Genomic DNA, 57671 nt, shown 5'->3' on the forward strand with positions numbered 1-57671 from the left:
TTTGGAAGCTTTTACTTTCCCTATGTTTGTGAAAACAGCTCATTTGGGATCAAGTATTGGCGTGTTTGAAGTTCATAATGAAACAGAACTGAAATCAAAAATATCTGAAGCATTTCTATACGATACTGACGTGTTTATTGAAGAGAACCGTTTAGGATCTCGAGAAATCGAAGTATCCTGCCTTGGGGATGCATGCAGCTGTTATTATATTTCTGAACCACACGAACGTCGTGGATCAAAAGGCTTTATTGATTACGAAGAGAAATACGGATTAAATGGTAAATCTAGTGCTAAAATACAATATGATCTAAATCTTTCTGAAGAGTCTAAAACACGAGTAAAAGAACTTACAGAACGTATGTATCGTGTTATCCAAGGTAGAGGATCTTGTAGAATCGATTTCTTTTTAGATAAAGAAGGAAACTTTTGGCTTTCTGAAATGAATCCTATTCCCGGAATGACAGAATCTAGTCCGTTTCTACATGATTTTGTTCGCTTGGGATGGACGTTTGAACAAGTCGTGCATCAACTAGTTATATCGGGATTACATAAGTTTGATCAGAAGAAGAAAGTCAGCAGCACTTTTGACAAGCAATGCTTCTTATTAACCGCGAAGAGCTAAAAACTCCGCGAAGGGGTTTTTAGCTATTGCCAAACTCTATTTATGAAATGTAGAAAAGTAGTGAATGTTATTCAGAATGGTGATTATGACTGCATTTGTGATGCGCTGAAGATGCTTCTATATCTTCCTCATCAGCTGAACAGCAGTTGCCTCGGCCACAACATTGATGGGCCGTTCCTGAGTCATCAGAGTTGCTTGAATCAAGACAAAAACCGCTAGAAGCATCCTCGTCTTCGTCAACAGATTCTCTGCTTCCTTCGGGTTGAATCAAGTCGATTTGTATCTTCTTTTTTAATCTCGCGCACACACGTCTAAGAATAGTTCTTAGTGCGTGTATGGTATTTCCTCGTCTACCTATGATCTTCCCTATATCATCGGGAGCCACACGTATCTCTAGTTTTATAGATTCACCTGACTCATCCTGAATAGAACGAATTTCCACAGCTTCAGGATCAGCAACTAAATTCTTTACAATATATGCTACAAACTCTTCCATAAAATCCAAATTAAATTGAGATGTGGAAAAAAAGAATAAGACACTTATGTATCCTTCAAAGTTCCGGAAAAGATTATACCTATTTTAGAAAAAACGTCAAGATTTATTCATTCCTGAGGCATTTGTGGGGCAGTTTCTAGAGATAACCACTGTAAATATTTCTCATTTCCATCGTCAATTTTAACAAAAATGATTTCAGGAACATCATAAGAACAAAGTGATTGAATGATTGTAGAAATAGCTGAAAATCGAGAGGATGTTGTTTTGATTTGCATTTGATATTCTTCGGCAACGCAGAGTTTGCCTTCCCACATATAAGTAGATTTCCCTTTTTGACAAATATGAACACAGGCAGCAAGCTTCTGAATCACTAAAGTATTAGAAATATGTTCGGCTTCTTCTTGAGAAGGTAACTGAGTAAAGATGATTATGGGAGTCATATCTTACTTAATAATAAATGGTTGGGAAATCTTAAATCATAGACATAAGATTGTTGAGAGTCAATTACAGCGCTATTTTGAGTGAGGTGATAATTTTTTAATCCCTCGCGTAATGCGTGGTATTGGAATCTTAAAAGATTCCTTGAAGATAAAGTTACAGTTATCTCCATAGGATACGTTTCTGTAGAGGATAAATCGATGATTATAGGAGGGTCTTCTTTGAGCTCTTCAATGAGAAGAGACGCGATGTCTATTTTCCATGAAGGTAAAATAAAAGAATTCATATCCTCTTTAGAAAAAAAGATTTTGGGAAGTTTTTGGGATTTGAAAAAAGGCAAACAGGGGAATTGTTCTCCTGAATGATTAATTAAAGTATTCGTTTGATTCCCTAGATACCCAATCGGAGAATGCAGAGAATAAAAGATGATAATTCCCTTATTATCTGGAATCTTTTCTATGGCTACAGAAGAGAATATACCTAGATCTTTTAAAGTAGCCTCTGCTTTCTTAGTTGTAAATTGATGTAAGAAGGTTGGGTTATCTGCTGAGAGCTGTAATGTTTCTGAAAAAATAACTTCGGGAATTCTAGAAGGAGATGATGAAACTAAGAAAATATTTTTAATTGGGAGCGCTTTTGTTGTGGGGAACGAAAAAGTCTCGGGAAACAAAAGCCAATGAATGGTAGGGATAAAAATCAGGGTGCTAAGGAAAATGCACAGTAATGCATAAGAGATAGAGTATCTCGGTCCAGGAGAAAAAAGCATTTTTATAAAGCTTCTTACCATGGGTGCGCATTGTTTTTTATTTTTATCGTAAATAATATCCCTAATATTTGCGAGATACTATTTGGAGTTGCTTGTATGGATTGGTTAACTAAACAGTATGGTGATATTCTTGTTGTTCATTTGGAGGGAGCTTTGGATGCTGTTTCTGTACCAAGGGCAGAAGCATTTCTAGATAAGAAAGTACAAGAAGACAAGCTTAAAATAGTGCTGAACTTTCAACGAGTTACTTATATGAGCAGTGCTGGGATCCGTCTTCTATTTTCACTGTCTAAATTATTACAATCTCGCCAAGGTCTTCTCTGTATTTGTTGTGTTCAAAATGTAGTTGCGGATGTTATTCGCATAGCGGGTGTTGATCAATTATTGCCTGTTTGCCAATCAGAACAAGAATGTTTCACTAAATTTTAATCCTATTGCATATGCGTGCTCCTGAATTTCAATCTAATGCTATAACATCCACAGGATGTGATGTCTGCTTAGATCCGCAAAAGTCATTTACAAAACTGTTTAAACGTACTGTGATTTTACTTTCAGGACCCACAGGATCAGGTAAAACGGATGTTTCTTTATGTCTAGCGCCTATGATCGATGGTGAAATTATTTCTGTAGATTCCATGCAAGTTTATCGTGGTATGGATGTCGGTACAGCAAAAGTGTCCATAGAAGCTAGACAGCGTATTCCTCATTATTTGATAGATATCTGCCATGTCCAAGAACCTTTTAATGCAGTAGATTTTTATTATCACGCTATGCAGGCATGTCAAAATATTCTTTCTAGGAATAAAGTCCCTATCCTTGTTGGAGGATCTGGGTTCTACTTTCATACTTTTCTTTCGGGGCCTCCCGAAGGACCGCCTGCAGATCGTGAATTTCGAGATCAGCTTGCTTCTTATATTCATGAACATGGACTATCATCTTTGTATGAGAACCTTTGTCAGAAAGATCCTGAATATGCTCAGAGCATTACAAAGAATGATAAGAATAAAATCATTCGTGCTTTAGAAATTATCCATTTTACAGGCAAGAAGGTTTCAGAGCACAACTGGAGCATGGAGGCTCAAGAATCTAGGGAATATAATTGTCGGGGTTGGTTTTTATCGTCTCCAAAAGAGCTTTTGCGGGATAACATTCAATTGCGTTGTCAGAAGATGTTAGAAGATAATCTAATTGATGAAGTGCATAGATTGCTTGAGCAAGGCATAAGAGAGAACCCCTCAGCATCGAAAGCTATAGGCTATAGAGAATGGATCGAATTTATTGATCAAGGATCTCCTGAAGAGTCCTATGAGGCTGTGAAACAAAAATTCATTACAAATACTTGGCAGTATACCAAGAAACAAAGAACATGGTTTAAACGCTATCCAATGTTTCGAGAGCTAACTACTCTAGGATTGACAGCAGAAGCTATCGCGGAAAAAATCGCAGAAGATTATTTCCTTCACGGTTGATACGCAGGTGTCTCGATATGTTCATAAAATGTATTCCTTTCTACAGGAATGAAACCTTCGGAAGCAATCATTGCACGAGTTTCCTCTTCTGAACTTTTTAAAGTCCATCCCGTACACTTATGTACGCTTTCATCAATAATTGTTCCTCCGAAATCATCTGCCCCATAGTGTAGCCCACGAGCTCCTTGTTCCTTCCCTTCTCCAAACCAAGAAGCAGCTATGTGCTCAAAGTTATCTAAAAAGATTCGAGAGAGAGCTAAAATACGGTAATACATCTCGGGAGGTGCTTGATTAGGAACTTTACGCCCTAAAGCCGTATTCCCAGACTTGTAACTCCAAGGAATAAAGCTATAGAATCCTGGAATTTCATCCTGGGCATTTCTTAGAGCCTCTAAATGTAGAAGAATGTCATGAGCAGTTTCTATATGCCCAAACATCATAGTAGCTGTTGTCCTGAAGCCTAAACGATGGGCGAGCTTATGGAAGTTGATCCATCCATCGGGATTCATTTTTTTTGGTGATAAGATTTTGCGTACACGCTCAGAGAGAATTTCTGCTCCACCTCCGGGAATAGTCCTCTGTCCCGCTTCCCAAAGTCTTTTCAAAGCTTCTTCCGTGCTAATTCCTGAAACTATGGCTGCATGTGAAATTTCGACAGCAGAAAAGAAATGAGGATGAAGAGAGGGGAATTCTTTAACAGTGATGTGTACTAATTCTTCGAGATAATCCACACCTAATCTTGGATGGACCCCTCCTTGAAGAAGCACAGTTTTAACTCCCATAGATATATATCGTTGCATTAAAGAACGAAATTCGTCAAAAGAAAGAAGGAATGCATCAGAGGAGTGAGGCTTTCTATAAAACGCGCAAAAGGTACAATCAATTTTACAAATATTGGTGTAGTTAGGATTGGCGTCTAGGACATAAGTGACTTTATTATCAGGATAACGTTGCTCACGCAAAATATTCGCAAGTTCCTGTAGTTTCTCTAAAGGACTTGCCCTGAATAACTCCAATCCTTCGTCAAAGGAAATTCTAGTAGATAAGTTCATAAAAACGATTGACGATAATGTAGTACGGGGGCAAACTTTATCTTCTATTCATTATTTCTTTGTCAAGCCCTACACCCTAAGTTGTTATTATGGATACTTCAGACAACAGCTTTCATTCTTTAGAAGCAAAACAAGGTTCTATAGTGGTTTCTAGTGAGGAATCGAAATCCAAACGTGATGATATTTCTAACGCCGCAATGACTAATGAATCCTTTACCATATTTACTCAAGAGTTAACTGGATTTTCGTGTATAGAAGACCAAGTGGCTTTTAGTTTAGAGAAAATGGAACAAGCCTTAAGAAACAACCAAGGAGCGAATTTAAAGCTATTTTGGGCGATACGAAAGCATTGTCTTCCATTATTCCATCAAGTAGAAAACGTTGGTAAGCGGGCTGAATTTTGGCGTCGCTACATTGATTTAACGAAGGAAGGACGGCATATTAAATCCTTACAAGATGAAGAAGGGACTTTTGTTGTTGGACAGATTGAGTTAGCCATATCTTGCCTTGAGCAAGATATAACTAGTTTCTTAGACGGAACCAATCCTCTGACAGTACAAGAAGAACAGTCCGTATTTTTAGAGACTCAGACTTTGGAAAAACGCAAGACTTTTTATAAAGATTTGCATGCTTTATTAGTTTGGTTAAGTAGTTTTTCGGCAAGAATTATTGATTTGCGAAAAGAGTTGATGAATGTTGGCATGCGCATGCGGCTGAAAAGTAAGTTTTTCCAGCGTTTATCCTCTTTAGGGAATCAAGTGTTTCCGAAAAGAAAAGAACTTATCGAGAAGGTCAGTGAAGCTTTTTCAGAAGATGTTGAATCTTTCGTTTCCAAGTATTTTTCTCGTGCGGATAAAGATACGCTAAAGCGTTCCGTTTTTTTTTTACGGAAAGAAATCAAAAATCTACAGCAAGCTGCTAAATGCTTAGCTGTTTCCTCAACGGTATTTTCTGATACCCGTTTGAAACTAAGCAAATGCTGGGATCAGCTTAAAGGCTTAGAAAAAGAAATTCGTCAGGAGCAAAGTCGGTTAAGAGTCACATCGGCGGAAAACTCTAAAGATGTTCGTGAGCAATTAACAAGTATAGCTCAAGTGTTGGAAGAGGGCGGTGATCTTTTCAAAATTCGCAAAGATTTAGACGCAGCTGCAAAACGTATACGTGCTCTAGATTTGGTTCATGACGATGTGGTTGCTTTAAAGGCCGAATTACAAATTCTTTTTGAAAAGCTTCGCGAAAAACAAGATGCTGCAGAACAAGTTTATCAGGAGCAATTGGCTCGAGACAAACAAATCAGACAAGAAGCTATTAAAGAATTAACTGATAAGATCCATGCATTTTCTGAAAAGTGTATTTCTGGAGATATTCATCCAGAAGCACGTTCAGAATGGCAAGAACTGAAAGAATCTTTAACCAAAGCAGTTTTTCTATCTGCTTCGGAAAGAATAGCCTTAGATAATCGATTAAATCTAACTTTGCAGCATATAGCAGCGTTTTTTGAAGAACAACTGCTGTCTTCTCCTGATTCTCGTGAAAAGCTCACAAATATGCGACAGGTTTTGTTTCAGAGACAAGAGCGTCGCAAGGAATTAAAAGATAAATTAGAGCAAGATAAAAAACTTCTTGGATCTTCGGGTCTAGATTTTGACCGCGCCATGCAATATAGTGCTCTAGTTGAAGAAGACAAACGCGCTTTGGAGGAACTGGATCAAGGGATTCTTGATCTAAAGCGACAAATTCAGCAGTTAACATGAGACGATCTTGTATATATGCTTTTGATTTAGATGGTACATTGCTACGAGGTAATAGCAGTATAGGGTTTTATAAATACGCCTTGGGGCGTCGCTTATTCTCTTATAAAACCCTTCCTTCTTGTTGTTTGTTTTTTCTGCGTTTTCGATTTTTTTTTTTAGATTTGCCCTCATTTTATTCCCGAATCGTCTCTTCTTTACTCACCTCGGTTTCTTTTGAGGAACTTTCTTCTATGGCAATCGAGTTTGCTCATACGCTGGGTGAAAAAGATTTTTATTACCCCGCTTTAGAAAAATTTCATGAAGCTTTGGAGGATTCTTCAGGAGAAGTCATGATCTTTTCTTCATCTCCAGATTTTATTGTTCGACCCATAGCCGAGAGACTTGGGGCGAATATGTGTTATGCCTCAGGATTTCAAGAGTTTTCTAGAGGGCAAATGCTTGCAAATCAATGTCTGACTGGGGATAATAAGGCGAAAATACTCAGCCACCTTAAAAAAATAGGACGGGCAAGAAGTCATACTTTCTCAGATCACATATTGGACCTGCCTTTTCTTCTTCTAGGTGAGGAGAAAACTGTAGTGCGGCCTAAGGGAAGACTGAGAAAAATGGCCAGAAAGTATTATTGGAATATTATTTAACTTAAGAAAAAAAGCTCGACCTTATCCTAGATAATCGAGTATTCTCATGCCAGTTTCTATGGAATTATTTTGCTTTAATTTATTAAAAGTAATTGCCAAAGTTATTGATAACAAAAAGGGCAATAACCCTGTTGTCTTAGATGTCCGTGCCGTTTCTCAGCTCACAGATTATTTTATTTTTGCTGAAGGGAATGTCGGTGTACATGTAAAAGCTTTGGCAGACACTATCGTGCACGAATTAAAAGAATATAATCTCGCTCCTTTGCATGTAGAGGGATTAAGCCATGGTGACTGGGTAGTTATAGATTACGGATTTATCGTCGTTCATCTATTTGTCTCGTCCATCAGAGAACAATATCGATTGGAAGAGTTGTGGAAAGACGGTTCCATTATTACATCCAAGCTTCTAGCTTCTTAACGGGGTAGAATAACTTTATGAATAAAAAACGTGTAGTAGTCACGGGATTGGGTGTTGTTTCTTGTTTAGGCAATGAAATAGACACCTTTTATGATAATTTGCTTGCTGGTATCAGTGGCGTTCATACAATCACTTCTTTTCCATGCGAAGATTATGCTACCCGTTTCGCCGCTTGGATTCCTGAATTTAATCCCGAGCCTTATTTAGATAAAAAACAAGCCCGCAGAGTTGATCCTTTTATTACTTATGCAGTAGTTGCAGCTAAAAAAGCTATTGCAATGTCTCGATGGGACAAAGATAATCTTCCCGCTGATCCCTCCCGTTGTGGTGTTATCATAGGTTCTGGTATGGGAGGATTGCAGACTTTAGACGAAGGCATGGAGCGTCTTATTGTAGGCAATAAGAAGCTTTCTCCTTTTTTCATACCCTATATTATTACTAATATGGCTCCTGCGCTTATTGCTATGGATTTTGGTCTTATGGGTCCGAATTATTCCATATCTACAGCATGCGCAACTTCGAATTATTGTATTGATGCAGCTTACCAACACCTTGTTTCCGGACGTTCTGACATGATAGTTTGTGGTGGAACTGAGGCTGCAGTGAACCGTGTCGGATTGGCTGGTTTTATTGCTAATCGAGCTTTATCGGAAAGGAATGATGCTCCTCAAGAAGCCTCACGTCCTTGGGATAGAGATAGAGATGGTTTCGTTATTGGTGAGGGAGCTGGAGTTTTAGTTTTAGAAACTTTAGAGAATGCTTTGAAGCGAGGCGCTCCGATATATGCGGAGATACTTGGTTCCTATACTACTTGTGATGCTTTCCATATTACAGCTCCTAGAGATGATGGAGAGGGCATCACGTCATGTGTTCTTGGAGCTCTAGAAAGTTCTGGCATTCCTAAAGAACGCGTAAATTATATTAATGCTCATGGAACATCAACTCCTCTAGGAGATATATCGGAAGTTTTAGCATTGAAAAAAGCTTTCGGTAGTCATGTGAAAAACTTACGAATGAATTCCACAAAGTCTCTTATAGGCCATTGTCTGGGAGCGGCTGGAGGAGTCGAAGCTGTTGCAACAATTCAAGCAATTCAAACGGGCAAATTACATCCTACGATTAATTTAGAGAACCCGATTGCAGAAATTGATGATTTTGACGTGGTTGCGAACAAGGCCCAGGATTGGGATATTGACGTTGCTATGTCGAATTCTTTTGGTTTTGGTGGACATAATTCAACGATATTATTCTCGAGGTATATACCCTAATTATGATGAAGACAAAGTATGAATACTCTTTTGGTATTATTCCCATAAAGTTTTTTGGTACTCCAGATAGAAGTACACTGAAGGCTTGTTTTATCTGCCATACCCAAGGCAAGCATTGGGGATTCCCTAAAGGTCATTCTGAAGATAAAGAAGGCCCTCAGGAGGCTGCAGAAAGAGAGCTAGTTGAAGAAACAGGCTTAAGTGTAGTCAATTTTCTCCCAAAAGTTCTTGTAGAACACTACTCTTTTAACGATAACGAAGTATTTGTTCGCAAAGAAGTTACTTACTTTTTAGCAGAAGTTCAAGGGGATGTGCATGCAGATCCAAATGAAATCTGTGATACTCAATGGTTAAGCATTCAAGAAGGTATGCGTTTGTTGAGTTTCCCTGAGCTTAAGGATATCGCTGGAGAAGCAGATAAATTTATCAATAGCTATCTCTTCTCATTCTAAATTATAAAATGTAGGGAGAGGGAAACCTCTCCCTTAAACATTTATATCGTTGTTTTTTCTCTAGAAAATTTATTTAGATAATCTTGATGCGCTAGTTCGATTACCTTCTGAGCTTCTTTTTTTCCATAGATACCCACGATTTCAATTTTTGCAGGTTTCCCATGAATCAAATGCTCTGGAGTTGCTTTATAAGTCAGAAAATAGTGTTGGATCATATCGAGAACTGTGCAGGGACAATCCGAAATATCTTGAATTTCTGAAAACACCAAATCATCTTCAAGAACAGCGATAATCTTATCATCAGCTTCCCCAGAATCAATAATACGTAATCCTCCGATAGGACGTGCTTGAAGTAGGATATTGCCGTGGGTGATATTCTTTTCAGTTAAAACACAGATATCTAATGGATCATCATCCCCTTGAATATTCTCTTTTAGACTTTGTTCTCCACTATACTTCCCAGATAGTTCTCCACAATATGTTCTAGGTAACAATCCATATAAACAAGGACAAAAATTAGAAAATTTCTGAGGGCGGTCTACTTTTAATAAACCCGTAACTTTGTCTAGTTCAAACTTTACAGAATCCTGGGGAGTAATTTCTATATAACAGCATAGAGATTCAAAATTATCCTGAGTTAGTATAGGACCGTGCCAAGGATGCATAATTGATAAAGATTGTTTTTCAGACATAAGCGACTCTCGTTATAGACTTTTTTTTATTTTCTAATATTCTAGAGGATCCTAGCGTAGCACGTGAGGAATTTTAAGAGAAGGAAGAGGGTTTGGTTAATTGACTTTTAATTAAATCTATACAATACTTTCCTATTATAATTACAAATCCTTCCATTTTAAGATTATGAAATATCCCCTAGTGTTCAAAGATATAAATATAGAAGATTATGAGCGTGTGATAGAGGTAACGTGTGAGAGCGTCCAGCTACATGCGTTGATTGCTATTCATCAGACACTGGTAGGTCCTGCATTAGGCGGAGTTCGTGCTTTTGCCTATAATTCTTTTGATGATGCTCTAACAGATGTTTTACGTTTGTCTAGAGGTATGACATACAAAGCAATTCTCAGTGAGACAGGAACAGGGGGAGGAAAAAGTGTTATCATCCTTCCTAAAGGTATGACACGGCCTACGGAGGATATGCTTAGAGCTTTCGGTCAGGCAGTAGATTCTCTTGGCGGTCAGTATATAGCCGCTGAAGATATGGGAGTCTCAGTTAGTGATATCAATATCATCAATCAGGAGACTCCCTGGGTATGCGGTATAGAAAGCGTAAGCGGCGATCCTTCAATCTATACAGCTCACGGAGTCTTTTTATGTATAAAAGAAACAGCTGAGCAGTTGTGGGGCAGCTCTTCTCTAAAGGGAAGAAAAATTGGTATTCAAGGTCTTGGTGCTGTCGGTAGGAAGTTACTACACTCTTTATTTTTCGAAGGCGCCGAACTCTATGTTTTCGATACAAATCAAGAAATCCTTGATGAGGTTACGAAGTTCTACAGCGTAACAGTTGTTTCTAAAGATGCTTTCCCAACATTAGAATGTGATATTTTTGTTCCATGTGCGTTTGGAGGAGTGATCAATAGAAATAATGTTTACAATTTACGTTGTCGTGCAGTTGTTGGAGCTGCAAATAACCAGCTAGAAAATGCTTCTTTAGGTGCTGTGCTTCATGCTCAGGGGATATTATATGCCCCAGATTATCTAGCAAATGCTGGAGGCCTATTGAACGTTGCCCTCGCTGTCGGAAGACCTTATTGTCCAAAGACAGTCTTACAAAAAGTCAGCAAGCTTCCTGTTATTCTTAGAGAAATTTACGAACAGAGTGAAGATTCAGATCAAGATACTGTGATTCTATCCGATAGTATAGTGGAAGAAAAACTCACTGCTTATATTTAATAAGCGAGTAAGTTTTCTTCAGGAACGATATTCAGACGTTCCTGTAGAGCTTCTAAAGTAATCCTATGAATCTCTTCATTTCCAGAAGCTAAAATTATGGGATGGTTTTCTAAAATGAAATCCTCCCTGCGATAATTTAGCGGATTCCCAAAAATATCAGAAACCGTACCTCCTGATTCTTCTACCAAAAATGCTCCAGGAGCATGATCCCAAGTTTTTGCCTGGGAAATAGCAAAAGGATAGCGGATAAAAAAGTCTACAGAACCTTCGGCAACCATAGCGTATTTGTATTGACTATCAACACGGTAAGCCTGAGGTTGTCCAGGGAGCGATAAACTTAATAAACGTGTTGTGTGGTGTTGTTGATTGCGTGCTGCTAAAGAAGCTTCACAAAACTTCCCCGTTAATGTAGTTCCAGATTTTAGATAACGTCTGGATTCAATTGCCGTACCAAATAATGAAGTCCCGTAGTTCTTAGCTGCAGAATAGATTTTAAATGTATGAGAATCTGTTGATGGGCAGGCCATAATGGCAAGTATAGGCTTATCCTCATAAATTAGAGATACTGCAGTTGCAAAAAAACGATTTTTGATAAATCCCGATGTGCCGTCAATAGGATCAACAAGCCAATATAATGAGGAGATTTCTTGATGAGGCGTTAATGTCTCTAGAAGATCTTCGGATGTTGCTTTAGGATCTAGCTTATGAACGAATTCTAAAATTTTATTAATTTTATGACTGTCGCTTACAGGATCTAGAACTTCCTCTCCTATAAATGGAATATGTGGAAAGGTTGTTGATAGTTTTTTTTGAAGACAATATTGGACAGCATAATCTGCAGGAGTAACGAAGGACCCGTCGGGTTTTGTCCAGAAATGGACCAACGGGAGGCGTTGTCGATAACGGATTAACTCGGCGATTGTTTTCTCAACTATACTTTCTACAACTCTTTGATAATCTAACAAATGAGACGGCATAGTGATTTTTTCCCTAAGTAGTAGCTAAACCATACTATCAAAAGACAGGATTATGTTAAACTTGCTATAGGGGTTGTAAGAGAATTTGTTATGGGAAAAGGTTACCTATGATAGTTAAAATGTGGCGCACTATCTATGAAGCTACTTATGCTTTTCTCGTTGGCTCTGCTTTAAAATTGCGCTACAAGATAAAATTAGAGGGTTTAAAGTCTCTAAAACCTAATCCTAATCAAGGAAGTCTATTTTTATCAAATCATGTAGCTGAAATTGATCCTGTAATTCTTGAATACTTATTTTGGCCGCGTTTTCATGTGCGTCCTCTTGCTGTAAATTATTTATTTAAAAACGCAGTAGTTCGTTGGTTCTTAAATTCTGTGGGAGCTATACCTGTTCCAACTGTTGTTCCTGGAAGAGAATGTAAAAAGACTGTCGAAGAGATGGAACAGTTTTATAATCAGACAATCAATGTTTTGGACAATAAGGGCAGTGTTTTACTGTATCCTGCTGGTAAGTTATCAAGGAATGGTAAAGAAGAAATAGTTAATCAATATTCGGCATACGTATTGTTGCATAAGTCTAAGGATTGCAACGTATTTTTGATACGCATTAGCGGATTATGGGGTAGTGCCTTTTCGCGTTATAAAACTCAATCTACACCCAAGTTGGGTATAGTATTTAAAGAAGCGATGAAAGCCCTATTACGTCGGGGATTATTTTTCATGCCGAAACGCTTTGTGAAAGTAACTATACATCAGATAGACAACGACTTCTTAAAACAATTCCCCACAAAACAAGATTTGAATGCTTTTCTTTCCTCATGGTTTAATGAGGATAAAGAGAGTTTTCCTATAGAAGTTCCTTATGCCTGATCTAGGGGAGTTTTGGTATGCATAAGCGTTGGAATTACTCTAACAAACGTCGTATAGGTTTACGAGACGGTCACACGGTTTTAGAGAAGTTTTTAAAACTGTGTTCAGAAATGAAATCGGATGCCAGTTGTTGGGACGAGCAACTAGGAATATTGTCTTATGATGATTTGCGTAAGGCGGTTATAGCTTTAGCCTTAAAAGTATCTAAATATCCCGATCAGAATATTGGGGTTATGATGCCAGCTTCTGCAGGAGCCTACATTGCTTATTTTGCTATACTATTGTCTGGTAAAGTTCCTGTTATGATTAACTGGAGTCAGGGGCTTCGAGAAATGGCAGCCTGTATTGAGCTTGCTAATGTAAATCATATCCTAACTTCTAAACAACTTGTTGAGCATCTGCGACAAATCCATGGCGATGGTGTTGAGTATCCAGCGCAACTAATTTACATGGAAACTATACGTAAGGAACTTTCTGTTTGGGATAAAGTGCGTATAGCATTTTACCTTTCTCTTCCTTACCGTTGGTTAATACGATTATTCGATATCTCAGGACAGAGTGAGGAAAAGATCGCTGTTATTTTATTTACATCAGGAACGGAGAAACTTCCTAAAGGAGTTCCACTAACACATGCGAATCTCTTAGAGAATCAGAAGGCCTGTCTGAAATTCTTTGAGCCTGTAGAAACTGACATTATGATGTCGTTCCTTCCTCCATTTCATGCTTATGGATTTAACTGCTGCGCTCTTTTCCCCATGCTTGCAGGTTTGCCTGTAGTTTTCTCCTATAACCCTTTGCAACCTAAAAAAATTGTAGAGCTTATAGATAGAACTCACGCGACTTTTTTAGGTAGCACGCCTATCTTTTTCGACTACATTTTGAAAACTGCTAGGAAACAAGAATCTTTATTAAATTCTTTGCGTTTTGTGGTTATTGGTGGTGATGCTTTTAAAGATTCTCTAAGAGAGATAGCGGAAAAAGATTTCCCACATATTCTTCTTCGTCAAGGTTATGGGACTACAGAATGCTCGCCAGTTGTTACGATTAATAATGAAGATAGTCCAAAGGATGAATCCTGCGTTGGTATTCCTGTTGAAGGCATGGACATCATGATTGTCTCTGAGGAGACCTATGTTCCTGTATCATCAGGAGAGGTGGGTTTAGTTGTCATTCGCGGGACATCTCTCTTTTCTGGTTATCTAGGAGCTGACCCTAATCAAGGATTTGTCAAGCTCGGAGGGGATAATTGGTATGTGACAGGAGATTTAGGATACTTAGATAAGAATAGTCAGTTATTTTTGAAAGGAAGACTTAGTCGTTTCGTAAAAATCGGTAGTGAGATGGTAAGCTTACAAGCTTTAGAGAGCTTACTTACTGAAGGTTTTGGATTGCCCGAAGAACAAGAAGGTATCTCGTTAATTGTTTGCGGGCTTCCTGGTGAGAAGATAAGACTGTGTTTATTCACAACGTTTTCTACAACTCTCAATGAAGTAAATGATATCCTAAAAAACTTAAAAACAAGTAGCATAATGAAGATATCCTATCAGCATCAACTGGAATCTATCCCGATGCTGGGCACAGGAAAGCCTGATTACCGAGCTTTAAATTCTCTAGCTCTTTCTCTGTTTCATGGGGACTAAAAAGACACTTGAATAGTTAAAGATTCTAGATTTCAAGGAAAAGATCTTTAATGAGTGAATGCCCAATAGATTTTGTAACTAATGATTTCTTAGGTTTCTCCCGTTCTACAACATTAGTCAATGAAGTTGAGAGACGTTATCGTGCGTATTGTGATGAATTTCCTGAAGCACAACTGGGAGCACGGGGTTCTCGAGCTATTGTGGGGCCATCTCCAATTTTGCAGAATTTAGAAAAGAAAATAGGGGATTTTCATAATGCTGAAGCTGCTTTTGTTGTTCATAGCGGCTATATGGCGAATCTAGGATTTTGTTATCACGTCTCTAAAGATACTGACATAGTGTTTTGGGATGAGTCTGTGCACGTCTCTGTTGTGCAAAGTTTAAAGATGATCTCTGGGAAACAGCAGTCGTTTCAACATAATGATTTGAACTCTTTAGAATCTTTATTGATCTCTCATAGAGCAGTTTCATCAGGAAGAATCTTTATTTTTGTTTGTTCTGTATACTCCTTTTCGGGAACATTAGCCCCTCTTGGAGAACTTATACTTCTCTCGAGAAAATATAACGCTCACCTGATTGTAGACGAAGCTCATGCTATGGGCATTTTTGGCGAGGGACGTGGGTTATGTTATGAATGGGGATATGAGAATTTTTATTCTGTACTTGTGACTTATAGTAAGGCTATGGGAGCTATGGGGGCAGCAATTCTTTCTTCTTCAGAAGTGAAAACAGAATTGATGTTGAGCTCTCCACCCTTACGTTATACTACAGCATTAGCTCCTCATGCGTTAATTACGATAGACGCGGCTTATGATCATCTGTTTTTAGAGGGCACACACTCTAGGAAACAGATTTTTAGCTTAAAGGCATACTTTCAGAAACATTTTGGACTACACTCACAATGTTGTGGCCAGCCTATATTTTTAAGAGATTTCAATGAGGATCTTCTTATTTCAATGTTGGATGAGGTTAATTTACGTGTTGGGTTAATGACTTTTGTAAATAAGCCTTTTATACGAATAAATTTTCACGCATATAATACTTATGATGAGGTCGATATCTTAATTGCTATGTTATGTAGCTATTTAGAAAAATGTTGTTGTGGGATCGACATCAATCATGAACTTCACTTTGGGTGATAGTTTTGCTGATAATAAAGCTTCATGAAGCTTTCTATTTACTGGTAGAACTTGTTTACTCTTTATCAAAAATTGATATCGAAATACATCTTTGATTTTAAAATGCCCGCAAGGAGTGATTTGCATGAGTTGTGTATGGATGTCTAACTGCTTTTCAAGTAATGTGTGAATGCGATGAGCTTCTTTCCAAGTCAGCTTGGGGCATTTTCCTATAAAGATACAGCGTACAAGACGAATAAATGGTGGATAGCCACACAATTCTCTTCCAGGGATCTCTTGGTTATAAAAAGCAGAATAGTCTTGTTGCATGGCACAACGAATCGTGTTGTGATCTGGGAGAAAAGATTGAATGAGTACCTCTCCAGGAAGATGGCTTCTCCCTGATCTTCCTGTTACTTGAGTAATGAGTTGGAATACCTGTTCAGACGCTCGGAAATCAGGAATATAGAGACCTGAGTCCCCATTTAAAATTATTGCTAGAGTGACAGCGGGGAAGTGCATGCCCTTAGCAATCATTTGTGTGCCGATCAAAATGTCAGCTTTTCCTGTGGCAAATTGTTTTAATAAGGATTCATGGCTTCCTTTAAATTTCGTAGTATCAGAATCAATACGTATAGTGCGAACTTCTGGAAAGATGCTGTGAAGTACCTTCTCAATTTTTTCAGTTCCTGATCCACGGTATTGTAAAGTCATGGCGCCATGACATTTTGGACAGGATGTTTGAGGCTCTTTAGGAGAGGAGTTACAAAGATGACAGAGCAGAACATTAGCATATTTATGGAAAGTCAATACCATGTCGCAGTGAGGACATTTCAGTATATGTTTGCATGAGGAGCATGAAACGTTTGTATGATAACCACGACGATTAAAGAAAACGAGAACTTGCTCACCAACAGCAAGACGTTTCTCAATACTTTTAATTGCTGCTTGTGAAAATAGTGTTTTTGTTTTTGTCTTCTCTCTCTCCATATTCATATCGATAAGAGAGACTTTAGCAGGACAGGCAGCAGCAGCCCGTGTTGATAATTCCGAAAGGATATATTTACCTGATAACGCATTGGAATAGCTTTCTAGACTCGGAGTAGCACTTCCTAGTATCACAGTAGCATTAGCAAGTTTCCCTCGCATAACAGCAACGTCACGGGCATGATAACAGGGATGGCTTTCACTTTGTTTATATGCAGGATCGTGCTCTTCATCAACGATGATTAACCCTAATTTTTGTACAGGGCAGAATAAGGCAGATCTTGGCCCTATGATGATACTAATATTTCCTTTTGATGCTTCTCTCCAGGTCTTATTTCTATCACTGTCACTGAGCTTGTGATGGAGAATACCAACTTCTTTCCCAAAATGTGCTTTAAATAAGGTGACTGTTTGTATGGTGAGAGCGATTTCAGGGACTAAAAGAATAGCGCTTTTCCCTAATTTCCTTGCCTCACGAATAGCCTGGAAATATACCTCTGTTTTTCCACTCCCTGTTACACCAAAAAGAAGATGAGTTTGAAATTTTCCTAAGGATAAAGATGAGGAAATCTTATCCACAGCAGATTGTTGCTGAGGATATAGAGGATGAGCATCGGGGAGGAAAAATGATAAACTGTCTTCTTGAATTTCGAGATCTGCAGCATTGGCGATTTCAATAACACCGAGTTTTTCTAGGGAATGGATAGGAGATTGGGAAATCTTGGCTTTATCCATAAGCTCAGAGAGGCCAGGAGGAGAATTGTAAGATAGTAATGTTTTTAAAGCTGCTGCTTGTGAAGGAGATTCCTTTTGAATTGCGAGAATCATTTCCTTTGTTTTTGCTTTGCTTTGCTTGAGTATAACGCGATAGTGTTGTTTTGGTTGTATAATGCTTGAGGATATTCCTGGGAGTACTAAACGTAATGTTTTCCCTAAAGGAGCGAAATAGTATTGACTCATCCAAAACATAAGTTCTAGAAGGTCTTGGGGGAGTACAATTCCAGAACCAATAACACCTAAGATTGGGAGAACCCGTTTACATTCTGTTGTTGTTTTAATTTGATGGACGATCCCGTATTTTTTTGCGCCCCGTAAAGAGACACTGACACCAGTACCTTTAGTAATGTGTTCAAGATTTTCAGGGAGCCCGTAGTCTAATACCTTATTGATATTGGAGTTTACTATGACTTCTGCGTATAGGCGAAAGGTAGTTGATTCAATATTACCCATAGATCTCGTTTCAATTGCGGATCATTTTCATAGTATACTGAAGAATAAATAGGAATCCAAGTACACCCATCCTTAGTGAACGATTGATGATAACGTACATTGGACATTTTATAACGTATCATTGTTAAAGGTGCTAGACATAAAGAGAAGCTCTTATTCTTATGAAAAATATCTTTATGACCTGTTAATAAGACGAGCCGTGAAGGAAAAATTTGTTGGGTAAGAATTTTCGTTAATCTGTTGAAAAATAAGACTTCTTCATCTTTTTCTTCATCTACAAAAATCCCACAAGGAATATCCAAAGGAGTTTTTACGCAATGTGCTTGTAAAGCAGAATAACGAAATTTGAGAATTTCTTCTTTGGAAAGATCAGGAGGGGATGGGATACATTCCCATGAAGATTTTTTTATACGCTCATGAACAGCAGGTAAGGAAGGTTCTTCATTATTTTGTAGTGGATTGAGTGGAGGATTTTCTAATTTTTTATCTATTGTGGTAGGTTGTGTAATAATTTTTGGTTTAATGGGCGCAGAAGCTTTTACAGGAATTCTACTTATTTCTTCTTTAAGATTTAGGGGGATAAGCTTCGCTAACGGTGGGTAATGCGGATCTAAATAGCGATTGATAATTTCCTGTAAAATCAAAGGAATGGAAGGATTCGGATGTGTCATACGAATATAAAAATAGCAAAGATATCTACGGATTCACTATAGATATAGATGGTTTATTCATCCACGCTCTTTGTTTCCGAATGTGAAAATTCCCTTGCTTTTTACGCACAACAGGATAATACACTACGGTAATTAAGGGAAAACTCTACAATATTTTTTTAAGAGGATTTGCATGAAACGTTGGTTGCAAGGAAGTTTAATAACTCTCTGTTTATTACTCACATTGCCTTGTTGTGCAGCAAAAAGACGTTCTCATTATCAAAAAGATTCCGGAAAGCCCTCCATTCAACAAGTGAGTACTTCGGGAGTTAAATGGGAAAATTATACCAATGCTGTTGAACAATCCCAAAAAGATAAAAGACCTATAGGTCTATTTTTTACAGGTTCCGATTGGTGTATCTGGTGTATAAAAATGCAGGATCAGATTTTAAATACTCCTGAATTTCAAAATTATGCTGATGAAAATTTACATATGGTGGAATTAGATTTTCCACAATCCAATAATCAACCTGCAGATGTGAAACAGCAAAACCAAGCTTTAAAATCCAAGTACGGTGTAAACGGATTCCCAACATTAGTCTTTATTGATGCTAATGGAACTGAGAAAGCCAGAATGGGATTTGAATATGGTGGTGGTGAGAATTACGTTAAGAAAATTAAAGCCGCTTTGCATAAAAAATAGTAAATCTCTTCTTAAAGAATTTTAGAGAGGAGATCTTCCTCTCTGAAGTTCTCTTTTTCTCTTAATTAAACATTCATCTTTTTTGTTGTTTTTGAGAAAATCTCTATCTTACAGTGAACTTTTAAGACCCACCTTTTTCGGATAGCATCGAATTTCTTGCATTGTAGATTATGTTTTTGGAAATAGAGCAATCTCCGGAGAATAAGAAATAGGCAAAAGGATTTAGAAAAAATGTCAGAAGCTGAATACCTAACACAAGAAGATTTTCTCCAAAGAAGTAATAAACTCCAGGAAATATCTGACCTAGGTATTAACCCATATCCTTATGAATTCCCAGGGACAAGTAGTATTGAGGAAATCAAAAAAGAATATTCTTCACAGACTCTTGGTAATAGCGAAGACGCTACAAATAGGAAAACTCCTAAGGTGAAAATCTCTGGGCGCATGGTGCTTTTTCGCTCTATGGGAAAGAATGCTTTTGCTCAAATCCTAGATAACGATCAAAAAATCCAAGTCATGTTTAATAGGGACTTCTCTTTGGTTGAAGGTCTTCCTAAGGACGCAGAGGTTACTCCAATAAAATTCATAGAGAAGAAGCTAGATCTTGGAGATATTTTAGGAATTGAAGGGTACCTATTTTTCACACATTCTGGAGAACTCACTATTCTTGTAGAGACTGTTACTTTGCTATGCAAAGCATTAATTTCTCTTCCCGATAAACATGCAGGATTAAGTGATAAAGAAATTCGCTATAGGAAGCGTTGGCTAGACCTGATTTCTTCTGATGAAGTACGTCAAACTTTTTTAAAAAGAAGCCGTATTATTAAGCTGATGCGTCAGTATATGGATGCTCAAGGATTTATAGAGGTAGAAACTCCCATATTACAAAATGTTTATGGAGGTGCTGAAGCGACACCCTTTGTAACGACTTTGAATGCTTTACATTCAGAAGTGTTTTTAAGGATTTCTCCTGAGATTTCTTTAAAAAAAATCCTTGTTGGAGGAACCCCACGTATTTATGAAATCGGTAAGGTATTTAGGAATGAGGGGATTGATAGAACTCATAATCCTGAATTTACCATGATTGAGGCTTATGCAACTAATGTAGATTATCATAGCGTTATGACGTACGTGGAGAATCTTGTTGAATACTTAGTCTGTGCGTTAAATGATGGCAGCACTATTTTAACTTACTCACATTTGAAACAAGGGCCGCAGTCTATTGATTTTAAAGCTCCTTGGATTCGTATGACTATGAAAGATAGTATCAAGACATATGGAGATGTAGATGTCGATCTTCATGCAGATCATGAGTTGCGCAAGATTTTAAAAGAGCGCACTTCGTTACCCGAAGAATCTTATGCAACGGCACCAAGAGGTTTGTTAATCGCAGCGCTATTTGATGAGTTGGTGTGTGATAAATTGATTGCTCCTCACCACATTACTGATCATCCCGTAGAGACAACACCATTGTGTAAGTCTTTGCGTTCTGGAGAGGCAGATTTTGTAGAGCGTTTTGAAAGTTTTTGCTTAGGAAAAGAACTTTGTAATGCTTATTCAGAGCTAAATGATCCGTTACGCCAAAGAATGCTTTTAGAAAAGCAAATGGAGAAAAAAGCCTTAGATCCCGATAGTGAATATCATCCTATTGACGAGGAGTTTTTAGAAGCCCTATGTCAAGGAGTTCCTCCTGCGGGAGGATTTGGAATAGGGATCGATCGTCTGGTGATGATTCTTACTGATTCGGCTTCGATTCGTGATGTTTTATATTTCCCAGCTATGCGTCGTTTGGAATCAGAAAGTGATTAAAGTCTTTTTATTTTAGGTCCCGATTTAGCGTCCTCAATAACGTAGCCTAAGGAAGCAACCTGATCTCGAAGGATATCCGCTTGCTTCCAATCTTTTCCCCTACGAGCAACTTCTCGTTCCTCGACAAGTTGCTTTACCTCTTTAGGGATTTCTAGATCAGCAGAGAAAGGAATCACACCAAGTACGGTATTGATTTTCTTCATAACGTCTAAAACATAATTAGCATCAGCTTGTGTGAAATTGGCTTTATCAATTGTTGAGTTGGTTTGATGGATAAAATCAAATAAAGCTGCAAGAGCTGCTGCTATGTTTAAATCATTGGCAATAGCTTCTGAGAAAGCATGTAGAAATACTTTCCCTTGCTGATTTACATCTTCTGAAATTTCTGAGTGTTCAGGATAAGGATTTTCTAATCGGGAAATAAAATCACGTAAGCGTTTTAAGGCTTGCCGACATGCAAGTAATCCCTCTTCCGTGAAGTTTAATTGCATTCTATAATGGCTCTGTAAGAGCATATAACGAATTTCTTCTCCGGAAAACCCACGATCCAATAAATTTCTTAATGTGAAAAAATTGCCTAAACTCTTCGACATTTTTTTCCCATCAACAAGAAGATGCTCTGAATGGAGCCAGTAACGAGAAAAAGGTGCATGAGATAATGACTCTGATTGGGCAATTTCATTTTCATGATGGGGAAAGATATTATCTACCCCGCCTGCATGAATATCAATAGAGGCACCGAGGAGCTCCATAGCCATGATTGAGCATTCGAGATGCCATCCTGGACGCCCTTTGCCAAAAGGACTTTCCCAGTAAATATGACCATCTCTCTTTTCATCATATGCTTTCCATAATACGAAATCAGAAAGATTTTCTTTATCATATTCATCAGAGTTTACTCTAGAGCAACATTGCAGATCTTGTAATTTCAATTGAGATAACTTGCCGTATGTCGGAAATTTCTCTATGGAAAAATATACAGAATTATCCTGACCCACGTAGGCAATCCCATCATCTAAAAGTTTTTTAATGGCTTCAATCATTTGAGGAATATAGTGCGTAGCATGGGGATAGACATCTGCAGGTAGAATATTTAACGTGGTGATGTCTTCAAAAAAAGCTTGTGTATACGGAGCAGTATAAACGTCCAAGGAGACATTTTTCTTACAAGCGCCTGCCAAAGTTTTATCATCCACATCCGTAATATTCATAATGTGCTTTACAGAGTATCCGAAGAATAAGAGAGTCCGTTTCAATAAATCTTCAAACACATACGTGCGAAAATTTCCTATATGCGCATAGTCATAGACGGTAGGGCCACACGTATACAACTTCACAGTATCGTTTAAAGAAGAAAAAAGTTCTTTTGTCCTCGATGCTGTATTGTACAAATAAAGGTTTTGTTTATTTTCAGATGATTGTCTCATATATGGACTCTCAGAGGTTCTAGATTTTTACCGATGAGAGCGTCGACTTAAGCTTGTGTCAAGGTGCTATACTAACGCCTCAATATGAAAGAAGAGTATATTTTCTTGTGACTTTAACATAAGATCGTTTCCCAATCTACGGTTTTTCTAAGGAACGCAATAGAGGAATTAATAATATAAGATTGTTTAAAAGAAGAATTAATCTAAGGATTTTACGCATAAATATTCCTAAGAAATACATGATTATTTAATCCAATAGACAATTGTGTTTGATTGTAGAAAAGATCAAAACTTTTAAGTGGTGTTTTTTATTTCGTTTTAATAAAAAAAAGACTATACAACAAGGATGGTTGATAGAATGCCCTGAGAGCATTCTGTGACGCCTAAATAGAACGAGTTGCGTCCTATTCACTCGGAGAAGGAGAGGAAGCCCATGATCCTGTTACAGATTATGAAGAAATATTCTTTGAAGCAACTGAAGACATTAACAACGTTTCTATTAGGTGCAAGTCCTCTAAGTTTGCATGGCGTTGTTCATGACAATTCTTCTAAGCTTGTTTGGCATGTAGATTATAACGAGGCTGTGAAAAAAAGCCGCGATTCTGAACTGCCAATGTTAATCTTTTTTTCTGGTTCCGATTGGAACGGTTCGTGCATGAAAATTCGTAAAGAGGTTCTCACTTCTTTAGAATTTTCCAAAAAGGTAAATGGTAATTTCATATGCTTAGAAGTAGATTTTCCTCGACATTCTTCGCAGAGTGAAACACTACGCACGCAAAATGCTTATCTAAAAACCAAGTTCAAAATTGATGAATTCCCGTCTCTTCTTCTACTTTCTCATGAAGGGAGAGAGATATATAAAATCGGTTCCTTCGGCAATGAAACCGGAGAAAATTTAGGCGAAAGTCTATGTCATATCATTGAGAGTGATTTCTTAATAAATAATGCCTACCCAACCATTCATACGTTGTCTATGGAAGAGCTTCAGAAATATTATCGACTTTCTGAAGAGCTTGCACGAAAAGATTTCATGGCAAAAGCCTTGGAATTAGGCGTGCGTAATGATGATTACTTCTTTTTATCGGAAAAATATCGTCTTCTTGTTGAAGGCGGAAGAATGGATTCTGAAGAATGTCAGAGAGTAAAACGCAAGTTACTCAATAAAGATCCGAAAAATGAAAAACATACCCACTTTACTGTTGCTTTGATTGAATTTCAGGAATTGGCGAAAAGATCCCAAGAGGGTGTGCGCCAGGACCCAAGTCAAGTAATTGCTCCTCTAGAATCTTATTTAACAGAATTTGGTCAGCAAGATCAGGAAAATGTTTGGAGAATTGAGATGATGATTGCTCAGTTTTACTTAGATTCTGACCAATGGAAAAATGCTTTGCAGCATGCCGAGGTTGCCTTTGAAACAGCACCTAAGGAAGTGCGATCTCACATTTCTCATTCTTTGGACTACATTCGACACCAGTCATAGGCTTGCTTTTCGCTAGCTTACTGCTGAGTGCTTCCGGGACTTGTTGAGTAAAATCTTGAAGCAAGTCCTTAAATCTAGGTTGTTGCTTATTTTTAGGCATAACAACAATTTGACAAGCTGGAAGAGAATGACGTTTTTGACGAAAAGCCTCGCGCACAAGTCTTTTAAAATAATTCCTTTTATGTGCTTTGCCAAACTTTTTTGATACAGTTATTCCTAACTTGCAACATCCAGGATATTTAGACGGAGCAACGTGAAAAACAACCTGACTGCCTTGACAGTGAGATCCTGCTCGGGAGATATAAAGAAATTGTCTTCTCTTTAATACACGAGCATATTTGGGTAAGGTTGATCGATGCACAAAACAAAATATTTTATAGGTCGACTAGATTGTGTCTGCCATGACGGCGGCGGCGGTTTAGTAAGTTTCTTCCGTTTTTTGTAGCCATACGGGTGCGGAAGCCCACAGAATTTCGACGCTTTCTTTTGCTAGGTTGATAAGTTCGTTTCACAGTACCTTCCTATGGTTTCTAGATTTTCTAGTCTATTGAATGATTGCACTAGAAAAAACTCTCCGTAAGTTTATAAAATTGGACTAATAAGATCAAGAGAACTAAAGAGATTCTTGCTTTACACGATGGAACTTATCGTCTAGTTAAGTCTGCTGTTGTCAAAAAGTGCCAAAGGGATTAAATTAGTTCCTTTTAGCGATATTCCATAATTTAGAGCGTCTTTCTCTCTATTGGAGAGGGACCATCAGGGTATAGTTTTCATGAAAGTGAGTTCATCTATCAAAGCAGATCCTTCAAAAGGAGATAAGCTTGTTCGTCGTAAAGGGCGCCTTTATGTTATTAATAAAAAGGACCCTAATCGTAAACAACGTCAAACGGGCCCTGCGCGTAAAAAATAATTTAATAAGTTTTAGGTAAGAACGCATGGCGAAAAAGTCAGCAGTAGCGAGAGAAAATAAGCGCCGACGATTAGTAGAGGCGAACTACAAAAAAAGAAGCGAGCTTCGCAACATTGCAAAAAGCTTAACTGCTAGCGAAGAAGAGAAGGAAAATGCACGTGTGGCATTGAATAAGATGAGAAGAGATACGGCTCCTATTCGTTTGCACAATAGATGCTTGTTAACAGGTCGTCCTCGTGGTTATCTAAGAAAATTCGCTATTTCTAGAATTTGTTTTAGAGAGATGGCTTCCATGGGAGAAATTCCTGGAGTTATCAAAGCAAGCTGGTAGGATTTCTAGAATCACGTATCTACCACTAGAAACGATGCGTTGAATTTTCTAAAATTATTTAAGAATTTTTAACGCTTCGTTCAGTTCCGGGATATTCCTTACTCTTTCCCAATTTTCCATTCCCTTTTTCCAAACCCAGATATCCTCAGGATTTGTATTCTCTGAAGCATGTTTTTCTTTGTCTCTAAGGAATAGAAGAAGATCTTCTAGAAACATGGGACCAACATTCTGTTTTTCTTTATTTAGATAAAACCATTTTTCTGTATCTCTAGGTACTTGATCAACAGGGGGTGGGGATGAAATAACGGAAGAATCTTCTAAAATAGAATGTAAAATATTATTGGATGGTTCGTTATCATCAGAGGATGGATTAGAATTATCATTCCTAGGGGGAAGATCCGGGAGGATAAGAAGTATGATAATTCCGAAGAACCCGAAGCACATACCCGCGAGAAACCAACCAATCGGATTGCGGTTTTTTTTAACAGCTAGGTAAGCGGCTAAAAACCCTAACAGAATGTAAATCAAAAAAAAAGAAATAGGAAGCATTGAGGGTAGCATATTAACCGCTTGACCATTAGACTAATCACTAGCGCTTATTATTTCTATAGAGTACATTTCTCGCTAGCGAAATAGGCACATAGGAGGAATATGGATAAGCAGAATTTAAAACTAGATGTGAAAGAAATTGAATTTCCAGAGACTGTATTCAGCCGTGATATAGAGACTCGTGTAATTCAAGTAATTATTTTACATTGTTTAGCTAAAATCAACGGGGTTTCTCTTTTGGGGGGAAATTTAATTGATACTTTATTCGGTAGAGATATCGAGAGAATGAAGGGGATTTACGTAGAACAAGATTCTAAAAATCATCTAGTAAAAGTTCGTGTCGAAGTAAATGTTGATTACGGTGTTTCTATACCAGAAAAAACCGAAGAAATTCAGGGCTGTATAGTTTCTGAAATATCTGAATATACAGGTCTTCATGTAGCTTCTGTTCATGTGATCATTAAGGGGTTAACTCAGCCTAAGGATCGCTCTGAATCAGAATCAGAAGATGAATTAGAAGAATTGTGTGTTGCAGATCTACCCTCAGCAGAGGATTTTCTAGAGGAGATAAAGGAAGAAGTTGAAGAATAATATTCTTTTCAATCTTCAATCATCTCTGTCTTCTCAGCTTGCTTAGCCAGCAATTGTTTAATGTCTTTTTTCGTTAGCCCAGGGATAGTTTCAAGCTCTCCCTGGGAGGCTTTCATAACCTGTTTCCAGCTTTTAAATTTTTGTAGTAAACGCTTTCTCTTTACCTCTCCAATTCCTGGAATTTTCTCTTGAGGTGCTAAGAGATCTTTATTTCGTTTGTGACGATGTCTACTGATTGCAAATCTATGTGCTTCGTCACGAAGTTTCTGAAAAAATTGTAAAAGCTTCGATGTTGGAGATAAAAGGATTCCTTGAGGGAAAGTATCACAGAATAATTTTTCATTTCTTAATGAGCCGCTGTGGTTACTCGCCTCTTTAGCTATGGAGACGACCTGAATTCCTGTAAGGTTAAGTTCTTTTAATGTTTTTTTTGCCTGAGAATATTGTGTCCGTCCTCCATCTATAACAATCATATCGGGAAGAGAGGATGTCAGAGAATTAAATCTACGGGATAGTACTTCATGGAAAGCTGCTAGGTCATTATGCGCAGAAGAGGAGATAGAGAATGTTCTATAATTTTTTGGAGATAAAGCATCGTTTTCGTAGACAATATACACTCCAACAGCGTGAGAACCTTGTAGATGAGCATTGTCATAGCATTCTATACGGCAAGGATAATCCGGAGATTTTAGAATTTTTTTCATCTCTTCATAGGGTAGTCCTGAAGATTGTATAGTCGTTTCTGCATGTACTTTAGCATTGTTTTTAGCTAAGTTCAGTAGTTCTTTCCCATAACCTGTTTTTGGAGAGCGTAACTGTGGAGGTGCGTCTTTATTTAATAGATAAGGAAGATCGGGAATATCTAGAGGAATAGGGGTAAGAATTTCTTTAGGGGTTTGCGGCTGGTTTGCGTAGTATTGTAAAATAAAAGAAGAAAGCAAATCGGTATCTTCCTGAGCATTTTCTGAAAATGGGAAATGACGAGCTCCGAGTAATTTTCCTGAACGCACTGTTAGAACAGTAATGACTGTTTCTCGGTTTTTTCTATATAGGCCAATAGCATCAAGGTTTTGAAAATGAAACTTTTCTACGTGCTGTTTTACCATAGCCTGTTGAATAAGCTTTAATGTGCGATAAAAGACGCCTGCTTGTTCGAACTTTTGTTCTTTAGAAGCTTTCTCGATGGATTTCTCTAAATCTTGAATGATTTCTGAGACCTTACCTTTTAAAAATAGTACAGCTTTTTCCAAAGTCTCTTCATATTCCTCGTGGGAACATAAATTTACACAAGGTGCCAAGCACCGTTTCATCTCATAAAGGATGCAAGGACGTTTCCTTGAAGAGAATTCTCGGTCAGAGCAAGTGCGTAGAGGAAACCATTGACCAATAATTTCTAAAAGGGTTCGACAAGCCTCTGCACTTACGTAAGGGCCAAAAATTATCTGTTTTTTTGAAGATGTAACTGCTTTGGTCCGGATAGCGTCTATTTTCGGCCAGGGATGTGTTAGAGATATCGCTAAGCAAAAAAAGGTCTTATCGTCTTTTAAAAGTACGTTGTATTTTGGATGATATTTTTTGATTAAGTTGTTTTCTAAAAGAAGAGCTTCAGTTTCGTTAGAGACTAAAATCGTTTCTATATTGGTTGTTTTCTTCATTAAGAAAGGGATTCTTTCTCTGGAATCCCCTTGTTTTTGAAAATACGTTGTTATTCGGTTACGTAAATTTTTTGCTTTTCCGATATACAATACTTCTCCGGAACTGTCTTTCATTAGATAAACACCTGGAGATGTGGAGATAAGTTTCGGAGTAAAATCCTTTACATGCATATTTAAAACAACGTGAGTTGCCGTACTTTTTCTTGGGTTTGTTTAGAAGTCGCTTCTGGGCCTTCTAATTGACGTAGGATCTGTTGTGCTCTCGATATCACACAAAGAGGAAAGCCAGCAAGTTTTGCAACATGTATTCCAAAACTTTTCTGAGAATGCCCTTTAAGAATTTCATATAAAAATACAGGCTGGCCACCATTTTCTCTCACACCTGCGTGAAAATTTTCTACATGTGGGCAATGATTTTCTAAATCGGTCAATTCTTTGTAATGCGTTGCAAATAGAGTTTTAGCTTTTTTGCCTTCAGTGAATAAGAGATATTCTACAACAGATTGTGCAATTGCCAAACCGTCATAGGTACTTGTCCCTCGACCAACCTCGTCGAGAATGACTAAAGAACGATCGGTAGCATTATGTAGGATATTAGCAGTTTCTGCCATTTCTACCATAAATGTTGACATTCCTTTAGATAAATTATCTCCAGCACCTATGCGCGTGAAGATCTTATCAATCATTCCAATATGTGCCGCTCTTGCAGGGATAAACGAACCCATTTGTGCCATTATGACAAGCAGAGCAATTTGTCGAATATATGTGGATTTCCCAGCCATATTTGGTCCGGTGATTAAAATCATCCGGGTTCGTGTGCTATGCATTTTTATGTCATTGGGTATAAAAGTTCCCCTGTCTAATAGAGTTTGTGCAACGGGATGAATCCCTCCTGATATAGATAGAGAATCGCTAGTATCTACAATAGGACGGCAATAACCATATTCTGCTGCAAGATCAGCAAGAGAAAGAATATAATCTGTATCCGCTATTACCTGGGATAAAGCAAGAATAGCATCACGTTGTTCTAGAATTTGCGAACATAAATCTTTGAATAATTGAGTTTCTAGCGTTTGCAATTTATCGGAGACATGGAGCATGTCATCTTGAAATTCTTGTAATTTTTCTGTTGTAAAACGCTCAGCATGGAGACGTGATTGCCGCCGGATAAATTCTTTAGGTAATAGAGGAGCAAAGTCACTGCTCACTTCTATGTAATAGCCCAAAACTTGGGAATAGCAAACTTTGAGTTTTTTAACTCCCGTTTGCTTGCGAATGGTTTCTTGATACTGCCACAGCCATTCTTTGGAATTCTCACGAGTGTAACGTAGACGTTTAAGATCAGGATGATGATCATCAGAGAAAATATTTCCTTCAGAGATCCTTAAAGGTAATTCTCCTAGAAGTGCTTCAGAAAGCAATTCTAAAAGGGAAGCTATACCGATAACAGGTATAAATTTCCCCTGGAAGAATTCTGGTAAAGATAAGGGGGAAAGTATTTCGCAAATACGCATACTCGCATTTAATGAATCACGAAGCATGCCTACATCTTTAGGACCTGCTAATGTGGTGGTGATCTTTGTAATTAAACGTTCTAAATCGCGTACTTGAGAGAGGAAAGATCTTAGATTTTTTCTTAAATCCGAACAATTCAAGAGAAACTCTACAGCATCTTGACGTAGTAAGATTTCATTTTGATCGTAAAAAGGATTTACTAGGGTATTGCGTAGTAGTCTGCCTCCCATAGGGGTGCAGGTACGTTCCATAACATGTAAAAGAGAGCTCTTTCCCTGAGGGTCATGAATTGGAGTTAAAAGCTCAAGATTCACCTGAGATGCAGTATCTATGAGAAGGTGTTTTTGATGTCTATGTGTTTTGGGTACGGAAATATGTTCAACGGGTAAAAGAAGTTTGTCTTGAAGATAGGAAAGTAAAGCTCCTGCAGCATTAATGGCGGGAACCAAGCCCTTAAGCCCAAAACCATCCAGGGATGATACATTGAAATGAGAGGATAATTTTTGTGTGGCAAATTGATGTTCGAAAGCCCAATCAGAATAGGTGGATAAGGTAAGCTTTAAATGTTGCTGGATCTGCTCTATAATATCAGAATGTTTTTTATAAAATTTATCACAGCTCAAAATTTCTGTAGGAGCTAGACGACAGATTTCATCAATGAGATCCTTCATATTGTCGTATTCTTGTAATAGAAACGATCCTGTAGAAAAATCTAGACACGAAAATCCAAATAGAGTGCCAACACGATTAATAGAGACAATATAGTTATTTGCTTTTTCCGGGAGTAGGGAGGAAGAGAGCAGTGTTCCTGGAGTGACAAATCTCTGCAATTCCCTAGATAGGGGTTCAGATTTCCCCTTATTGTCTTGTGCTTCATCAAGCTGTTCAGCAACAGCGACTTTAAATCCTTTACTTACCAAGCGATCTATATAACCATTTATTGTAGATACAGGAATTCCACTCATAGGGATTCCTTGCCTCTGCGTAAGGGTGAGATCTAAATTTTGAGAGAGCAAAATCGCATCGTCATAGAAAGCCTCGTAAAAATCCCCCATGCGAAAGAGAAGGAGAGACTCCCCAGCTTGCTCCTTACATTGATGCCATTGCTTCATCATAGGTGTAGGTTTTTTTGATGTCATAGTTCTTCTTTTGAGGAAAAATATTACCTAGAGATTAACCTAGTCGAGTGGAAGACAACGCTTAGAAATGTTGTATTCCATAAATTCAATAACTGTTGGTTAGATTAGCAAACTCATGTAAAAGACCATAGAGATTTTGCCGAATTTTCCTATGCGTTAGTCGGCTAGATTACTATATTTATCCTTCGGGATCAAGATGGGTTTCGTCAGGAGTTTGATTGATTGCTAATTCATAAAACGAGCTGTCTTTCATTTAAAGCAGTGAATATGGCATAACCAAGGAACAGCCAAGCTTATAACCTATGTATACAGAAGAAAGTTTAGATAATCTTAGACACAGCATTGATATTATCGAAGTGCTTTCGGAACACCTCCATTTGAAAAGAAGTGGAGCTACCTATAAAGCATGCTGTCCTTTTCACGTAGAGAAAACTCCTTCTTTTATTATTAATCCGACAGGAGCCTATTACCATTGTTTTGGTTGTGGAGCTCACGGGGATGCTATTAGTTTTTTAATGAACCATCTTGGATATACATTTAGTGAGGCTGTGCTCACTTTATCAAAGAAATTTCATGTAGATCTTGTTGTCAAAATTAAGGACACACAATCCCCGTTTCCTACAGGAGCTAAAGACGAATTGCGTCAAATTAATAGCGAGGCAGAAAAACTTTTTCGTTTTTGTTTGTATCAACTTGCAGAAGGTAGAGATGCCTTGCAGTATCTATACCGTCGAGGGTTTTCTCCAGATACTATAGATCGTTTTCACCTAGGCTATGCCCCAGAACAAACCTTGTTTATCCAAGCAATGAGAGAAAAAGATATTTCCGAACAACAACTCGAAAATGCGGGTTTTATAGGAAATAAATGGTTTTTATTTTCTCGAAGAATCATTTTCCCCGTCCATGATCCTCTAGGACATACTATCGGGTTTTCATCAAGAAAATTTTTAGAAAATACACGGGGGAGTAAGTATGTAAATACTCCTGAGACCATTATCTTTAAAAAGTCGCGAGCTCTTTTTGGATTGCATCTATCTCGACGAAGAATAGCAAAAGAAAAACGGGTCATTTTAGTTGAAGGTCAAGCTGATTGCTTGCAGATGATAGATTCAGGATTTAACTGTACTCTCGCAGCGCAAGGAACTTCTTTTACGGAAGATCACATAAAAGAATTAAGCAAATTGGGTGTTCTTAAAGCCTATTTACTTTTCGATGGTGATGATGCTGGAATAAAAGCTGCTATTCGTGTCGGAGATATGTGTCAGACTGTGGGTATTGCCGTTATGGTCTGTCGTCTCCCTAAAGGTGAGGACCCAGATTCCTTCCTAATGCATAAGGGGGCCCGACTTCTCGGAGAGTTGTTGGACCAAAGTGAGGATTATCTTACTTTCCTTATTAGTGAAAAAATCCGTGTTTATCCAAATTTTTCCCCAAGAGAAAAAGCCCTGGTAATCGAAGAGAGCATTACACAAATCAAAAAGTGGGGGAATCCTATTGTCGTATATGAACATCTCAAGCAGTTAGCTTCTTTGATGATGATTCCGGAAAGTATGGTATTTTCTTTAGCAAAATTAGAATCGGGAATCACACCAGCTAAAACTCCCGTAGCTAATAAAGAGAAATTACCAAAAATTCATTCCGATATAATTATTGAAACCGATGTGTTGCGATGTATGGTATTTTGTAAAACCCATAATATTAGCATTCCCCATACGGCGAAAAATTATTTCACAGCTACGGATTTCAAACATCCTGAATGTAGGAAGCTATTTTCCCGTCTGATTGAATACTATGAAAAACATCATAGTAACCTTCCTTTTGACGAAGCTTTATCGTTGTTAGAAGATAAAATAATTATAGAGCTTCTAATAAAACGACGGATGAATACTGATTGTCTTGAAACTGTGTTTATACAATCTTTACAAAAGTTAGCAGATCGTCAGTGGAGAGAACAACGTCATCCTCTCTCCAAGCAGTCAAAAAACCCCCAGGAACAAAAACTTTCTATTCTCGAGGATTATGTCCGTCTACGGAAAGATAGGGTGGTAGTGACTCTCCTAGATCCCCAGGAGTGTTAGTTGTGCGGTGTTTATCTAGATATTTACATGAAAGACAATAATTATTAACTCTTTGTAAAGATTGAAAAATTAATAAGTTTAATATAAAATATTGCCTTGTTAATTTATTAATTTGCTGGTTTTTATGAGAACTTTCAAGTTTCTTTTACCAATACTTGCCTGGGCCTTGTGCTTTGGGGGCGTGGTAACAGAGTCGAATCATACACGGGGTATCGTTGTCTCAGAAGCAATGGGGTTGGCGGCTGCGCGCTGTGGTTCTTTAGCTAGCCGAGCTGGTGAGCTCGCTAAGGCTGCTGGCTTTGGTTATGGAGCTTCTGTTTTACTTCAAGAATGGCAAAATCAACAGGCTGTAGAACTAGATGCGTTAATAGCAAGAAATAGCGTAATCTAGCGTCTCTTCTCGTATTTTGTAATATTATTTTTACAATTAGTGATTTTATATACCCGTTATTCTATCTTTGCTTGCGCAATATCGGAGGGGCTGGTCGTTGACTAGAAATCCTTGTCTGATGTGTTTTGTGAATTTTGATAAGCGGGGAATAGATTTATGCGCTTTTGTTGCTTTGTTCTTTTTTTATTATCAGCTCTACCTACTTGGGGTGAGGGGTTGCCTTTAAGGGGTCAGGAAGATACTGTTTCTGATAAATTCTCTCCCCCACAGCATGTAGAACTTCCTAATGGCCAAAAAGTATATTATTCATATCCGGATGCTTTAGGAGACGCTAAAGATAGTGGTAAATGCTGTATATTTGTTTACTTTAATCCGACTTCTAAAAAGGTATGGACAGATATCACTGAAAAAGATCTTTGTTTCCCTACTGATTTAGCCAACGTGTGCAATATTGTTGTTATGCAACCGGGCCTGATTAGCCCTAAGGATTTCTATCCTAAAATGGACCCTATGGTTTTATATATGGCCGATTTTCAGGATCATTTTTGGGAATTAGATCTTCAAGAACCTTGTGTGATTCTTGTTACTGTAGATGCTCAAGGTCGCGATAGGGTCCAGAGAGTTCTCACTGTACCCACTCCAATTTCTATGGATTCACAATCATAAGTTTCTATATTCCAGAATTATCGGGGGCGTAGTTTTCTATGCTCCTGATAATTAATAACGTAAGGCCGATCTTTATTTACTTTAATTAGGCAATCTAATTCCTTACTATTTTAAAATTAGAATGCACTATCCTTAAAACTAAGGCTTTGATATTCTCCCTCCAGTGTTTCAAAAAAACTAGCAATGGAGGTGCCTTATGCACATCTTGTTATCTATAATCTCACTATTGTTAGCCCTACCAGCCATTGGAGGAGAAACTTCCACATCATTGAAAGAAGAAGAAAGCGATCAACAGATCGAAGACCTTTCAATGAAGCACCCTTCTATATTTTATTCTTATAATGATTGTCTAATGTCGATAAGACAGAGCGGACAAAACACTATGATTGTCCTGTACAGTGATGAAAACACAATAGCGTTTCAAGAGCTATACGCTATGGCTATAAGTATGGAAGAATCTGTTCTCAATAAATACGCAAAGTTTGTCGTGTTGAGCCCTACGGGCATTAATTTATTAATCTATCCTCCGGTTCCCGATCCTATGCTTGCTGAAATAGCAGCATTTATAAAGGAATTTCCAGGAGTTGAAGACCACAAAGGAACGTACTTAATTACTATTTCTGTCACTGACAATGATGCAAAAATTATGGATATTGCACCAATCGATCTGCCTTTGGAAAATTCTATAAAACCTATTATCTCTGTACGTTAGTAATAAAATAACTCTTTTTCTATCGGTATCCCGACATTTCAATTCTAAAATCGGGATATCTTTTTTCTATCCCTCGTGGTACCCTAGTAGGCATTTTAATTAGGAAAAGTAGTTTTATGCGTATTTTATTAGCTTTATTATCATGTTTGTTAATCCCAAGTCAGCTTGTTCAAGCTACTGAAGAAACAAGTTCCCCTGTAATTTTAGAAAGTTCCGCTTCTCATGTTTTTCAAAACTATGATGAGGCTCTAACACATGCACAAAAAGAAGATATTCCTCTAATTATTGTTTTGATGAGTGATACTCACAAAGACGTATTAAGTGAACTTGTTCAGAATGGATTAGATCTCGGTGATTTCTTTGGATTTTCATTAGAAGGTATGGCGACTATAGTTGTTTTGCAACCTGAAGATAGCGATATGGAAGATTCTTCTAAAATTGAGGATTTCAAGAATAGATTTCCTGGTTCAGAATTTCCTGAAACTTCTGGAGTCCTTATGATAACTGTCGTAGTTGACGGGGATCAAGAAACACTTCTAGATATCACTCAACTTAATCTTTAAGATCTATGCATCGAAATGAGAAAAGTGAGAAAAGTGGCCGTAGATAAAATCTATAGAGCCACTTTTTTTTATGCCTAGAGATAGTATTATATTTTTAGCGCTTCCCAATGATAAGAAGAAAATTTCTCCATAGCTGTCAGCAATAGATGAATACGTAAGTTTTTCAACTCTTCATCCCCACTAGTAACATGTACTTCATTTAAGAATGTATTGATGCTGTCAGTAAGTTCTCCAAGACTTAGAAGGTAGTCTTCTTTACTATCCTTTATTTTTACAGAGGCATCAAAATGATCGAGAGCTGATTTAAGCCGAGATTCTTGTGTCTCAAGTTGCGCAGGCATATGCGTTCCTACCGAGAGTTTCAAAGAGGCTAAGATCTTTTTCAAACGATTATGTGTTGTTGTGATCTTTTCAAGGACAGCTCTTTGACTATTTTTTACATTCTGAATCGCTTTTGCTGATTTTATGATTTCCACAGGATTCTTCTCAGAAGTATCAGAAAATACCGTAGCGATTTCATCTTTGCTAAATCCTAAAGAAGCCATGAAGGTTTTTAATCTTCCCCAGATGAATGCCAAGATATCACGGATAATTGCAGGTTTATCCCAGGTAGTTCCTTGAACAGTGGCAGGGAAGTTATCTGCCAAATGATGTAAAAGACTCTCGAGATCTAAAGATGCTTCTGAAGCATGTAACAATGTAAGAATCTCTAAGGATTGACGACGCAAAGCATAAGGATCATGAGATGAAGTAGGCCTTAGGTCTAAGATGAAACAAGAAAGTAAATTATCAAAACGATCTATTATGCTTAATAATGTTCCTGTAGTGGAGATTGTTTGACCATCGGTAATATGACGCAAATGTTCCCCTACGGCTATCGCAGCTGCATGGGATAGTCCAGCATGTTTTAGATAGTATTCTCCCATGATTCCTTGTAGTTCTGCAAATTCATTAACAACAGCGGAGACTAGGTCTGCTTTACAAAACTCTATTGCTGTTGTTATATCTTCTTGAGAAGATAAAGGCATGAGTGGGTAAACAATCTCTTTATGAGCTTTTAGTCTTTCTACTTTATCATAAAGAGAACCGAGAGCTTCAAAGTAAGTAACAGCTTTGAGCTTATCCACGAAGGTAGCTAATGATGTTTTGAGATCTTGGGCAAAAAGAAAATCCCCATCAGTAAGGCGAGGGGTTAAGGCTTTTTCATTTCCTTCAATGATAATATCGTTCGGGCAATTATCGCATACTAAAATAAACTGATTAGTAATCTCTCCAGAAGTATTTTGTGTAGGAAAGTATTTTTGATGGTTTACCATTTCAGCGATTAACAATTCCTTAGGTAGTGCGCAGAACTTTTGATCAAATTGCGCGCAGGTAATAAAAGGATGTTCAGTTAAGAAAACTGTCTCTTCAAGTAAACGAGGATTTGCAACTGGGAAAACATTATCAGAACTATGTGATTTTAACCCCTGTTCGATAATTTCTCTACGTTCTTTATGCGAAACTATCACACAAGCATCACGTAAAGTATCAACATAACGTTCACAAGAAGGAATGGAAACTTCCCTAGGATCTAACTGTCGGTGACCATAAGAGGTATCAGAAGCTGTTACTTTCCCAAAAGAGAAAGGAAGAACGGATGTCCCATATAGGGATACTATCCAGCGAATAGGTCGTGCGTATTCTACACCACTATCGTCATAGACCATCTTCTTAGGGAATTTCATAGAATGAATTAGTTTTGGTAATTCATTAGTTAAGATTGTTGCAGTGTCCTTACGCACTTCAGGATGTAAAAGGAATAGATAGTTTACAGAGCCAATCTCACGGATTTCAAATAGAGAATGTTGAGAGAGTTCATCGTAATGACGGATAGGTACATTATGAGAAGCAAAGAATTGTTCTCCCTGCACAGTAACATCTCCAGAATCACTGAATAATGAGGAGATCGCAGGGCCTTTTTTCTCAACCGCTTTTTGCACAGCTGTAGGCTCTAGTTTGTAAACTAGTAAAGCAAGTCTTCTTGGAGATCCTAAGACTTCTAAACTTTCGTAACCAATATTATAATCAGACAAAAGCTTCTTTGCTAAAGATTCTAACTGTTGAATTCCAATGGGGACAAAGGTCGCTGGCAATTCTTCAGAGCCAATTTCTAATAAAAAATTTTCCGCTGTTGCAATTTTGGGGCAGGGGAGAGTCTGCGGGGTTATAGCTTTATCAGTGCTCCACTTGTGCAACAGTGGGTAATTTAAAGAAGCTCGCCAATCTACATAACCATCAGCAACAGCACGAGCTAATTGACGAATTCTAGTAATATAACGTGTACGTTCTGTAACAGAAATTACACCCCGGGCGTCAAGAATATTAAAAGCGTGAGATGCTTTGATAACAAAGTCATAAGCAGGAGCTGGTAGGCCCCGATCTAAAGTGGCGAGTGCTTCTTGAGCAAAATCTTCAAAATGTTTTAGCCACATTTGTGTATTGGCGACATCGAAATTATACTCACTCCATGCCTTTTCAGAAGCTTGAGTAATATCTCCATAGGTGAGCTCGTCATTCCATAATACATCAAAAATAGAACTTTTCTTTTGTAAATACATGGCAATTCTCTCAATGCCATACGTAATTTCACCGCTAATCGTATCGAGAGGTTTACTTCCTATAGCTTGAAAATAGGTGAGCTGGGTAATTTCCATACCATTTAACCATACTTCCCAACCTAAACCCCACGCGCCAATCGTCGGATTTTCCCAATCATCATGAACAAAACGAATATCATGTTCACGAAGGTCCAAGCCAATGATTTGCAAAGACTCTTTATATAAAGAGAGAAAGTTTGTAGGGACAGGTTTAAGAATAACTTGAAGTTGATGGTAGTTTTGTAGGCGGTTAGGATGCATGCCGTAACGACCGTCTTGAGGGCGTCTTGAGGGCTCAACATATGCAGTTTTATAGGGCTCAGGTCCTAAAGCACGTAAAAAAGTTGCCGGATTAAATGTTCCTGCACCTACTTCTAAATCGTAACCTTGATGAATCACACACCCTTGTTCACTCCAGAATTGCAAAATTTTAGCAATCATAGCTTGTAAAGTAAGAGGTTGTGACATGATAAAACTCCGATAAAAAATAAGGTCTGAAAAAAGCTATTTATACAAACGCTAGATGGCATCTGAAATATAGATTTTTTCTAGGAATAAAGGCAAAGATACCACTACAAATAAAAACAAACAATACTATAAGAGAAGAACTAGGGGAGATCCTACACAAAAAATACGGTCTTCAAAAAATAGTTTTTTCATCATTATAACATTCGGTACTTGCGCTCTAATTCTTATCTATTTAATTTGTTTTTTAGGCATTCGTTTAGTGCTGAGGTTCCGGTTTAAGTAATTTTTTGATAGAGGTATGGGGTGGGACTGCCTAATTATCTAACTTTTTCCCGGCTATTTATAACGCCAATTTTCATGCTGCTCTATCTTAAAGGAAAGTGGCTTGGAATTACTCCTGTAGTTCTTCCATATGTTTTGCTTGCTCTTCTAGGTCTCTCGGAGCTTACTGATGCTATTGATGGCTACATAGCTAGGAAATTTTCTCAAGTCACGGATTTGGGGAAACTTCTTGATCCTATGGCGGATAGTATTTACAGGATTTCTCTCTATTTAACGTTCACTCAGCCTCCCGTAAACCTTCCCTTAATTCTTGTTTTCATATTTTTAGCTAGAGATTCTGTAATTAGTACATTGCGGACAGTATGTGCTTTCCGAGGAGTTGTCCTTGCAGCTAGGGCAAGCGGGAAATTAAAAGCTATTTTACAAGGTATAAGCTTTTTATTAATTTTACTTGCTATGATCCCTCATTCGCTCGGAATGATTTCTGAAGGGGATTTGGAATTATTCGCTTCTGTAGTAGGTTCTATCGTTGCTATTTATTCTGTATGTTCAGGAGTTGAATACTTTTGGGTGAATAAAAATCACGTACTACAAAGAGGGAAATCTAAAGATCATAATAGAGAATTGTAGATTCCTAAATAATGCATGCCCATTGTTTTTAGTCCTGAAGATCGCAGCATACCTTCCTCTACAAGTTGGAACCATATGTCTGGTTCGTGTCTGTAGGTAGTAATTGCTAGAGTTAGCATGTGAAGGAAATCATTGAAGTTATCTGTCTGGGAAAATGTAAAACCATTAATTCCTGTAGCGACAGTATCAGCAAGACCTCCAGTCGATCTCACTAGGGGTACTGTTCCGTAACGCATCCCAATGAGTTGTGTAAGACCACAGGGTTCGAAATGCGAGGGGATACAGATCATATCCGCTGCTCCGTAAACTAATCGAGCTAGAGAATCATTGTAATCTAAGATGATTCGAATATTTGGAGAAGTTGTTAATGATTCTTGTAAGTTTGTAAATTGGCGCTGAATTTCCTGATCGTAACATGTTCCTACGATAATTAAAGCATAGCCATTTTCCATAGCGTGGAGAATAGCTGCTTTCATAAACTCAGGACCTTTTTGTTCTACGATGCGAGAAATTACGCACATTAAAGGAGAATATTCAGGAGAGAGTCCTAATTTTTCATACAACGCTATTCTATTTTCTTCTTTTTTTGTGAACAAAATATCGGGAGCGTCCAGCAAATCTTTGCCATAGTTCACAACCAACGAAGAATCTGTTTCGGGATTCCAGATAGTTTCATCAATACCATTTAAAATCCCACAGAAAACATGACGTTTAGCCATCACAGCATCGTGCATTTCATAATCAGAGTAATCATTAAGAATATCCTGAGCATATGTAGGAGATACGGTTGTAATGTAATCAGAACAGTATACAGCACCTTTGAGTAATACACTTATTTGCGGATCTCTATACAACTGATAATTACTTAACCCGAAATCACTGATGCCAGATGCCCCCAGTAATTGTGTGCTGCAATAACCCCGATAGCTAAAATTATGAATTGTAAAAATTCTTTTTGGATAATGTGGGAGATTAGGTTCCTTTAAAAGTCCTGCTAAGAGCCCCACATGCCAATCATGCATATGCACGATATCGACATGCTCTAATTTTTGAATATACGCTGCTGCAGCGGAGGAAAAAGCGCTGAAACGTAATGTATCGTCCTCGGTATAGATAGTTGATGTCGAGAAAAGATCTAATTGTGAATCCAATTTAATTATTGTAAGGATCATTCCTTCATAGGAATAGGAAATAGAAGAGGCATTCTGTCTTCCTAAAAATTCATAAGAAAAAACTTTCTCATCAATTACCTGAGAGGAAAAAGAAGGGGTAATAAGAGGGAAAAAAGGAAGTAATATTTCAATATCATGGTTTTCAGATAATGCTTTTGATAAACCATAAACAGCATCACCTAATCCACCAGCTTTAATAAAGGGAGCAAACTCGACTGTAGCTTGTATGATTTTCATGGCTTTCTCTTTTCACAGCTTATCTATGCGTCATACCAAGCAGAGAACAAAAATCACAAGACGAAAAGGCCTATTTTTTGACGCAATAGTTTGACGTTATGGTAAAATTCTTAATGACTTTGTGATTTTCCTATTTTCAAAAACTGAAGATTAGATAAACTGTAGCCTAATGTTGGGGTGTAGCCAAGCGGTAAGGCAGCGGTTTTTGGTACCGTGCATCGGAGGTTCGAATCCTTTCACCCCAAGGTTTCTTGTTATTTCTTTTTTTTATTATTCACACCACTTTCTGCTGTTTTGTTAAGGAAAATCTCATTTTAGGGAAAAGATTGACTTTTTCCGAGATAGAGCTATAATTTTGCCTCGAAAACTGTTCAGATATATGTTCTAGACATGACAGTCGATGGTCCCTAGTAAAACACATTTTAGCTCTAGGAGTCAGTGTTTCGCTAAGGGTTCTTTTAGCTCAAGATTATGGAGAATAGCACATTATGGAGCTCGTAGTTACAAGTCGCGAGACTGATAAAAAATCTTTGCTTAAAAAAATTCGTCAAACAGGAGGAATCCCTGCTGTTATTTATTCAGGCGGAAAGAGCTTGGCTAATATCATTGTTGACGCTCACGTATTTAGTAAATTTTTATCTGGCCTAGAAAGCGGTGCGCTATCTTCTACAATTTTTTCTTTATCTTACGAAGGTCGTACGATTAAGGCCTTAGTTAAAGATATTCAATATCAAGTTACCTCATACAAAGTAATTCACTTAGATTTTGAAGAACTTATAGAAGATCGTGATGTGAAATTAAATATTCCAATCCGCTGTATTAATGCTGTGGATTGTGTTGGCGTTAAATTAGGTGGATCTTTAAGACAAGTGATCCGTGCTTTACGCGTCGTGTGTAAACCTAAAGATATTGTGCCTTGCTTAGAATTGGATGTTCGGTCGTTGGGGTTGTCTCAGACAAGAAAACTGGCTGATATTAATATCCCTGAAGGACTTCGTCCGGTTACTTCTTTGAAGGAAGTTGTTGTAACAGTATCTAGAAGATAATTTTAATTATGACGATGCTGATTGTTGCCATAGGGAATCCAGGGCGTCAATATACATGGACGCGGCATAATATAGGGTTTCTTTTTGCGGACAAGCTGCTTCAAGGATTTTCTGGAGCTCAATTTAAAGAAGCTCGCAAATTATTTTCTGATATTGCCCAAGTGGAATCGCCTAAAGGGACCATGGTTTTTATTAAGCCTAAGACTTATGTCAACCTAAGCGGTAAGGCTGTTTCAGCAGTTAAGGAATATTATGATATTGCCACGGACCATATTTTAGTTCTCGCTGATGATGTGAATCAACCTTTCGGTAACGTGCGTCTCCGCCAGAATGCTGGTGGTGGTGGCCACAAAGGTATAAAAAGTATCACGCAGAGCTTAGGTTCGAATGATTACTGGCAAATGCGTTTAGGTGTAGGTCGACCTCAAAGAGAAGATATAGAGTTGTCAGACTTCGTTCTCGGACAGTTTACTGAAGAAGAACAGATTGGAATACAATCTTTATTTATCGAGGCCAGTGCGTTATTTTCTCAATGGTGTTCTGGGACTCAAACTGCCTAAGAGATCCTATAAGTAATTTTTATAGACTAGGATGTCTTAGGGAAATAAACTACTCTAGCTATGTTTAGGAGTTTTTAATGAAAGAAAAAAAAGCCCAACTTTACGAAGGGGCGTATGTATTTAGCGTTACTCTGAGTGAGGAAGCTAGACGCAAGGCTTTGGAGAAGGTAACTTCAGGTATCACAAATTACGGTGGTGAAATTCTAAAAATTCATGATCAAGGACGCAAAAAATTGGCGTATACTATTCGTGGAGCTAGAGAAGGTTACTACTATCTTATCTATTTTACAGTAGTTCCTGGAGTAATAGCCGAACTATGGAAAGAGTATCATCTTAATGAAGATCTTCTCAGATTCTTAACTCTTAAGACTGATGCTGTTAAAGAAGTTTTAGAGTTTGCGTCATTGCCAGAATAATTTTTAAGGAGAAAACATGAATAAGCCTGTTCATAATAATGAACACAGAAGGAAGCGTTTTAATAAGAAATGTCCTTTTGTTTCCGCAGGTTGGAAAACAATCGATTATAAAGATACGGAAACTTTAAAAAAATTCATTACGGAAAGAGGTAAGATCTTACCTAGAAGAATTACAGGTGTCTCTTCCCGCTTCCAAGGTACACTTACCCTAGCTATTAAGAGAGCACGTCATATAGGGTTACTACCTTTCGTAGCAGAAGATTAATTTAGAGGAAGAGAGACAAAATGAAACAACAACTACTTTTACTAGAGGATGTTGATGGTTTAGGCCGTAGTGGCGATATCGTAACCGCACGTCCTGGATATGTCCGTAACTATCTTATGCCTAAAAGGAAAGCCGTAATAGCTGGAGCCGGAACTTTGCGATTGCAAGCGAAGCTAAAAGAGGAACGGTTACTACGTGCTGCAGAAGATAGAGCAGAATCTGAGAAATTAGCAGACGCTCTCAGAGATGTTATTCTTGAGTTTCGAGTTCGCGTAGACCCAGATAATAACATGTATGGTTCTGTCACAATTAGTGATATTATTGATGAAGCAGCTAAGAAAAATATTATTCTTACGCGTAAGAATTTCCCACATTCTCATTATGCAATTAAGAATCTCGGGAAAAAAAGTGTGCCTCTGAAACTCAAGGAAGATGTTACTGCAACTTTGTTTATTGAAGTGTCTTCTGAAAGTTCATATATCACCGTTCTTAATCAACAGCCAGCCGAAGAAGAGCCAGCTGCTGAAGAATCAAACTAGGCTATTTAAGGTGAGAAGGATACACTTCTCACCTATAAAAAAAGCAGTTTTATGGATTTTTTTTCTCCAGCAAAGCTCAATCTTTTTTTAAAACTTCATGGTAAAACTTCTCATGGTTTCCATGAGATGACTACCCAATATCAGACTATTGATTTCGGAGATAATCTATATTTAGAGAGTAGCAACGAAGATACTCTTATTTGTAACCTACCGGAATTAAGTACTCCAGAGAACCTCATATGGAAAAGTCTTCAGATTTTTAGAGATTATACTCAGATACATGATCCCGTAAGCTGGAGATTGTATAAGCGTATTCCTATAGGAGCTGGTGTAGGTGGTGGTAGTAGCAATGCTGCAACGGCACTCTACGCTTTAAATAAGCATTTCCAAACACAATTATCCAATGATGTTCTTCAAGAATTAGGAAAAAAGATAGGTATGGATGTACCTCTATTTTTTTCATCAGGCTCTGCCATAGGCATAGGCTGTGGTGAGGAGATTCTTCCTTATGAAGGTTACAATTGTGAAGAGAGATATGTGTTATATTTTTCTGATAAAGGAGTACTTACTAAAGATGCTTTCTCTTATGTGCATCCCGATGATTTTTCCCATAGGGAAGAAAGTATAGATTTGTACACGAGAGAAAATGATTTAGAGAAGTCCGTATTTCGTTTTCGTAAGGATCTCGAAGAGAAAAAACAAATGCTAAAAAGGATGTGGAGTCCTTTTCATGCTCATGTCGGTATGTCTGGAGCTGGGGCAACTTTATTTGTAAGCTATCCCAGAGAAATGGAAACAGATCCTTCTATAGCCAAAGCTATTCATACTATTATCCAAGATAGTCGCGGTTTACTTGTAAATAGCCTGCACAAACACAGTGATGAATGGTTTCTGAATCCCAATAATTTATTTACAGCAACAAGATAATAAGGTGCCTTCAGCAACGGAAGCTATCTTACTTGCCTCTACAGAAAGAGCACTTTCAGCTTGGCAAACTTCATACGGCTGATCAGCGTTTTCCTGCTCAGGTGAAGACCTAAGTACACACGAAGAAGCAGCAGTAATTCTTTGAAGAGCTTTTTTTATCTCGTCAGTATCGTTATCAGTAGTCAGTAGTGTAATTGTATGTGACATAGTTAGACCCTCATCTCTCTCTTTTACTTATAGAAATAAAAAATTTTTTACAATTTCTTTCCTACATTCTATTTCCAACAGAGAGGGAATTCTCAATTGTTTACCTTGGTTTCAGGAAAAGGTTTTTGAGTCTTTATTTTTACTCAAAATATCTCTATTGCTAATTATAAGAATTAGCGTCTCCTAGGTTGTTTATGATTTTACCTCAGTATTCTTCATCATTGAAGACAGGGGCGGCTCTACTTTTTTTCTTCTCTATATTACATACGTTTCTTACGCCTTGGCTGTTCAGTCAGTGTCAATTATATCAGCATAAGAAAATGGTATTTCCTGAAAGGTGGAAAAAATATCTTTGGCTAAGTGAATTCTATCGATTGATAAGTAGGGTAGAGCTAGTTTTCGTTCTTTGGGCAGCTCCCCTGTTTTTATGGTTTCTCTATTCTGAGGGTTATAGAGTGACTATGAGTTATTTCAATAGCAGGAATTATGTATTCTCCCTCTTTATTGTTATTATGCTCATTCTTCTTGAATCGCGACCTATTGTTTATTTCTCAGAACGTATTTTTTCAAATATTGCGAAAATAGGTCGACGGTCTCCGCGATGTTGGTGGTGGACTCTGATGATAGCCTCACCACTATCTGCAGTGCTTCTTAAAGAAACAGGAGCTATGATTATTGCCGCGACGTTGCTCGTTAGGAACTTTTATAAGTTCTCTCCATCTCCGCGTTTTGCTTACGCAACAATGGGATTGCTATTTTCTAATATTTCTATGGGAGGATTGACATCTGCACTATCTTCTAGAGCTCTATTTATTATTTTGCCCTCAGTGAAATGGGGAAATAGCTTTATTTTAAAATATTTCTGTTGGAAATCTGTGATTTCCATCTTATTATCGACGACTATTTACTATCTTATTTTTAGAAAGGAATTTAATAATTTCCCTAAGGTAGTAACAAATCCTTCTATGATGAATGAACGCGTCCCGAAATGGATTATTTTTGTTCATATTGTTCTTGTTGGTTCTGTAATCCTAGCGAGGTCTGTACCATTATTAATGGCTGCTATTTTAATATTTTATTTAGGATTTCAGAAATTTACCATTTTCTATCAGCATGCAATCAATATTTCGAAAGTTTGCTTTGTAGGACTATTTTATGCGGGTCTTGTGATTTTCGGAGAACTTCAAGAATGGTGGGTTTTAGAGCTGATGCATAGAATGTCAGATTTTGGTTATATGATTACTTCATATACCTTATCTATATTCTTAGATAATGCTTTGGTGAATTATCTCGTGCATAACCTTCCTGTCGCTACGGATTGTTTCCTTTATCTCGTCATAGCTGGGTGTATGTCTGCAGGAGGGCTTACAATTATTTCGAATATGCCAAATATTGTGGGCTATCTCATCTTAAGGCCTTCATTCCCATCTTCATCATTATCTTTAGGATGGTTATTTTTATTTGCTTTAGGACCATCAATAATATCTCTGATGACATTTTGGTTTCTCAGAGATATTCCTGAATTCATTTACTGTTTCTTCAGATAGGAAAAACCTAACGGTCTTTCCCTTGAATATATACAGGAATTTCTGATCCTAATTTTTGATTTAGAAATTCTTGGCAATAAGTTTTGAAAGTCACGTAATCCATAGCTTTAGCAGCCGTAATCTTTTCATTGGGAAGTGAGAATTGTACAGAAGCTTTTTCAAAGGCTAAGGAAAATAAAGCTGATCCCATAGACTCTAAGGAATATGACGGGTCTGTGATGTTTTTTATATAGGCGTCTTTTAAATCAGAAAAATATTGTTCAGACATTCCAAATTTCTCTGGAGATATAGCGACTTCTTCAATGAATGTTTTTGTTTTTATTACAAGCTCTTGAGGTGTGTAGGCATTAGAACGGATGTAAAATAAACCTGAAGGACATAATAAAGGTTCATGATAACACGCTCCTATAACATAGCCTAATTGTTGTTCTGTTCGCAAATGAGCAAAGGCTATGTGGTGTAACCATTTAAACATCATTTCTGTAGCAACAATATGCTCCACAGAAGAGGAATGTTTATCCTGAAGAACTAAGAGCATAGCGTTCCCAGATAAAGGGTAATCTATTTCTATATTTGAGATGTCTTTATCTTGTCTTTGATAATAGAAAGAATCCGCTTCATACGTAGGGTAAGAAGAAACGAAGTCTTTAACAATGGTTACTAATTCTTGTTCTTGCCTCTTTGAGGGTGGTCCGAGAACCATAGCCTCAACATGCAGCTGTTCAAACATAATTTTTGAAAAATTTTCTACTTCTTCAAAATTCATAGTTTGAAGTGCAGTCAATTTATCATGATAGGAATAGACATCGTTTAGGGTATAAGACCAAAGCCTATCCATACCTGCTCGTATAGGGCATTCTGAGATTTTTCTTTGATAGGTTTCCATAAGCTGTTGCTTATGTATATCGAATCTCTCTTGATTTATAGAGGGTTTTAGCGAAGCTAAAATAGATTTCAATAGGATGGGTGCTGTTGCATTATATCCAGTGATTTCTAAATTCAACCCATCTCCACGTAAGGAAGTCGAGAAGAAAAGACCGGCTTGAGCTGCTAGATAGTATTGCTTAAGGAGATTTTCATTAATTGCTAGGGAGCATAGATCTGTAGCTATTAATGAACGGATGTCTTTCCTAGAGATATTAGGAGAGCGCATGCGCAAGTTTATAGTAAGCTTGGGCATGGTATAGAAATGATCTTCACAATAGTAGAAGGTAAGACCAGTATCTTCATAAGCTAGCTGAGGTTTGAACGGGAATTCCTTATTGTCTATTTTGGATACTTCTGAAACTTCAATATTTTTCGGAATATAGATATTTGGTTGAGGTAGAGCCATGCATTCTTGTACAGAAGCCTGCTTGTAAGATTCTAAATCTGGTAGGGATTTTTCATAATAATCCATTTTAAAAATGTTATCATAATGCTTTGTCGCATCCTGCCAATTCTCAGGATTTTTTGTTGACAACACATAACGGGCTTGATAGGGATCTGAAAGAATCGTTAGGATACCTTGTTCTTCTTCGAAAGAGTATTGTGGATAAACAAGTGATTGATACGGATAGGTAGTTAAATCCTCATCTATGAGGTCTGCAATTTGTCCCTGAAGGGTTCTAAAGAGATCTGTTTTTGAACTGTAGCAATATTCTAGGGCATTAATTGTAGAAATATCTTTCAAACAATATTCAGGAATTCCTTGTTTTTGGATTTGATGTAGGTATTTAAAAGTGTGGAGTAATACTTTTGAGTATTCCCTCTCACCCTTTTCTGTGAGTTGATAATAGATAGTAAAATTTCCTGTGCTTTCTGAAGTTTTATAAAATCCAGAATCAAACTCTGTAATAAGTTTTTCTTCTTTTAATAAAGAGACGAGACTATCTGTTGCTTCGTGATTCAACACATAAGCAAGCGCTGCGTAACAACCGAGAGGGGCTTGAGATGTGTTATAGAGATGCCAATAAATCTTTATGCTTGCTGTAGGTTCTACAGCAGAATTAATATAAAGTTTCCCCGATGAGAGATCCTCCCCTGAAGGAGAGAACGCTTTTCTATGAAGATTATTTTTCTTTGAAGGAATCTTGGAAAAGATTTTTGGGAAAATTTTTACAGCTTTTTCTATCGGTTCTGTTGTATGAATAACACCAATCATATTTTCAGGATGATAATGCTGATCGAACCAAGCGTGCATATCCTGAGATCTTACTTGTGCTAAAGTAGAGGCATTCCCGCATCCGAATCTTTGGACAGGGTGTCCTTTAGGAGCAATAAGTTGTTGAATGCGATGTACACGACGAAGATCCTTATTTGGATGCATAGCAAATTCTTGGTGTACAGCATTTTTCTCCCTGTCAATATCTTCCTGATCGAAAAGAGGTTGAATAAATAAATGGACAAATTGATCGATGGCTTCAGAAAATGCTGAGTTCTTTATAGAGAATAAATAACTAGTTGTATAGGAGCTTGTGTAGGCGTTGTAGGTGCCATTATTATTACTTAAAAAATGAGAAAATCCATCGCTATTTGGATATTTCTCATTTCCTAAAAAGACGCAGTGTTCTGTTAAATGTGCTAATCCAGGGAATTCTTTAGGATCCGAGGAATTCCCTGTTTTTACTGCTAAAGCTGCTCCTGAAATTGAGATTCCTGGATTAGAAATTATTAGCAATTGAAGCCCATTTGCACAGATAACCTTGGCAGTTTTTTGATCTGCTATAGATGGGGTAAGAACTTTTAGTGGGCACTGATCAGGGATTATCCGTGTGTGTTGTTTGCATGATGTTACTAGTAGAGATAGTAGTAAAGTAACAGACAGTGCCTTCCACTTCATTCTTATAATTCCTCGTATAATTGTGTTAAAATGGAAAATGCTTTTTTTGATCTTAATGCCCGTTGAGTATGTTTATCGCATTGAGAAAGTTCCTCTTCGCAGCATAGATGTTCTAATAAAATCTCTTCTCCAAAACTGAAGAAAAGGGGAGCGAAGAAAATAGCTCGATATTCTCCAATAGCATCTTCCACTGTTGGTGGGGGCGGGAGAATATCATAAGTTTTTAATGCGAATGGATAGAAATGAGCAGGTCTTCCCGATGCCTTCGTTAATAAACGAAACATCTCTATACTTTCTGGTTGAAATTCCGAGGGATAAAGAAGATTTTCACGTGTTTTTCTATCTCTACCTCCTGCAGGAGCTACGTAAATAAACTTACCTCCTTCATTAAGTAGAGTTCTTAATGTTTTCATACTCTTTTGATTATGATGTAGCTTCTCTTCCTTTTGTTCTGGGGGATTATTAATATGACGTTTTGAATAAATGCATAATAAATCACAGCCCATACTGAATGGACGTGCTAGGGGATCGGAAGTTACACGATCTCCTGCTACGAAAATCATATTTTCTACTAACTTGGGATGGGTTTTTCCTAAAGCATAATACATCAACTGGGGATCGCATTCTGTTTGGTGATTTGCGAGTAGAATAACGTTATCTTTGCGATCTATAAATTCTTGAATATGATCTAGTTGATGAAGATTGTGAATTTTGGAATTCTCATCATCTACAAGGACTGAGAAAAATTGCTTACCAAAATTAAATAAATCTATCGGAGAGCGAATTTTCTTATGGTAAGGAGGGAAGATAAAAGGATCCTTCAAATCTTCAATGACAATCTTCAGCCATTGTAGACATAGTTCCTCTGCTTTTTCCAAAGAACATTTCTTTGTCGCTGCATCAAGATAGTTTTGATGATATATTTGAAACTTCTGATACAAAGGCTCGGGCAGGGATTGATTGCCAAAGGCCTGTAGTAAATATGTAGAAAAATGCATAACCATGCCTATAACTCAATACTCTCTCCTGTAACTAATGAGAAGAATTGGTAATGATTGAGGTGAAGCGAGTCTGAAGTATTAATTTGTAATTTAGCTTTCAAGTGTTTAGCCAGGCGAATGAGTTCATCGTCGTCTTTTTCCTGTTTCATATAACCAGCAATTTCCGGATGAACAACTAAACACAGGTGAGTATGTTCTTTATGATTGATCACTTTTTTGAGATCTCTTTCAATTTCAATGACGACACTTTCCGGAGTTTTGATAATTGCATTGCCGCTACAGTAAGGACACGTTGTAAATAGCGTCTGCATTAAAGATTCGCGATTTCTTTGACGGGTCATTTCTACGAGACCAAATTCGCTCATACTTAAAATAGTGCAGCGTGCAGCATCATATTTCATATGTTCTTTTAGACGCTCTAAAACACGACGTTGATTTTTACGTGATTTCATATCTATAAAATCGATAATGACCAAACCACCAACATTGCGTAGGCGGAGTTGTCTAGCAATCTCTTCAGCAGCTTCTAGGTTGATTTGAACCAATGTCTCTTCAACACCGCTTTCTAATTGTGTGCTTCTTCCGGAGTTCACATCAATAGTATGCATAGCTTCTGTTTTATCGAAAAATAGGTAACCACCACTGGATAGCCAAATCTTTCGCTTTGTTGCTTTATCAATTTCTTTTTCGATATTGAATCTCTCAAACATAGGAATTGAATCGCGATAGTATTCAATCTTTACGGCAGAGTCGGGGGAATATTTCTTGAGCATACGCTTACATTTTTGATAGGTGGAATAGTCATCAATTAGTAGGCGTTTGTAATTCTTATCTATGCAGGTGATTACAGCTTTTTTTAAGATGTCAGTCTCTTCATAAAGCAGGCAAGGTTGATCTGTGGAGTGGAATTTTTCTAAGATGCTTTTCCAAGTTGCAAGTAGGTCATGAGCTTCATTTATTAATGCATCAGTAGAAGCAAGTACGCTGGCTGTTCGGCAAATCAAGCCCATATCTTGGGGCATTTCAAAAGAACGAATAAGTTGCTTTAGCTGATCTCTCATGTGGGGATCTTCAATTTTTCTAGATACGCCACGATGGGGAGAATTGGGCAGTAGAACTAAATAACGTCCAGGAATAGAAATATTTGAGGTTAAACGTGCGCCCTTGGTCCCTATAGGTTCTTTAACCACCTGAACTAATACGGGACTATCTAATTTTAATAACTCTTCGATTGGGGCTTCAGGTTTTTCACTGTTTTCTTTGGCGAGAACATCGAAATCCATGTCGAACATTTGTTCAAACTTTTTAGAATTCTCTAATACGTCTGAAATGTGAATGAAGCCATTTTCTCTTTCATCAATATTAATGAAAGCAGATTGAATGTTTCTTAAGATATTAGTTACGCGACCTCGATAGATGTTGCCTTTGAGTTGACGAATTTTTTTTCTTTCAATGATGAGATCAAAAAGCTGACCGTTTTTTAGATGAGCGTAGCGAATTTCTTTAGACTCTATATTTAATAAGATGTCGTTTTCCATGGTCTTCCTTGATGCCTAATCCGTCTTTCCTGCTATTGCTCGGATATGATTCAGGAATAGGTTTGTTTGTAGAAGCGGTCCTAAACTTCCTAGATATTTGTCTACTGACTGCGGAAAGAATTATAAAAAAAATAGGTAAAAAATTCTACAGAAATGGTTTATTGATTCTTTTAAATTAAAAATGATAGTTTTATTTATTGTCTCAATAGATTTAAAGTATGTCTTTGTTTTCTATAATTATCTTGTTTGGTAAACTCTTGTCTTCAAACTCACAGCAACTTTAAATATAGCTTTGAGATTTTCTTATGGGAAACATTGATGATTTAAAATTATATATTTGCCGACTAAAGTTTCCTGGGGAAAAAGAGATAATAAAATATTCTTTAAATCCAGAGAATATTCGTGAGTCGGGTGAAGAGGAGCTTTTCTCTAATCCCATCGAAGTCTCGGGAAGTTTAGAGAAAATAGACAATGAGCAATGGATTTTATCCTTAAGTGTATCCACACAATTAGGATTGCGTTGTTGTGTTTGTGATAAAAATTTTTTATACTCTGTAGATTCAATAGAAATTTCACATCTAATTTGTCATGAAGATGTCAAATCAGGTGTATTTGATTGTAAAGATTTAATTAGACAAGAACTTCTCTTGGAGAGCGATCATTTTCAAGAATGTAAGAAAGATGGCTGTCCTGAAAGAGTAAATATCGTACAATTTTTAGAAGATAGAAAAAGAATCAAAGGGGAAACCCCTTTCGACAATTTATAAAAGGTGAGAGATATGGCAGTACCACGCAATCGGCATAGCAATGCGCGAAAAAATATCCGAAGAAGTCATGATGCGAAAAAAGCTCGTCATGCGGCTGTCTGCAACAACTGCAAGCAAGCTTTTATTCCTCATACGATTTGTACTTCTTGTGGTTTTTATAACGGGAAAGCCGTTATGACTGTAGAAAAGAAATAACAATATATTTGTGTTATGAACGTGCAAATTGGCATAGATCTGATGGGAGGAGACCACTCTCCTCTCATTATCTGGGAAGTGCTAATCGATGTACTCAATTCTCGAGCTTCGAACTCGCACATTTCTTTTACTGCTTTTGCTTCTGATGAGGTGAAGCAGCAGATACTCAATAATTATACGCATAAGGAATATCCTGAGATAATTGCTTCAGAATGCTTTATCACTATGGATGATTCACCTCTATCCGCTATTCGTAAAAAATCTTCATCTATGGCTCTCGGTTTAGATTATCTTAAAGAAGGTAAGATAGACGCATTTATCTCTACGGGAAATACTGCGGCATTGATTACCTTATCTCGAGCTAAAATTCCTGTATTCCCTACCGTTCGTCGCCCAGCTTTACTTGTTCGCGTCCCCACCATGCGCGGTTGTGCGGTCATATTGGATGTTGGTGCTAATGTTTCTGTAAATCCCGAAGAGATGTTGGGTTTTGCTCGTATGGGTTTGGCCTATAGACAATGTCTTGGAAAGACAGAATGTCCTACTGTAGGTTTATTGAACATTGGTTCTGAAGAGCGTAAGGGGACGGAAGCGCATCGACAAACATTTCGTATTCTTAGAGAAACCTTTCAGGATGCTTTTTTAGGTAATATTGAAAGTGGAGATGTCTTTAGTGGTAGTGTCGATGTTGTTGTTTCTGATGGATTCACAGGAAACATCTTCTTAAAAACTGCAGAAGGTGTTTTCGATTTTCTACGTCATATTTTAGGAGATAAATTAGAGTCTGATGTCAAACGACAGTTAGATTATACGATTTATCCCGGCTCAATGGTGTGTGGGCTTTCCAAACTTGTGATAAAGTGTCACGGGAAAGCTTGTGGGAAATCTTTATTTAATGGAATTTCTGGATCTATAGATTTAGCTCGCGCACGCGTTTGTGAACAGATTTTATCTAGCCTATCTTAGTCTTTAAGTTTATCTATTTACCATCTTTCTCTATTGACGGGATCGTGTTGATAGTGATAAACCTTTTGAAAACGAATACTGAAACATCTCTGAATTAGGTTTACGATGGTCGCAAAAAAGGTATCAAGATTTCCAAAATCTACATTTTCCCATTCCGTAGTTTTAGCAATATTAGTTTCCACTGGGATGATCGCTAATAATCACAGATTATATGGTTATGAACCAGTTTCAGAGGCATTTTTCAATAATCCTCCTTTAAAAACACAATTAGAAACAACTTCTGCGGGTATTTTTAAAAAAGAGAAGTCTGCAGATGCGCAAGAGCCTAAGAATGAAAATAAAGAACCAGAAACACATGTAGAAACTTCGGTTATAAATAATGCTTCCTCATGTGTTACTAAAATCTTAGGTGCAGAAGCAGGTCTCAGACAGCATTTAGTAGATGCAAGTACTTTATTTGAGACTTTAGAGTCTTTATCGTGGAAGAATGTAGATACAGGATTATCTAAAAGTTCCGAAAGTATTTCTACTGTTGAAAATGAAGGATCTGAAGCAAATCGAAAATATATTATAGATGATCCTAAGCAAGGCTTGGCCTTTTGTTACAGAAACCTGTCAGGTTATTCTGCGGATGAAACTACTCCTGGATTTTTAGGTATTGCTCTTGTGGGAACTGGACCTAAATCAGGATTATCTTTTTCTAATTTAAGATCCATAGGTGCGGGAGCTGCAGTATACTCTGATGAAGATGTTGTTTTCGAACATCTTAAAGAAAGACTCCTTTTTGATGGTTGTGAATCTCAAATGGGTGGTGGTGCTGTCTCAGGCCGCAGTATTGCTGTGAATGGTTGTCATAATGTTACTGTAGTTGGCTGTAAGACAGATTTAGACCTTGTATATTCTGGAGAGATTACAGATTTTTCCAAAGGTGGGGGAGCTTTTAATGCTCATAAGGTACACGGTGAATCTCATAAATCTAGATTCCTCAGCGGAGAAATTATTTTCTTAGATAATTCTGGAAGTCTTTTGATAGATGGTAACCATGCAGATAAGGCGAACGGTGGGGCCATAGCTTGTGGAAATTTTGTTTGTTCTGTAAATCGTGGAGATGTGCACTACGTGGGTAATCAGGCCCTATCTGGAGGTGCAGTATCTTCTCTCAAATCAATTGATTTTGTTGGCAATATAGGATCCATAGAGTTCCTAGATAATCATGCTTTAGTTTCTCCTGAAGTTTCTACATTTTTAGGTGGGGGAGCTTTAGCTTCTGGGGAGAGGATTAGTTTCTTAAACAACGGAGGAATCCATTGTTTCAAAAATACTTCTAAATCCTCTGGGGGAGCTCTTTTATCTAGAAATGTAAGGATAGTAGAGAATGTTGGAAATTCTTGGTTCAAGGAAAACTCTGCTGAAATTACAGGTGGAGCGATTAGTTCTCAAAATCAGGTAGAGATCGGACAGAATTTTGGAAATATTACTTTTGAAGGGAATACTTCTAAGTTCGGTGGAGGTGCTATCCATTGTTTGCTTCCTGAGCAACCTCATACGAATTCTGAAGAGCCTCTATCTGGATCAGGAGATATTAAGATCATAGATAATTCCGGAGCTATAAGTTTTGAGTCCAATGAGAATTTATTGGAATCTCAAGAAACGCATAGCTATCTTGGTGGCGGAGCTCTGTATGGATCGAATATTTTAATCTCAGGAAACATTGGGGATATTACGTTTTCTAAGAATGTCGCAGGTCAATGTGAATCCGATAGCACATGTCTTGGTGGTGGTGCTATTTTCGCTAATGAGAATGTTAGAATTACAGATAACGCTGGAGCCATTGCTTTCTCTTACAATAAAGGAAAAATTCTTCCTCTCCCTACAGTTTCTACAACTTCTGAAGAAGAAGATGCTTCAAGTACCTCCTCAGAATCTTTGCCCGTAGATTTGGGAATCCGTGGAGGCGGCGCTATTTTTGCTAAGCATATAGAGATTGAAGGCAATTCTGGTGTTTTATCTTTCTCAGATAACTGCATGGAGATTAGGGATAGTAAAACGCAAAAAGAACATCCTTTAGGTGGTGGTGCTCTATTTGGAATAGATAAAGTTGGTTTGCAAAATAACATAGAACTTGCATTCGCTAATAACTATGTCTCTGGTGAGAATAGTAGTGGGGGCGCTATCTTATCTAAAGTAGTAACTATCTCTGATAACGGGAAAGTACAATTTATCCGCAACTATTCAAAATTCCTCGGAGGCGCTGTTTGTGCTTTAGGAGATACCCTAAGCATTAAAAATAACGAATCTTCAGTATCGTTCATTGGTAACAGAACCGTGACTGCTGGTGGAGCGATTGCTAGTGCTGCGGGTGATGTTTTAATTTCTAGAAACCTTGGTAAGGTAGAATTTAAAGATAACCTGGTCTTCGGGGATCCCTATGTAGATAATCTTGAAGAAGGACAAGTTAATACTGCAGGGCATCATAGTGGTGGCGGTGCTGTTTTTGCCAAAACTTCTGTAATAATTCGTGAAAATGAAAGTAAGGTCCTTTTCTCGGGAAATTCTTCGGGATGTTTTGGTGGTGCGATTTTAACAGGTTCTTTAACACCCGAGTATCAAGAGCGTTTTGCTTCTAAGGTAGTGAGTGATAATACTAAAGTCGTCATTACAGAAAATATTGGAGATGTAATCTTCTCAGGGAATAGTACGACTGCTGCTCAACATCCTGAACATAATTTGTTCGGTGGTGGTGCTATTTATACTCAAGATTTAATCATTAATAAGAATGCGGGTTCCGTAGCTTTTTACAATAACTATGCTCCTACGGGCGGTGCTGTGCGTATTAGTGAAAAGGGAACAGTAATTTTAGAGGCTTTAGGAGGGGATATTGTTTTCCAAGGAAATAGAAATTCCGAAGATATTTCTAATGGGCTTTATTTTGCCGGTAAAGAATCGAAATTAGTTGAGATATCTGCTGCAGGAGAAAATACTGTTAATTTCTCAGACGCTATTGTTTTCGAAGATCTAACATTAAGAAAGAGCTCAGTATATCATGAGGATATTTTAAATAATCCAACACTGATACTTAACTCTAAATCCAAAGATGATTCAGAAGTATCTCATTCTGGAAATATCCGCTTTGCTTACGCAACATCTAAAATTCCTCAAGTAGCTTTATTAGAGTCCGGAACTCTTATTTTGTCTGATAAGGCTCAGCTGTGGTTATGTGGTTTGAAGCAAGAAAGAGGTAGTGAGATCTTACTCTCAGCAGGAACTGTATTACGTATTTTTGATCCTAATGCTAAGCCTATAGAAAAACCAGAAAGTCCCTCTGCAAAATCTTACTATAGTACTTATGATTCTGGTAGAAGTTCTGATGAGAAGACTTTGGCAGATATTAGTGTTATTGGTGTAGATTTAGCTTCTTTCGTTGCTGGTGACGATGAAATAATTCCTCAACCTCCACAAATTATCGTTCCTAAGGGAACGACAATTGGTTCAGGATCTTTAGACTTAAATCTCTTAGATTCTGCGGGTATTGGTTATGAAAATCATGCTTTATTAAACAAAGAAGCAGATATCACTTTGCTTTCGTTTAGAAGTGCTTCTGCGGTTTCGGATGTTCCTGATTTGGATCGTTCTTTGGAAGAGCTACAGGTTAAAGTTTCTGTACCCACAATTACCGAAGATACTTATGGACATATGGGCAAATGGTCCGATCCTCAGATTGTTAATGGTAAGTTAATGATCAACTGGAAACCAACTAGCTATAAATTAAATCCTGAGAAGGATGGGTCTATCGTATTGAATACTTTATGGGGACAATACGGAGATTTGCGAGCTTTGAAACAACAGCAATTGGCTCATAATATTACTGCCCAAAGAATGGAATTGGATTTCTCAACGAATATTTGGGGATCTGGAATGGGAACATTCTCCAATTGTGCAACAATTGCTAAAATAGATGGCTTTACTCACCGTGCAGGTGGCTATGCTTTAGGTTTGGATACGCAGCTAATAGAAGATTTCTTAATAGGAGGAAGCTTCGCCCAGTTCTTTGGTTATACAGACAGCCAGTCATATTCATCACGCAGTGATCAAAGTGGTTATTTGGGTTCTGGATATGTAGGTATCTTTGCGGGTTCTTGGTTATTCAAAGGGATGTTTATCTATAGCGATATTCATA

General features: G+C 37.6%; 55 protein-coding genes and 1 tRNA gene (2 of these 56 cut by a window edge). 36 read left to right on the forward strand and 20 right to left on the reverse strand.

The window, feature by feature from the left end; genetic code table 11:
- Positions 1-622: the 3' portion of a bifunctional UDP-N-acetylmuramate--L-alanine ligase/D-alanine--D-alanine ligase gene (locus O6937_RS02285; protein WP_332390052.1), read on the forward strand. It extends 1817 nt beyond the left edge of the window; the window shows 622 of its 2439 coding nt (coding positions 1818-2439); its start codon lies beyond the left edge, outside the window; its stop codon occupies positions 620-622.
- A 67-nt stretch (positions 623-689) separates the two neighbouring features.
- Here O6937_RS02285 and O6937_RS02290 read toward each other — a convergent pair whose 3' ends face one another.
- The 3 genes from O6937_RS02290 to O6937_RS02300 all read right to left on the reverse strand — a co-directional run bounded on the left by O6937_RS02290 (position 690) and on the right by O6937_RS02300 (position 2343).
- A complete protein-coding gene (locus tag O6937_RS02290) occupies positions 690-1118 on the reverse strand; it encodes a KH domain-containing protein (protein ID WP_332390053.1) in 429 nt (142 codons plus the stop codon).
- Positions 1119-1225: 107 nt separating this feature from the next.
- Positions 1226-1558: a divalent-cation tolerance protein CutA gene (gene cutA, locus O6937_RS02295; protein WP_332390054.1), complete on the reverse strand. Its 333-nt coding sequence runs from the start codon at positions 1556-1558 to the stop codon at positions 1226-1228.
- Positions 1555-2343, reverse strand: a complete 789-nt coding sequence (locus O6937_RS02300) for a hypothetical protein (RefSeq protein WP_332390055.1) — start codon at positions 2341-2343, stop codon at positions 1555-1557. The genes cutA and O6937_RS02300 overlap by 4 nt, the downstream gene beginning before the upstream one ends.
- Before the next feature lie 75 nt (positions 2344-2418).
- On the opposite strand from O6937_RS02300, the gene O6937_RS02305 reads away from it, so the two are divergent.
- Complete coding sequence (locus tag O6937_RS02305; RefSeq protein ID WP_332390056.1) at positions 2419-2751, forward strand: STAS domain-containing protein; 333 nt, start codon at positions 2419-2421, stop codon at positions 2749-2751.
- Between the two features lie 11 nt (positions 2752-2762).
- Positions 2763-3791 (forward strand): tRNA (adenosine(37)-N6)-dimethylallyltransferase MiaA, encoded by a 1029-nt coding sequence (miaA, locus tag O6937_RS02310; protein WP_332390058.1) that lies wholly within the window; start codon positions 2763-2765, stop codon positions 3789-3791.
- Here the strand turns inward: miaA and mqnC are convergent.
- Positions 3782-4843, reverse strand: coding sequence for a cyclic dehypoxanthinyl futalosine synthase (gene mqnC, locus O6937_RS02315; protein ID WP_332390059.1), 1062 nt, complete (start codon positions 4841-4843; stop codon positions 3782-3784). The genes miaA and mqnC overlap by 10 nt on opposite strands.
- An 89-nt stretch (positions 4844-4932) precedes the next feature.
- Between mqnC and O6937_RS02320 the strand changes: the two genes are divergently transcribed.
- From O6937_RS02320 to O6937_RS02340, 5 genes are read left to right on the forward strand one after another with little or no spacing between them, the layout of a single operon-like run.
- Positions 4933-6597 carry a hypothetical protein gene (locus O6937_RS02320; RefSeq protein ID WP_332390060.1) on the forward strand — a complete coding sequence of 555 codons (1665 nt, stop codon included), beginning with the start codon at positions 4933-4935 and terminating at the stop codon, positions 6595-6597.
- On the forward strand, positions 6594-7235 hold the full coding sequence (locus tag O6937_RS02325) for a haloacid dehalogenase-like hydrolase (RefSeq protein WP_332390061.1): 642 nt from the start codon (positions 6594-6596) through the stop codon (positions 7233-7235). Before O6937_RS02320 ends, O6937_RS02325 begins: the two co-directional genes overlap by 4 nt.
- A gap of 58 nt (positions 7236-7293) precedes the next feature.
- Positions 7294-7653 carry a ribosome silencing factor gene (rsfS, locus tag O6937_RS02330; RefSeq protein WP_332390128.1) on the forward strand — a complete coding sequence of 120 codons (360 nt, stop codon included), beginning with the start codon at positions 7294-7296 and terminating at the stop codon, positions 7651-7653.
- Positions 7654-7670: 17 nt separating this feature from the next.
- Complete coding sequence (gene fabF / locus O6937_RS02335) at positions 7671-8921, forward strand: beta-ketoacyl-ACP synthase II (RefSeq protein WP_332390062.1); 1251 nt, start codon at positions 7671-7673, stop codon at positions 8919-8921.
- 2 nt (positions 8922-8923) lie between these two features.
- The gene (locus O6937_RS02340; protein WP_332390063.1) at positions 8924-9373 is read left to right on the forward strand and encodes a bis(5'-nucleosyl)-tetraphosphatase; all 450 of its coding nucleotides are present in this window, start codon (positions 8924-8926) and stop codon (positions 9371-9373) included.
- Between the two features lie 41 nt (positions 9374-9414).
- Here the strand turns inward: O6937_RS02340 and O6937_RS02345 are convergent, their stop codons facing one another.
- Positions 9415-10065 carry an inorganic pyrophosphatase gene (locus O6937_RS02345; RefSeq protein ID WP_332390064.1) on the reverse strand — a complete coding sequence of 217 codons (651 nt, stop codon included), beginning with the start codon at positions 10063-10065 and terminating at the stop codon, positions 9415-9417.
- A gap of 166 nt (positions 10066-10231) precedes the next feature.
- Between O6937_RS02345 and O6937_RS02350 the strand changes: the two genes are divergently transcribed.
- Complete coding sequence (locus O6937_RS02350; protein WP_332390065.1) at positions 10232-11281, forward strand: Glu/Leu/Phe/Val dehydrogenase family protein; 1050 nt, start codon at positions 10232-10234, stop codon at positions 11279-11281.
- Here the strand turns inward: O6937_RS02350 and O6937_RS02355 are convergent.
- Positions 11278-12258 (reverse strand): inositol monophosphatase family protein, encoded by a 981-nt coding sequence (locus tag O6937_RS02355; RefSeq protein WP_332390066.1) that lies wholly within the window; start codon positions 12256-12258, stop codon positions 11278-11280. The genes O6937_RS02350 and O6937_RS02355 overlap by 4 nt on opposite strands.
- Before the next feature lie 107 nt (positions 12259-12365).
- On the opposite strand from O6937_RS02355, the gene O6937_RS02360 reads away from it, so the two are divergent.
- Genes O6937_RS02360 through O6937_RS02370 form a run of 3 tightly spaced genes read left to right on the forward strand, consistent with a single transcriptional unit; the run spans position 12366 to position 15906 of the window.
- Entirely contained in the window at positions 12366-13127 is a 762-nt protein-coding gene (locus O6937_RS02360) for a lysophospholipid acyltransferase family protein (protein ID WP_332390067.1), read from the forward strand.
- A 17-nt stretch (positions 13128-13144) separates the two neighbouring features.
- Positions 13145-14767, forward strand: coding sequence for an AMP-binding protein (locus O6937_RS02365; RefSeq protein ID WP_332390068.1), 1623 nt, complete (start codon positions 13145-13147; stop codon positions 14765-14767).
- 50 nt (positions 14768-14817) lie between these two features.
- Positions 14818-15906: an aminotransferase class I/II-fold pyridoxal phosphate-dependent enzyme gene (locus O6937_RS02370; protein WP_332390069.1), complete on the forward strand. Its 1089-nt coding sequence runs from the start codon at positions 14818-14820 to the stop codon at positions 15904-15906.
- Here the strand turns inward: O6937_RS02370 and priA are convergent.
- Both priA and O6937_RS02380 read right to left on the reverse strand, forming a co-directional pair.
- Positions 15853-18102, reverse strand: a complete 2250-nt coding sequence (priA, locus tag O6937_RS02375; RefSeq protein WP_332390070.1) for a primosomal protein N' — start codon at positions 18100-18102, stop codon at positions 15853-15855. The genes O6937_RS02370 and priA overlap by 54 nt on opposite strands.
- Complete coding sequence (locus tag O6937_RS02380; RefSeq protein ID WP_332390071.1) at positions 18054-18773, reverse strand: hypothetical protein; 720 nt, start codon at positions 18771-18773, stop codon at positions 18054-18056. The genes priA and O6937_RS02380 overlap by 49 nt, the downstream gene beginning before the upstream one ends.
- A gap of 172 nt (positions 18774-18945) precedes the next feature.
- Between O6937_RS02380 and dsbH the strand changes: the two genes are divergently transcribed.
- Positions 18946-19455, forward strand: coding sequence for a disulfide reductase DsbH (dsbH, locus tag O6937_RS02385; protein ID WP_332390072.1), 510 nt, complete (start codon positions 18946-18948; stop codon positions 19453-19455).
- Positions 19456-19686: 231 nt separating this feature from the next.
- Positions 19687-21264, forward strand: coding sequence for a lysine--tRNA ligase (gene lysS, locus O6937_RS02390; RefSeq protein ID WP_332390073.1), 1578 nt, complete (start codon positions 19687-19689; stop codon positions 21262-21264).
- Here lysS and cysS read toward each other — a convergent pair.
- A complete protein-coding gene (gene cysS / locus O6937_RS02395) occupies positions 21261-22691 on the reverse strand; it encodes a cysteine--tRNA ligase (RefSeq protein WP_332390074.1) in 1431 nt (476 codons plus the stop codon). The genes lysS and cysS overlap by 4 nt on opposite strands.
- A 433-nt stretch (positions 22692-23124) precedes the next feature.
- Between cysS and O6937_RS02400 the strand changes: the two genes are divergently transcribed.
- Positions 23125-24171: a thioredoxin family protein gene (locus tag O6937_RS02400; protein ID WP_332390075.1), complete on the forward strand. Its 1047-nt coding sequence runs from the start codon at positions 23125-23127 to the stop codon at positions 24169-24171.
- Here O6937_RS02400 and rnpA read toward each other — a convergent pair.
- Positions 24113-24532 carry a ribonuclease P protein component gene (gene rnpA, locus O6937_RS02405; protein ID WP_332390076.1) on the reverse strand — a complete coding sequence of 140 codons (420 nt, stop codon included), beginning with the start codon at positions 24530-24532 and terminating at the stop codon, positions 24113-24115. The genes O6937_RS02400 and rnpA overlap by 59 nt on opposite strands.
- A gap of 13 nt (positions 24533-24545) precedes the next feature.
- A complete protein-coding gene (rpmH, locus tag O6937_RS02410; RefSeq protein ID WP_020359129.1) occupies positions 24546-24683 on the reverse strand; it encodes a 50S ribosomal protein L34 in 138 nt (45 codons plus the stop codon).
- Positions 24684-24943: 260 nt separating this feature from the next.
- Between rpmH and rpmJ the strand changes: the two genes are divergently transcribed.
- Together rpmJ and rpsN are read left to right on the forward strand one after the other, a co-directional pair.
- Positions 24944-25081, forward strand: a complete 138-nt coding sequence (gene rpmJ / locus O6937_RS02415; protein ID WP_117274580.1) for a 50S ribosomal protein L36 — start codon at positions 24944-24946, stop codon at positions 25079-25081.
- A 25-nt stretch (positions 25082-25106) separates the two neighbouring features.
- Positions 25107-25412 carry a 30S ribosomal protein S14 gene (rpsN, locus tag O6937_RS02420; RefSeq protein WP_332381078.1) on the forward strand — a complete coding sequence of 102 codons (306 nt, stop codon included), beginning with the start codon at positions 25107-25109 and terminating at the stop codon, positions 25410-25412.
- A gap of 54 nt (positions 25413-25466) precedes the next feature.
- Here the strand turns inward: rpsN and O6937_RS02425 are convergent, their stop codons facing one another.
- The gene (locus tag O6937_RS02425) at positions 25467-25973 is read right to left on the reverse strand and encodes a DUF4339 domain-containing protein (RefSeq protein WP_332390077.1); all 507 of its coding nucleotides are present in this window, start codon (positions 25971-25973) and stop codon (positions 25467-25469) included.
- 90 nt (positions 25974-26063) lie between these two features.
- On the opposite strand from O6937_RS02425, the gene O6937_RS02430 reads away from it, so the two are divergent.
- Positions 26064-26552 (forward strand): Asp23/Gls24 family envelope stress response protein, encoded by a 489-nt coding sequence (locus tag O6937_RS02430; protein ID WP_117274577.1) that lies wholly within the window; start codon positions 26064-26066, stop codon positions 26550-26552.
- 8 nt (positions 26553-26560) lie between these two features.
- Here O6937_RS02430 and uvrC read toward each other — a convergent pair whose 3' ends face one another.
- Positions 26561-28378 (reverse strand): excinuclease ABC subunit UvrC, encoded by a 1818-nt coding sequence (uvrC, locus tag O6937_RS02435; RefSeq protein ID WP_332390078.1) that lies wholly within the window; start codon positions 28376-28378, stop codon positions 26561-26563.
- 2 nt (positions 28379-28380) lie between these two features.
- Positions 28381-30861: a DNA mismatch repair protein MutS gene (gene mutS, locus O6937_RS02440; protein WP_332390079.1), complete on the reverse strand. Its 2481-nt coding sequence runs from the start codon at positions 30859-30861 to the stop codon at positions 28381-28383.
- A 302-nt stretch (positions 30862-31163) separates the two neighbouring features.
- Between mutS and dnaG the strand changes: the two genes are divergently transcribed.
- From dnaG to O6937_RS02465, 5 genes are all read left to right on the forward strand, one after another.
- Positions 31164-32939: a DNA primase gene (dnaG, locus tag O6937_RS02445; protein WP_332390080.1), complete on the forward strand. Its 1776-nt coding sequence runs from the start codon at positions 31164-31166 to the stop codon at positions 32937-32939.
- A gap of 124 nt (positions 32940-33063) precedes the next feature.
- Entirely contained in the window at positions 33064-33330 is a 267-nt protein-coding gene (locus O6937_RS02450; RefSeq protein ID WP_332390081.1) for a hypothetical protein, read from the forward strand.
- A gap of 156 nt (positions 33331-33486) precedes the next feature.
- Positions 33487-33996: a hypothetical protein gene (locus O6937_RS02455; protein WP_332390082.1), complete on the forward strand. Its 510-nt coding sequence runs from the start codon at positions 33487-33489 to the stop codon at positions 33994-33996.
- Positions 33997-34192: 196 nt separating this feature from the next.
- Complete coding sequence (locus O6937_RS02460) at positions 34193-34708, forward strand: hypothetical protein (RefSeq protein ID WP_332390083.1); 516 nt, start codon at positions 34193-34195, stop codon at positions 34706-34708.
- Positions 34709-34824: 116 nt separating this feature from the next.
- Entirely contained in the window at positions 34825-35271 is a 447-nt protein-coding gene (locus O6937_RS02465) for a hypothetical protein (protein WP_332390084.1), read from the forward strand.
- Between the two features lie 86 nt (positions 35272-35357).
- On the opposite strand, the gene O6937_RS02470 is transcribed toward O6937_RS02465, so the two are convergent.
- A complete protein-coding gene (locus O6937_RS02470; RefSeq protein ID WP_332390085.1) occupies positions 35358-38378 on the reverse strand; it encodes a glycine--tRNA ligase in 3021 nt (1006 codons plus the stop codon).
- A gap of 303 nt (positions 38379-38681) precedes the next feature.
- Here O6937_RS02470 and pgsA point away from each other — a divergent pair, with 303 nt between their 5' ends.
- Complete coding sequence (gene pgsA / locus O6937_RS02475; protein ID WP_332390086.1) at positions 38682-39290, forward strand: CDP-diacylglycerol--glycerol-3-phosphate 3-phosphatidyltransferase; 609 nt, start codon at positions 38682-38684, stop codon at positions 39288-39290.
- Here the strand turns inward: pgsA and glgA are convergent.
- Positions 39272-40699 carry a glycogen synthase GlgA gene (gene glgA / locus O6937_RS02480; RefSeq protein WP_332390087.1) on the reverse strand — a complete coding sequence of 476 codons (1428 nt, stop codon included), beginning with the start codon at positions 40697-40699 and terminating at the stop codon, positions 39272-39274. The two genes, pgsA and glgA, sit on opposite strands and share 19 nt — an antisense overlap.
- A gap of 173 nt (positions 40700-40872) precedes the next feature.
- On the opposite strand from glgA, the gene O6937_RS02485 reads away from it, so the two are divergent.
- The 7 genes from O6937_RS02485 (at position 40873) to ispE (ending at position 44452) form a co-directional block, all read left to right on the forward strand.
- Positions 40873-40944 (forward strand) — tRNA-Gln (locus O6937_RS02485).
- Positions 40945-41187: 243 nt separating this feature from the next.
- The gene (locus O6937_RS02490) at positions 41188-41745 is read left to right on the forward strand and encodes a 50S ribosomal protein L25/general stress protein Ctc (protein WP_332390088.1); all 558 of its coding nucleotides are present in this window, start codon (positions 41188-41190) and stop codon (positions 41743-41745) included.
- A gap of 8 nt (positions 41746-41753) precedes the next feature.
- A complete protein-coding gene (pth, locus tag O6937_RS02495) occupies positions 41754-42305 on the forward strand; it encodes an aminoacyl-tRNA hydrolase (RefSeq protein WP_332390089.1) in 552 nt (183 codons plus the stop codon).
- A 77-nt stretch (positions 42306-42382) separates the two neighbouring features.
- Positions 42383-42721 carry a 30S ribosomal protein S6 gene (rpsF, locus tag O6937_RS02500; RefSeq protein WP_332390090.1) on the forward strand — a complete coding sequence of 113 codons (339 nt, stop codon included), beginning with the start codon at positions 42383-42385 and terminating at the stop codon, positions 42719-42721.
- 16 nt (positions 42722-42737) lie between these two features.
- Entirely contained in the window at positions 42738-42986 is a 249-nt protein-coding gene (rpsR, locus tag O6937_RS02505) for a 30S ribosomal protein S18 (RefSeq protein ID WP_011006772.1), read from the forward strand.
- Between the two features lie 20 nt (positions 42987-43006).
- Complete coding sequence (gene rplI / locus O6937_RS02510; RefSeq protein ID WP_332390091.1) at positions 43007-43525, forward strand: 50S ribosomal protein L9; 519 nt, start codon at positions 43007-43009, stop codon at positions 43523-43525.
- A gap of 51 nt (positions 43526-43576) precedes the next feature.
- Positions 43577-44452 carry a 4-(cytidine 5'-diphospho)-2-C-methyl-D-erythritol kinase gene (gene ispE / locus O6937_RS02515; RefSeq protein WP_332390092.1) on the forward strand — a complete coding sequence of 292 codons (876 nt, stop codon included), beginning with the start codon at positions 43577-43579 and terminating at the stop codon, positions 44450-44452.
- Here the strand turns inward: ispE and rbp7 are convergent.
- Positions 44432-44659 (reverse strand): reticulate body protein Rbp-7, encoded by a 228-nt coding sequence (gene rbp7 / locus O6937_RS02520; protein WP_332390093.1) that lies wholly within the window; start codon positions 44657-44659, stop codon positions 44432-44434. The genes ispE and rbp7 overlap by 21 nt on opposite strands.
- Before the next feature lie 194 nt (positions 44660-44853).
- Here rbp7 and O6937_RS02525 point away from each other — a divergent pair, with 194 nt between their 5' ends.
- The gene (locus O6937_RS02525) at positions 44854-46206 is read left to right on the forward strand and encodes a putative Na+/H+ antiporter (protein WP_332390094.1); all 1353 of its coding nucleotides are present in this window, start codon (positions 44854-44856) and stop codon (positions 46204-46206) included.
- A gap of 7 nt (positions 46207-46213) precedes the next feature.
- Here O6937_RS02525 and O6937_RS02530 read toward each other — a convergent pair whose 3' ends face one another.
- The 3 genes from O6937_RS02530 to O6937_RS02540 are packed head-to-tail and all read right to left on the reverse strand — an operon-like array spanning position 46214 to position 51566.
- Positions 46214-49027 carry an insulinase family protein gene (locus O6937_RS02530; protein ID WP_332390095.1) on the reverse strand — a complete coding sequence of 938 codons (2814 nt, stop codon included), beginning with the start codon at positions 49025-49027 and terminating at the stop codon, positions 46214-46216.
- 2 nt (positions 49028-49029) lie between these two features.
- Positions 49030-50025: a 1-acyl-sn-glycerol-3-phosphate acyltransferase gene (locus O6937_RS02535; protein WP_332390096.1), complete on the reverse strand. Its 996-nt coding sequence runs from the start codon at positions 50023-50025 to the stop codon at positions 49030-49032.
- 8 nt (positions 50026-50033) lie between these two features.
- Complete coding sequence (locus tag O6937_RS02540) at positions 50034-51566, reverse strand: Rne/Rng family ribonuclease (RefSeq protein ID WP_332390097.1); 1533 nt, start codon at positions 51564-51566, stop codon at positions 50034-50036.
- Between the two features lie 305 nt (positions 51567-51871).
- Between O6937_RS02540 and O6937_RS02545 the strand changes: the two genes are divergently transcribed.
- The 4 genes from O6937_RS02545 to O6937_RS02560 form a co-directional block, all read left to right on the forward strand.
- Positions 51872-52333 (forward strand): hypothetical protein, encoded by a 462-nt coding sequence (locus tag O6937_RS02545; RefSeq protein ID WP_332390098.1) that lies wholly within the window; start codon positions 51872-51874, stop codon positions 52331-52333.
- A gap of 12 nt (positions 52334-52345) precedes the next feature.
- Complete coding sequence (rpmF, locus tag O6937_RS02550) at positions 52346-52528, forward strand: 50S ribosomal protein L32 (RefSeq protein ID WP_332390099.1); 183 nt, start codon at positions 52346-52348, stop codon at positions 52526-52528.
- 15 nt (positions 52529-52543) lie between these two features.
- Positions 52544-53494 carry a phosphate acyltransferase PlsX gene (plsX, locus tag O6937_RS02555; RefSeq protein WP_332390100.1) on the forward strand — a complete coding sequence of 317 codons (951 nt, stop codon included), beginning with the start codon at positions 52544-52546 and terminating at the stop codon, positions 53492-53494.
- Positions 53495-53599: 105 nt separating this feature from the next.
- On the forward strand, positions 53600-57671 hold the 5' portion of the coding sequence (locus tag O6937_RS02560) for a polymorphic outer membrane protein middle domain-containing protein (RefSeq protein ID WP_332390101.1). 557 nt of this gene lie beyond the right edge of the window; the window shows 4072 of its 4629 coding nt (coding positions 1-4072); the start codon lies at positions 53600-53602; the stop codon falls past the right edge of the window.

It is taken from the genome of Chlamydia sp. 04-14 (assembly GCF_036632095.1).
Taxonomy (GTDB): Bacteria; Chlamydiota; Chlamydiia; order Chlamydiales; family Chlamydiaceae; genus Chlamydia.

What these genes read in the sequence shown, in the direction of transcription:
- O6937_RS02290 (WP_332390053.1), bottom strand. Translation starts at nt 1,118, where the DNA reads ATGGAAGAGTTTGTAGCATATATTGTAAAGAATTTAGTTGCTGATCCT.
- cutA (WP_332390054.1), bottom strand. Translation starts at nt 1,558, where the DNA reads ATGACTCCCATAATCATCTTTACTCAGTTACCTTCTCAAGAAGAAGCC.
- O6937_RS02300 (WP_332390055.1), bottom strand. Translation starts at nt 2,343, where the DNA reads ATGGTAAGAAGCTTTATAAAAATGCTTTTTTCTCCTGGACCGAGATAC.
- O6937_RS02305 (WP_332390056.1), top strand. Translation starts at nt 2,419, where the DNA reads ATGGATTGGTTAACTAAACAGTATGGTGATATTCTTGTTGTTCATTTG.
- miaA (WP_332390058.1), top strand. Translation starts at nt 2,763, where the DNA reads ATGCGTGCTCCTGAATTTCAATCTAATGCTATAACATCCACAGGATGT.
- mqnC (WP_332390059.1), bottom strand. Translation starts at nt 4,843, where the DNA reads ATGAACTTATCTACTAGAATTTCCTTTGACGAAGGATTGGAGTTATTC.
- O6937_RS02320 (WP_332390060.1), top strand. Translation starts at nt 4,933, where the DNA reads ATGGATACTTCAGACAACAGCTTTCATTCTTTAGAAGCAAAACAAGGT.
- O6937_RS02325 (WP_332390061.1), top strand. Translation starts at nt 6,594, where the DNA reads ATGAGACGATCTTGTATATATGCTTTTGATTTAGATGGTACATTGCTA.
- rsfS (WP_332390128.1), top strand. Translation starts at nt 7,294, where the DNA reads ATGGAATTATTTTGCTTTAATTTATTAAAAGTAATTGCCAAAGTTATT.
- fabF (WP_332390062.1), top strand. Translation starts at nt 7,671, where the DNA reads ATGAATAAAAAACGTGTAGTAGTCACGGGATTGGGTGTTGTTTCTTGT.
- O6937_RS02340 (WP_332390063.1), top strand. Translation starts at nt 8,924, where the DNA reads ATGATGAAGACAAAGTATGAATACTCTTTTGGTATTATTCCCATAAAG.
- O6937_RS02345 (WP_332390064.1), bottom strand. Translation starts at nt 10,065, where the DNA reads ATGTCTGAAAAACAATCTTTATCAATTATGCATCCTTGGCACGGTCCT.
- O6937_RS02350 (WP_332390065.1), top strand. Translation starts at nt 10,232, where the DNA reads ATGAAATATCCCCTAGTGTTCAAAGATATAAATATAGAAGATTATGAG.
- O6937_RS02355 (WP_332390066.1), bottom strand. Translation starts at nt 12,258, where the DNA reads ATGCCGTCTCATTTGTTAGATTATCAAAGAGTTGTAGAAAGTATAGTT.
- O6937_RS02360 (WP_332390067.1), top strand. Translation starts at nt 12,366, where the DNA reads ATGATAGTTAAAATGTGGCGCACTATCTATGAAGCTACTTATGCTTTT.
- O6937_RS02365 (WP_332390068.1), top strand. Translation starts at nt 13,145, where the DNA reads ATGCATAAGCGTTGGAATTACTCTAACAAACGTCGTATAGGTTTACGA.
- O6937_RS02370 (WP_332390069.1), top strand. Translation starts at nt 14,818, where the DNA reads ATGAGTGAATGCCCAATAGATTTTGTAACTAATGATTTCTTAGGTTTC.
- priA (WP_332390070.1), bottom strand. Translation starts at nt 18,102, where the DNA reads ATGGGTAATATTGAATCAACTACCTTTCGCCTATACGCAGAAGTCATA.
- O6937_RS02380 (WP_332390071.1), bottom strand. Translation starts at nt 18,773, where the DNA reads ATGACACATCCGAATCCTTCCATTCCTTTGATTTTACAGGAAATTATC.
- dsbH (WP_332390072.1), top strand. Translation starts at nt 18,946, where the DNA reads ATGAAACGTTGGTTGCAAGGAAGTTTAATAACTCTCTGTTTATTACTC.
- lysS (WP_332390073.1), top strand. Translation starts at nt 19,687, where the DNA reads ATGTCAGAAGCTGAATACCTAACACAAGAAGATTTTCTCCAAAGAAGT.
- cysS (WP_332390074.1), bottom strand. Translation starts at nt 22,691, where the DNA reads ATGAGACAATCATCTGAAAATAAACAAAACCTTTATTTGTACAATACA.
- O6937_RS02400 (WP_332390075.1), top strand. Translation starts at nt 23,125, where the DNA reads ATGATCCTGTTACAGATTATGAAGAAATATTCTTTGAAGCAACTGAAG.
- rpmJ (WP_117274580.1), top strand. Translation starts at nt 24,944, where the DNA reads ATGAAAGTGAGTTCATCTATCAAAGCAGATCCTTCAAAAGGAGATAAG.
- rpsN (WP_332381078.1), top strand. Translation starts at nt 25,107, where the DNA reads ATGGCGAAAAAGTCAGCAGTAGCGAGAGAAAATAAGCGCCGACGATTA.
- O6937_RS02425 (WP_332390077.1), bottom strand. Translation starts at nt 25,973, where the DNA reads ATGCTACCCTCAATGCTTCCTATTTCTTTTTTTTTGATTTACATTCTG.
- O6937_RS02430 (WP_117274577.1), top strand. Translation starts at nt 26,064, where the DNA reads ATGGATAAGCAGAATTTAAAACTAGATGTGAAAGAAATTGAATTTCCA.
- uvrC (WP_332390078.1), bottom strand. Translation starts at nt 28,378, where the DNA reads ATGCATGTAAAGGATTTTACTCCGAAACTTATCTCCACATCTCCAGGT.
- mutS (WP_332390079.1), bottom strand. Translation starts at nt 30,861, where the DNA reads ATGACATCAAAAAAACCTACACCTATGATGAAGCAATGGCATCAATGT.
- dnaG (WP_332390080.1), top strand. Translation starts at nt 31,164, where the DNA reads ATGTATACAGAAGAAAGTTTAGATAATCTTAGACACAGCATTGATATT.
- O6937_RS02450 (WP_332390081.1), top strand. Translation starts at nt 33,064, where the DNA reads ATGAGAACTTTCAAGTTTCTTTTACCAATACTTGCCTGGGCCTTGTGC.
- O6937_RS02455 (WP_332390082.1), top strand. Translation starts at nt 33,487, where the DNA reads ATGCGCTTTTGTTGCTTTGTTCTTTTTTTATTATCAGCTCTACCTACT.
- O6937_RS02460 (WP_332390083.1), top strand. Translation starts at nt 34,193, where the DNA reads ATGCACATCTTGTTATCTATAATCTCACTATTGTTAGCCCTACCAGCC.
- O6937_RS02465 (WP_332390084.1), top strand. Translation starts at nt 34,825, where the DNA reads ATGCGTATTTTATTAGCTTTATTATCATGTTTGTTAATCCCAAGTCAG.
- O6937_RS02470 (WP_332390085.1), bottom strand. Translation starts at nt 38,378, where the DNA reads ATGTCACAACCTCTTACTTTACAAGCTATGATTGCTAAAATTTTGCAA.
- glgA (WP_332390087.1), bottom strand. Translation starts at nt 40,699, where the DNA reads ATGAAAATCATACAAGCTACAGTCGAGTTTGCTCCCTTTATTAAAGCT.
- O6937_RS02490 (WP_332390088.1), top strand. Translation starts at nt 41,188, where the DNA reads ATGGAGCTCGTAGTTACAAGTCGCGAGACTGATAAAAAATCTTTGCTT.
- pth (WP_332390089.1), top strand. Translation starts at nt 41,754, where the DNA reads ATGACGATGCTGATTGTTGCCATAGGGAATCCAGGGCGTCAATATACA.
- rpsF (WP_332390090.1), top strand. Translation starts at nt 42,383, where the DNA reads ATGAAAGAAAAAAAAGCCCAACTTTACGAAGGGGCGTATGTATTTAGC.
- rpsR (WP_011006772.1), top strand. Translation starts at nt 42,738, where the DNA reads ATGAATAAGCCTGTTCATAATAATGAACACAGAAGGAAGCGTTTTAAT.
- rplI (WP_332390091.1), top strand. Translation starts at nt 43,007, where the DNA reads ATGAAACAACAACTACTTTTACTAGAGGATGTTGATGGTTTAGGCCGT.
- ispE (WP_332390092.1), top strand. Translation starts at nt 43,577, where the DNA reads ATGGATTTTTTTTCTCCAGCAAAGCTCAATCTTTTTTTAAAACTTCAT.
- rbp7 (WP_332390093.1), bottom strand. Translation starts at nt 44,659, where the DNA reads ATGTCACATACAATTACACTACTGACTACTGATAACGATACTGACGAG.
- O6937_RS02525 (WP_332390094.1), top strand. Translation starts at nt 44,854, where the DNA reads ATGATTTTACCTCAGTATTCTTCATCATTGAAGACAGGGGCGGCTCTA.
- O6937_RS02530 (WP_332390095.1), bottom strand. Translation starts at nt 49,027, where the DNA reads ATGAAGTGGAAGGCACTGTCTGTTACTTTACTACTATCTCTACTAGTA.
- O6937_RS02535 (WP_332390096.1), bottom strand. Translation starts at nt 50,025, where the DNA reads ATGCATTTTTCTACATATTTACTACAGGCCTTTGGCAATCAATCCCTG.
- O6937_RS02540 (WP_332390097.1), bottom strand. Translation starts at nt 51,566, where the DNA reads ATGGAAAACGACATCTTATTAAATATAGAGTCTAAAGAAATTCGCTAC.
- O6937_RS02545 (WP_332390098.1), top strand. Translation starts at nt 51,872, where the DNA reads ATGGGAAACATTGATGATTTAAAATTATATATTTGCCGACTAAAGTTT.
- rpmF (WP_332390099.1), top strand. Translation starts at nt 52,346, where the DNA reads ATGGCAGTACCACGCAATCGGCATAGCAATGCGCGAAAAAATATCCGA.
- plsX (WP_332390100.1), top strand. Translation starts at nt 52,544, where the DNA reads ATGAACGTGCAAATTGGCATAGATCTGATGGGAGGAGACCACTCTCCT.